This is a genomic window from Goodfellowiella coeruleoviolacea (genome assembly GCF_024171785.1).
Classification (GTDB): Bacteria; Actinomycetota; Actinomycetes; order Mycobacteriales; family Pseudonocardiaceae; genus Goodfellowiella; species Goodfellowiella coeruleoviolacea.
In genome coordinates, this window is the sequence record NZ_JAMTCK010000012.1 from 114,965 (window position 1) to 171,557 (window position 56,593).

The window sequence follows — 56,593 nt, forward strand, 5'->3', positions numbered from 1 at the left end:
GTGGCCACCCTGGTGGTGCAGGGCGAACGCGACCCGTTCGGCCGCCCAGCAGCCGGCCACCACCGGGAAGTGGTGCTGGTGCCGGGTGACCACTCGCTCAAGGCCGACGTGGACGCGGTGTCCCGAGCGGTGGGCGAGTGGCTGGCCAGGGTGCTCCGGCCGCTCGTCGTGTGACACGTCCGACCGCCAGCCGACGGCTGGGGAACGACCCGTCACCGGGATCGCGGGGCGGGGACCGGTCAGCTAGCCCAGTCGACGGCTTGGCGCACACCCAGCCTGCTCGGCCGTCGGATCGGGGAAAACCCCAGCTCAGCCCCCACCCGTCCCAGGGGGGCGAGCCCTGCTCCAGCCTATCCGCGCCCGCTCGCCGGGGACAGGTCGACAGGTCGGGCTGTGGACAGCACGGGCGGCTGTGCACAACCCGTCTCCCGAACGGGTGAAATCCCTGGGGTTGGGCGACGACGGTGGTATAAGCGCGGGATGCCGGTGCCCGGTCAGGCCGTGCTGATCGGGGCGAGCACCGCGCCGGTGAGCCGGACCAGGTCGGTCGGGGCCAGTTCCACCTCCAGGCCGCGCCGGCCGGCGCTGCAGAAGATGGTGTCCCACTGCGCGGCCGAGGCGTCCACGGCCGTGGGCAGGCGCTTCTTCTGCCCCAGCGGGGAGATCCCGCCCGCCACGTAACCGGTTGCCCGCTCGGCGGCGCTGACCTCGGCCATCTTGGCGCGCTTGCCGGACAGCGCGGCGGCGAGCGCCTTGAGGTCCAGTTGGCCGGTGACCGGCACCACGCCCACCGCCAACCGCCCGTCCACCTCGGCGACCAGGGTCTTGAACACCCGCTCCGGCGGCAGCCCGAGCGCCTCGGCCGCCTCCAGGCCGTAGGAGTCCGCCCTGGGGTCGTGCTCGTAGGCGTGCAGCGAGTGCGGCACCTTCTGCTTGACCAACACGGCGGTGGCCGGGGTTCCACGTCCTGCCATGCCGGGCAAGGTACTCGACGCGGGACGCGGCGCGCCGCTGCGTTTCCGGTCACCGGACCGGCCCGCCCAGGGCCGCCCCGCAGGGCCGGCAGCGCACCGGTGTCGGGTCCGCTGCCCAGGGGAACTCCCCAGCTTCCCAGGGAATGCGCGTCGGGGCGATCGCGTTTTCACCGACGTGATGAGCGAGGCGATCGACCAGCTGCGGGCGGGACCGGTCCGGGAAGCGTCCACGCAGGCCAGCCGCGGGATGGCCCGGCCGCCGCGGGGTTCCGCCCAGTGCCGTCCGGGTACCCGCCGCGTATCCTCGGAGGCGAACCATGCGGTCTCGACTATGGGATCGATGGCAGTGGCCGCCGTACCGACCGGACGGCGGGAAAGGAGCGCGGTGCCCGTCACGCGAGGCAAGGCAGATCCACGGCCAGCCGACGAGCGGCAGATCAGAGCGGGGCACGACAACGGCGCGGCAGCCGCCGACCTGGCGACGCGCTTCGAGCACGACGCCATGCCCCTGCTGGACCAGCTCTACTCGGCCGCGCTGCGGATGACCCGCAATCCCGCTGACGCCGAGGACCTGGTCCAGGAGACGTACCTGAAGGCGTACGCCGCGTTCGAGTCGTTCTCCCAGGGCACCAACCTCAAGGCGTGGCTCTACCGCATCCTCACCAACACCTACATCAACGGCTACCGCAAGCGGCAGCGGCAGCCGGTGCAGCAGCCCACCGAGGAGATCACCGACTGGCAGCTGGCTCAGGCGGGCAGCCACACCTCGACCGGGCTGCGCTCGGCCGAGGTCGAGGCGCTCGACCGGCTGCCGGACAGCGACGTCAAGGAGGCGCTGCAACAGCTGCCCGAGGACTTCCGGCTGGCGGTCTACCTCGCCGACGTCGAGGGCTTTGCCTACAAGGAGATCGCCGACATCATGGGGACTCCTATCGGAACGGTGATGTCCCGGCTGCACCGCGGGCGCAGGCAGCTCCGTGAGCAGCTTGCCGGCGTGGCGCGGGACCGGGGTTTCCTGCGTACCGCCGAGCGGGAGGTGGCCGGGTCGTGAGCTGTGGCAAACCACACGAGACGGACTGCTCCGAGGTGCTCGCCGAGGTGTGGCTCTTCCTCGACCAGGAGTGTGACGGCAGCCGCAGGGAGCTGTTGGCCAGGCATCTCGACGAGTGCAGCCCCTGCCTGGAGCGGTACGGCATCGAGGAACACCTCAAGGCGCTGCTCGCCCGCAAGTGCGGTGGGGATCACGCGCCGGACACGTTCAAGCAGCGGCTGCGCGCCCGGATCAGGGAGAGCATGATCGCGCAGGGCGAGGTGACCATCGAGCGCGCGCCGGACGGCAGCAGCACCGTGGAGGTGGCGGGCCGGCGGATCTCGGTGCCACCGGAGGGGTCGTCCTGCCTCGCCCCGGAACTCTCCCGGGAACACCGCTCCAGCTCGGCCGGGTGAGCCGGCGGGCCCCGGACCGGGCCCCCACCTCAACCCTCAACCAGAACAGGGCATGCCAAAGGGCCTCGGCGCCACGTGGTCGCCGAGGCCCTGCGCATGTCCGCGCCGCTCGCCGCTCAGGCGTTCGGGCGGTTGCCGTGGTTGGCGCCGCGCTTCTTGCGGTCACGACGCTTGCGGGCACGCTTGGACATGGTGACTCCTCGTGGCTGGTTGACGTGCTTGACGGCAGCAGGCGGCTCGCGCCCCCGGGCGCGGCCAAGCCATGGCCGGTCAGTGTTCCAGTGTGACATGGCGACACTTGGCGGACCGGCAGCCCCCCGAAACGTGGTTGGATGGGGTGAGTGCCGACCGGCTGGGCCCCCAGCTGGCAACACCGGCCGCACAGGGAGGGCGAGACGATGGCTGAGGAGATCCGAGCCGACATCGTGGCCAGCGTGGGCGAGGTTGTCACCGAGGTGGGCACGTCCGTGGCCACCGGGGACACGCTGGTGATCCTCGAATCGATGAAGATGGAGATCCCGGTCCTCACCGAGACCGAGGGCACGGTGACCAGGCTGGTGGTCAACAAGGGCGACGTGGTGCAGGAAGGCGACCTCATCGCCGTGGTGGAGTGAGCCGACCGGCGCCGCGAACACCACCGACACCACCGATCACCGACCCGACCGCTGACCACGAGATCCACTGACCACGGGATCCGCTGACGAGAACCGCGAGTACCACCTGGTGTCCACCCTCGCTGACCTGCTTGCCGAGCACACGAAGCTGCCCGGGGAGGCCGTTGACCACCTGCAGATGGTGGTGGCCGAGTGGCAGCTGCTGTCCGACCTGTCCTTCGCCGACTTCCTGCTCTGGGTCCCGCTGGAACCGGCCGACACCGGTCAGTCCGGACCGTCCGGGCAGCCTGGCCAGCCCCACCCGGTCGGCCAGACCGGCCCGCAGGGGTTCGTGTGCGTGGCGCAGGCCAGGCCGACGACCGCGCCGACCGCCCATCCCGAGGACGTGGTGGGCAGCGTGGTGACCGCCGATGAGCACCCGCAGCTGCGGCGGGCCGTGGTCGAGTCGCGGATCTGCCGCGAGGAGGACCCGCGCTGGCACCTGGGGGTGCCCGTGCGCCGGGAGACCATCCCGGTCCGGTTGGACGACCAGGTCATCGCGGTGCTCAGCCGGGACACCAACCTGGCCGTGCCCCGGGTGCCCAGCCCGCTGGAGATCTCCTACCTGGGCAGTGCCGCCGACCTGTGCCAGATGATCGCCGACGGCACGTTCCCCACCCGGGAGCCCTCCGCCGACGTGCACACCAGCCCGCGGGTCGGCGACGGCCTGATCCGGCTGGACACGGCCGGCGCCGTGGTGTTCGCCAGCCCCAACGCGCTGTCCGCCTACCACCGGATGGGGCACGCCGCGGACCTGATCGGGGTGCAGCTGGCGTCGCTGACCCGCTCGCTGATCGCCGACCCGTTCGACGCCACCGAGGTGGCCCAGCGGATCAGGACCGCCCTGGCCGGGCAGCCCAGCATGCGCATGGAGGCCGAGTCGCGGCGCGGGGCCAGCGTGCTGTTCCGGGCGCTGCCGCTGCGCCCGCGGGGCACCGCCGCCGGGGCGTTGGTGCTGGTCCGGGACGTGACCGAGGTGAAGCGCCGGGACCGGGCGCTGCTGTCGAAGGACGCCACCATCCGGGAGATCCACCACCGGGTGAAGAACAACCTGCAGACCGTGGCCGCGCTGCTGCGCCTGCAGTCCCGCCGGATGACCAACCCCGAGGCCCGGCAGGCGCTGGCCGAGTCGGTGCGCCGGGTGACCTCCATCGCCCTGGTCCACGAGACCCTGTCGATGTCCGTGGACGAGCGGGTCGACCTGGACGACGTGGTGGACCGGGTCATCCCGATGATGAGCGACGTGGCCACCACCGAGACGCAGGTGGTGGTGCGGCGCGAGGGGCTGTTCGGCGAGGTGTCCGCCGAGCTGGCCACGCCGCTGGTGATGGTGCTCACCGAGCTGGTGCAGAACGCGTTCGAACACGCCTACGCCCCGGGGGAACGGGGTGAGGTGGTGGTGCACGCGGAGCGCTCGGCCAAGTGGCTGGACGTGGTGATCGCCGACGACGGCCGGGGCCTGCCGCCCGGGTTCTCGCTGGAACGCACCGAACGGCTCGGGCTGCAGATCGTGCGCACCCTGGTCGAGTCCGAGCTGCGCGGCTCGCTCAGCCTGCGCCGCCGGTCCCGGGGCACCGAGGCGGTGCTGCGGGTGCCGCTGCGCGTGCGCCGCTGAGCCCACTGGTTTCGCTGAGCCCGTTGGGGCTGCTGGGCCTGCTGGCTGGGTCAGGCGAGGCCCTGGCGCAGGGTGGTCCGGGCGCCGTGCAGCACGACGTGGACGGCCTGCCGCGCCATCGCCTGGATCTGCTCCAGCGAGTCGCCCCGTTCCATGCTGACCAGGGCCGCCGCCTGCATGGCGCCGATCAGCGCGCCCACGACGCTGGCGACGGTCAGGTGGTCCAGGTCCGGATAGGACTTGGACAGGGCGGTGGTCAGCTGCTGCTGCGTGTCGAATATCAGCTGCAGCGCCCGGGCCCGCAGTTCCGGCACACCCAGGGTCAGCTCGACGCGGGCGCGGCCCAGGACCAGGTCGCGGTTGGGGTCGTGCGGGTCAGCGCCGTCGTCGGCCAGCGAGTCGAACAGCTGGCCGGTCGCCCGGATGAGCACCGAGATCACGTCCTCGTCCTGGCCGCGCTCGGCGATCACCCGCAGGGCTTCGTCGATGCGCGGCTGCCGGTAGGCGAAGAGGATGTCCTCCTTCGCGGGGAAGTAGTTGAACAGCGTCTTCGTGGACACGTCCGCGGCCGCCGCGATCTCGGCCACGGTGGTCTGCTCGTACCCCTTCTCCTGGAACAGGCGCACGGCCGCCTCGAACAGCGCACGCCGCGTGCGGTGCTTCTTGCGCTCCCGCAACCCCTGTGTCTCCATGGGCGGTTAGCTTACATCAAAGCTATTTTTACACGCCTTGTAAATTTACTCTCTTGGGTGTTTCATGGCGGATGTCGATCACGCGTTCCCCGCTCGTGATGAGAGGTGACCGAACATGTCTGTCGCGTCCTCACCCGCCCAGCGGTCAGCCGAGGCCGACCGGCTGCCCACCAACCGCCCGGCCGGCTGTCCCTTTGACCCGCCGCCCGAGCTGAGCCGGTTCCGCGCCGAGGAGCCGGTGCGTCGGCTGACCTACCCGGACGGCCACCGGGGTTGGCTGGTCAGCAACCACGAGCTGAGCCGCACCGTCCTGGCCGACACCCGGTTCAGCTCGCGGATGGAGTTGCGCCGCACCGCGGTGCCCCGGCCGGGACTGACGCCGTTGCTGGGCAGGCCGGCGGCACCCGGCATGTTCATCGCCATGGACCCGCCCGAGCACACCCGGTACCGGCGGCTGCTCACCGGCCAGTTCACCGTGCGCCGGATGCGCCTGCTTGAGCCCAGGATCGAGCAGATCGCCGAGCAGCACCTGGACGCGATGGTGCAGGCCGGGCCCCCGGCCGACCTGGTGGCGGCGTACGCACTGCCCATCCCGTCCCTGGTGATCTGCGAACTGCTCGGCGTGCCCTACGCCGACCGGGACGTGTTCCAGCGGGACACCGCGACCCTGCTGCGGTTGGACGCCACCGCCGAACAGGTGCGGGCGGCCAGTGAGTCGGTCGGCGCGTTCATGGCCGATCTCGTCCGGCACAAGCGCGCCGAGCCGGCCGACGACCTGCTCAGCGGGTTGATCGCCACCGGCGAGCTGACCGACGAGGAACTGGCCGGGGTGAGCTTCCTGCTGCTCGTCGCCGGGCACGAGACCACCGCGAACATGCTCGCCCTCGGCGCCTTCGCGCTGATCAACCACCGCGACCAGGGCCACGCCGACCAACTGGCCGCGCTGTGCGGCGATCCGACAGCGGCCGAGCACGCCGTGGAGGAGCTGCTGCGCTACCTCACCATCATCCAGTTCGGCACCACCCGGACCGCGCTGGTGGACATCCACCTGGGCGACCAGCTCATCCGCGCGGGCGAGACGCTCACCCTGGCGCTGCCCTCGGCCAACCGCGACCCGGACAAGTTCGCCGACCCGGACACACTGGACCTGACCCGCTCGGCCCAGGGGCACCTGGCCTTCGGGCACGGCGTGCACCAGTGCCTCGGCCAGCAGCTGGCCCGCATCGAGATGCGGATCGGGTACCGGGCGCTGTTCCGGCGCTTCCCCGAGCTGCGGCTGGCCGTGCCCGCCGAGGAGGTGCCGCTGCGGCACGACATGAACATCTACGGGGTGCACCGACTCCCCGTCACCTGGTGAGGCAGGCTGTGGGTATGGAGATCAAAGCTGATCGCGAGCGCTGTGTTGGCGCTGGCATGTGCGTGCTGACCGCGCCCGAGGTGTTCGACCAGAGCGAGGACGACGGTCGGGTGGTGCTGCTCACCGAGCACCCCGAACCCGACCAGGTCGACACGGTCCAGCAGGCCGTGGAGCTGTGCCCGGCCCAGGCGTTGTTACTCGCCGGCAAGCACCGGGCCGCCGACGGGTGAGACTGGTCCGGACAGGGCGAAGGGGCCGGCACCCGTGGGTGCCGGCCCCTTCGCAACTGTCCATCGGGCAACCGTGCGAGCGGTCATCGGGACTCATCCCCGGGTGACGGGGATGCCGTTCCGGAGCTCGGCTTGTTGTCGTGGTTCTCCCGCGTGACGGTGGAGAACCGACTCAGGCGTTGCTCCGAGACCGGGTGCGGGCATTGCGCCGCTTGAGGGCGCGTCGCTCATCCTCGCTCATTCCGCCCCACACGCCGGCGTCCTGCCCGCTCTCCAGCGCCCAAGCCAGGCAGTCGGAGATCACGGGGCAGCGGCGGCAGACGGCCTTCGCCTCGGCGATCTGCAGGAGCGCAGGACCACTGTTCCCGACGGGGAAGAACAGCTCGGGGTCCTCGTCACGGCAGGTCGCGCGGTGGCGCCAGTCCATTGTTCCTTGCTCCTCGCTAGGCGCGCGTAACACGCGCCGGTTGTCGTCAGCGGTCGTTTGGGGTGCTTGTGAATGCTTTCACGAACAGCCGTGATGTCAAGGGCTTAGCTCCATCCCGGTGAGTGAACTCACCCGAAAGATCGACGCACTTGACCTGCGAAATCGCTGCTAGCGGCACCCGGGCCGGCTCAAATCACCAAAAGGTAACGAACCGATTACGAACAGCCTACACCGCAACACGCAGGGCGTTGGGAACCGCGAGGAACTCGACCTCGCTCCACTGGCCCAGGTGATCGCCGTCAATCTGCAGGTGCACCGGCTGTTCGCAGGAGACCCGTACCCACTCAACGTCATCGCGGCGCACAAGATTCCCGCCGTGCGGCGAAACATCGCGGAAAACCTGACCGAGGTGGCGCAGCACGGTGGGCAGCCCCAGTTGGCGCAGGCCGAACAGGCCGAGGCCGCCGTCGAAGGTGCAGTGCGGGTTGAGCCGGATCGGGCGGGGTCCCAGGTAGGTCCACGGGTCGGTGTTGGACACGAACACCAGCCGCAGCCCGGTGATCGGCTCCTGGCCGGGCAGCTCGACGGTCATCGCCGTCTTCTCCCGCAGCTGGCGGGAGTAGCTGGACAGCGCGGTCCTGGCGTACCCGGTCGGACTGGGCCGCCAGCCCGTTGACCGGCGCCGCTCCACCTCGGCCACCACGTCGGCGTCCCAGCCCAGACCGGCGTTGAAGGTGAACCAGCGGCCGGCGGCCCGGCCGAGCCCCACCTGTCTGCTCCGCCCGGCCTCGATGGCCTTGAGCAGGTGGTGCGTTGCCTCCACCGGGTCCCTGGGCAGGCCGAGAGCACGGGCGAAGACGTTGGCCGACCCACCGGGCACCACGCCCAGCATCGGCACGTGCTCGCCGGCACCGTCCCGCAGCAGGCCGTTGACGACCTCGTTGACCGTGCCGTCGCCCCCGTGGGCCACGACCAGGTCGACCCCGTCGGTCACCGCGTGTCTGGCCGTGTCCGCGGCGTGGCCGCGGTAGTGGGTCTCCACCACCTCAAGCTTGACCGCACTGGCCAAGGCATGAGCGAGCACGTCACGTCCGGCAGGCGTGGTCGATGTCGCCTGCGGGTTGACCACCAATAGTGCGCGCACGACCCTCACAGTAAGACAGCGCGCGACCAAGCGCGGCGGACGCTGCTCCTGTCCAGCGATATTCAGTTGCCCGAAAGTGCGCCCCGCGCCCCTCTCTCCTCGCCCAAACGTCCTTCGCTGCCGTTGCGACGAGTGCACCCCACACGACCGTGGCTCGCCGACGACGGCTTGATCTTCGCCTCTCCGGTGGTGGCCTGGGACCGTCCGACCGGGTGGCTTACGATCGGTAGCAGAGTACGCACCGTCACTGACACAGATTTTCGAGGCATCGCTTCGCCACGTGAGAGGCCACCAGTGCCCAGCAAGAACCCCACCCCCGAACCCCCTGCCGAGGCCGGCTCCGACGCTGGTCAGCGCGGTTCCGGCGGGCCGAGTCAGCTTCGGGTGGCCGGTGCGCTGGTCGGTGTGCAGGGGCTGGCCGGGCTCGGCTTCGCGATCGCGCTCGCGGTCAGCGCGGTCCGCGTCGGCAACCAGCCGGGCCTGAACATCTTCGGGGAACTCGGCTACTTCGCGGTGCTCAGCGCGGGCGTGCTGGCCGCGGCGGTGGGTCTGCTGCTGGGCAGGCGGTGGGCGCGGACCCCGGCGATCGTGGTCCAGTTGCTGCTGCTCGGCGTCGCCTGGTACCTGCGCGAGGCCGACCGACTGGTGATCGCCGTGGGCGTGGGGCTGTTCTGCCTGAGCGTGATCGCCCTGCTGCTGTCCAACCCGGTCCGGGCCTGGGCCGCCCACCGGCTGGACACGGCCGGGCACGACGCGACCTGACCGGCGCTCGGCCGGTCCGCCAGGATGTGTGCCTGGTCGGCCCGCCTGGTCGGCCAGGCAATGGACACGACACGAGTGGAGCAGGCGGCACCGCACGGCGTGCGTCCGCCGCTCCGCCAGCCCCGGCGAGGTGCCACTGTGCAGGACAGTCTCAACTGGGTGCCGAGCAACGTCGATGTTGAGCGGCCGAACGAGGCTCGGCTCTACGACTACTTCCTCGGCGGTGCGCACAACTTCGCGGTCGACCGGCGCGTCGGCGAGTGGATGGCGGGGTTCTTCCCCAGCGCCGAGATCTGCCGGCACACCCGGGCGTTCCTGCGCCGCGCGGTGCGGCTGTGCCTGGCCGCCGGCATCCGCCAGTTCCTGGACCTGGGTTCGGGTCTGCCCACGGCCGGGAACGTGCACCAGGTGGCCAGGGAGGTCGACCAGGCGGCGCGCGTGGTGTACGTGGACCGGGACCCGGTCACCGTGGCGCACGCGCGCGCCATGCTCAAGGCCGACGAGCACACCGCGGTCGTGCGCGCGGACCTCCGCGACCACCGCGGCGTGCTGCACGCGCCCGAGACCCGGCGGCTGCTGGACTTCACCCAGCCGGTGGCGGTGCTGCTGGTCGGGGTGCTGCACTACCTGTCCGACGCCGACGACCCCGACGGGGTGATCGCCGGTTACCGCGCGGTCATGGCGCCGGGCAGCATGCTGGTCCTGGCGCACCTGGACGGTCCGGCCAGCGTGCCCGAGGCGGTCGCGCCCCTGGCCGAACTCGCCAGGCAGAACATCACCACCGCGATCACCCCGCGCTGCCCGATCCAGATCACCAGGCTGATGCGCGGGCTGGAGCTGCTCGAACCCGGGGTGGTGGCCGCGGCCAGGTGGCGGACCGACCAGGACGACTGGCCGGCGGCCGGCGCCGCGCCGTTCGTGTGCCACGTGGCCGTCGGGCGCAAGGGGAGCTGACGGCTGCCCGGTGCTGCCCCGGTTGTGCCCCGGTGCTGCCTGGTTGTGGCCCCGGTGCTGCCCGGGGTGCCCCGGGTGGAGCGTTCGGCCCTCCCCGCCGCGGGTGAGGTGGCCGGCCGGCCCGGCTGATGGTCTTGGAAACGAGGTACGCCAGGCGGGAGAGCAGCCATCCGGGGCGAGGAGCGAGCGAGCATGATCGACAGGAAGCTGGTCCCGCAGATCTTCCACGACCAGGTCTACGACCCGGCCGGCCACCGCCTGGGCCGGATCGAGCAGGTGTACCTGGACGACCGGTCCGGTGAACCGGTGTGGGCGAGCGTGCGGCGCTTCGCGCTGTTCGGCCACGGCGATGCGTTCGTGCCGATCGACCAGGCCGAGGTGCGGGGCAACACCGTGCGCGTGCCGGTGCACCGCAGCCAGGTGCGTTCCGCCCCGCGCGTCCAGGCCGAGGGCGGGCACATGTCCGGCCAGCAGGAGCAGGAGCTGTACGACTACTACGGGGTGGCCTACCCGTCCGTGCCCACCCAGCAGGGCCGGGCACCCGGCCAGCAGGCCCCAGGAGCCCCGCAGGGGCCGCCACCGGCCGGGGGAGGCCCGGAGACAGGGGGACAGGCGGCGACGGGGCGTGCGGCGGACGTGGGGCGGCAAGCGGGCCCCACCCAGCAGCCGGGTCCCGGTCAGCAGCCGGACGCCGGCCAGCAGGGCGGCCGGCACGGCTGGTTCGCCAGGCACGGCCAGCAGGGCAGGCACGAGCGGGGCGTGCCGCAGACCAAGTGGCAGCGCCGGCACCAGGGCTGAACCGCGGCCACCGGCTGACCGGGGTGGGCCAGCCGGCCGGGTGATTCCCGCGGCCGGCCCGCGTGGCCGGCTGGAGGTGGCGGGCGGCGCACCGCACAGTCGACGTGTCCACCCGGGGGCGCGCGCACCGCGCCCCCGGGGCGTCAGCACAGGGAGCGTCGATGCGCACGGTGTTGTCCCGGCCAGGGGGCCCGCGGGCTGGTCGAGCGGTGTCGTTGTCGCGGTGGCGGCGGGGGCTCGCCCTGCTCGGGGCCGCGCTGCTGCTCGCGGGCGGCCACCTGGGCGCGGCGGCGCCGGCCGCCGCCCGACCCTGGGCACCCACCCTGGAGTTCCAGCTGTTCCTGGACCAGGTCACCAAGGTCGGCACGCTGCCCGGCACGTTCCGCCTGGCCGAGGCCACGCTCTACGACGCGGACGGCGCGCCGATCGGTGACGCGCGGGTGCGCTGGGGCAGTGCGGGCACGGCGCTGGGCACCGACACCGCGCACCAGGTGACCCAGGTGGAGACCACGGCACGGCTGGACGACGGGGAGATCAGCTACTTCGGCAGCTACACCGACGTCGACCCGGACGACATGCCCGCGGCCGAGGTCACCGTCACCGGCGGCACCGGGGACTTCGCCGGGGCGACCGGACAGGGCACGGTCACCCGGATGTCCGGCGGACCACCGCTCTACTGGGTGACGCTCACCCTGGCGGAACGGTTCTGAGCCGGGGAGCGGTCGCGCCGAGGCGCTCCGTCAACCGGGCCAGTCCGCCAACCGGGTCGGTCCTCCCACGGCTCAGTCCTCCCACGGCGGCACGTTGAGCCGGCGGATCTGCGGGTCGCCGCGCTCGTGGCCGAGCACGCTGACGCAGGCGGGGTCGACGCCGAAGTGCAGGCCGGCGTTGGCCGGCAGGCCCAGCCAGCGCGCGGTCAGCACCCGGCTGAAGTGGCCGTGCCCGATCAGCACCACGTCACCGCAGGCCAGCGCCACCCGGACGCGGTCGAGCACCCGGTCGGCCCTGGCCGCCACCTGGTCGGCGGTTTCCCCGTTGGGGGTCGGGTGGGTCCACACCGTCCACCCGGGAACGTCCTCGCGGATCTGCGGCGTGGTCCGGCCCTCGTAGTCGCCGTAGTCCCACTCGGCCAGTTCCTCGGTGGTCTCGTCCACGGTGAGCCCGGCCAGCTCGGCGGTGCGCGTGGCGCGCTGGCGGGGACTGGCCAGCACCAGGGTGGGCGCCGTGTCGGTGCCGCGCAGCCTGGCCAGCACCGCACCGCACCGGCGGGCCTGCTGCTCACCGCGCTCGGTCAGCGCGATGTCGGTGCGGCTGGTGTGCTGTCCGGATTCCGACCACTCGGTCTGGCCGTGCCGGATCAGGTAGACGGCTGACGTCGCATTGGCTGACACCGGCTCATGGTAGGTGCCGCCGACCTGATCCGCGCTGGTCGCGACCGCCCCACCGGGGTCGATCAGGTGGGGGCCCGGTCTGGTCGGCGCTGCGGAGAGCGCGGTCAGCCCCGACGATGGACCGGTGAGTTCTTCAGTGACCGAGGACCTGGAGGCGCTGCGGCGGGTGCTCGCGGGGGCGCGGGCGCTGCTGCTCGACTTCGACGGTCCGGTGTGCGACCTGTTCGCCCGGCTGACCGCCAGGGACATCGCCGCGGAGCTGCGTCGGATCATCGCCGCGCACGGGGTCGACCTGCCGGTGGAGGTCGGGGCCGGCCCGCACGAGCTGTTGGGGTACGTGGGTGGCATGTCGGGCCCGCTGCGGGTCCAGGTGGAGACCACGCTGGCCGCGCGGGAGTACGAGGCGGCCGGCACGGCCGTGCCCACCCCGGGCGGCGCCGAGGTGATCCGCGCCTGGCACGACAGCGGCCGGCCGGTCGGCATCGTCAGCAACAACGCGCCCGAGGCGGTGCACCGCTACCTGGAGGAGCACGACCTCGCCGGGTGCGTGGACCGGGTGGAGGGCCGCGACCCGACCCGGCCCGACCTGATGAAGCCCGACCCGCACCTGTTCACCAGGGCGGCCACCGCACTGTCCTGTTCGGACACTGAGTGCGTGTTGGTCGGGGACCAGACCAGCGACGTGCGCACCGCACACAGCGCGGGGGCGCGCGCCATCGGCTACAGCCCGAACCCGAGGCGGGCGGCCGTGCTCGGCGACGCCGGGGCGGACGCGGTGACGACCTCCATGACCGCGCTGGTGACCGCGATGCCGTCCTGACCCGGGGGTTGGCCGGTGAGGAGGAACCATTGGGTGCCGTCGACCACTTCAACGACCCGGACGCGCCCAGGGCCAACAGCCTGCGCCCGGCGGTGAACACCTTCGTGCAGGACGGGGCCGGCCGGGTGCTGCTGGTCCACCGGGCCGAACAGGACCTGCACACGCTGCCCGGCGGTGAGCAGCGGCCGGGGGAGACCCCGCTGGACGCGGTGCTGCGCACCACGTACGCGGAAACCGGTGTCCGCGTGGCGGTGACCGGACTCGTCGGCGTCTACTCGGATCCGGCGCACGTGGTCGCCCACGACGACGGCGAGGTCCGCCAGGAGTTCGTGCTGTGCTTCCGGGCCACCCCGTCCGACGGCGAGCTGGACACCCGGGACCAGACCATGAAGGCCGACTGGGTGAACCCGGCCCGGATGTACGAGTTGGCCATCCACCCGGCCGTGCGACTGCGCATCCAGCACGGCTTCGATGACCGCCGCGAGCCCTACTGGGGCCAGGACTGACCGCCGGGGCGACTGGCCACTGGGGCGACTGGCCACTGGGGCGACTGACCAGGGGTGCTGCCGCCGGGTCGGCTACCGCTGCTTGTCGCGGAACCGCCGGTGCCAGGCCCACCAGAGCCGGAAGCCCCACGACGTCCGGTCGCGCAGGACCGGCCAGAGCGCCGCGGCCCAGGTGGCCGCACCCGCGCCCACCAGGACCCGCAGCACGGGACTGGCCAGCATCACCGGTGTCCTGACGACATCGGCTGGACGGGCTGGACAACAACGACGACGCTGGCCAGTGGAAGGGGTTCCGCTGGCCAGCGTCGTGGAGTCAGGCTGTTGACCTCAGCCCTGCTTGGTCTCCCAGAAGATCTTGTCGATCTCGGCGATGAGGTCGAGCAGCTCCTGGCCCTTGGCCGGGTCCATCGAACCCTTGGCGCCGCTCGCACCAGCGGCCTTGGTCGCCCGGTTGAACAGGTCGTGCAGCTGCGGGTACTTCTCGAAGTGCGGTGCCTTGAAGTAGTCGGTCCACAACACCCACAGGTGGTGCTTGACCAGCTCGGCGCGCTGCTCCTTGATCAGGATCGCCCGGGTGCGGAACTCGGGGTCCTCGTTTGCCTGGTACTTTTCCTGGATCGCCTTGATCGACTCGGCTTCGATCCTGGCCTGCGCCGGGTCGTAGACCCCACAGGGGAGATCGCAGTGAGCGGTTGCCTCCAGGCGCGGACCGAGGACGCGCGACAGCAGTCGCATCTTTCCTCCCTGACAGTGAATGCTCCGACGGGAAGGACCCTACTCCGAGAGTGCGGAGCAGGCAGGCGGGAGGTGATCGTTGGCACGCGTTGACAGGTATCCGGTCCGGCGGGTCAGGGTTCGTGGTCCGTCCATGGCGCCCACCCTGTCCAATGGGGACATCGTGCTGGTCAGCACGCGCGCGCGGGCCAGTGCGGGCGATGTGGTGCTGGTGCGCTGGCCGGCGCGGCCGGCGCAGCTGTCGGTCAAGCGCGCGGTGCGGCCGATGGCCGGCGGGTGGTTCGTGGTGGGCGACAACCGGTTCGCCTCCACCGACTCCCACGATCTGGGCGCCGCCGAGGTGCTGGGCGTGGTGCGCTGGCGGCTGTGGCCGCGGCCGGGCCGGCTGCGCCAGGCCGCGGACCCACCCGGGCCGGCGGACCCACCCGGGCCGGCGGACCCACCTGGGCCGGCTGAGCCGCCCGGCGCGGCCAAACCCGCTGGGCCGTCCGAACCGGACGGGCCGGGCGGGTTTAGCCGACCGTGACGCGCAGTGAGTCGTAGTGGACCAGGCACTCGGCATAGTCGGGCAGCAGCCCGGCCGCCAGTGCCTGCTCCAGCGTGGGGGCCGCGGCGTCCTTTTCGGACAGGATCGGGGTGATGTCGGTGGGCCACGGCAGGCCGAGGGCGGCGTCCAGCGGGTTGACGCCGTGCTCGGCGGTCGGGTTGTAGCTGGTCGAGCAGAGGTAGTGCATGACGGTGTCGTCGGCGAGCGCCATCGCCGCGTGGCCCAGTCCCTCGGACAGGTACACCGCGCGCGGTTCGTCGGCGTCCAGCAGCACCTGGTCCCACTGGCCGAAGGTGGGCGAGCCGACCCGCAGGTCGATGACCACGTCCAGCAGCCGGCCGCGCGGGCAGTGGATGTACTTGGCCTGGCCGGGCGGCACGTCCGCGAAGTGCACGCCGCGGATGGTGCCGCGCCGGGACACGCTGTGGTTGGTCTGGGCGACGTGCAGCGGGTGGCCGACAGCCTCCACAAAGGCCGGTTCCTGGTACGGGGCCACGAACAGGCCCCGCTCGTCGGGGAAGCTCGGTGGGACGAACTCGAAGGCACCGGCGATCCGCAGTTCACGTACGCGCATGGCGGTCAGCCTAAGCATCCGGGCGGGCCAGGCCGATTCGGGATCGATGCCACCTGCGGATAGTGACCGATCAGTTCAAAAAACCGGACGGACGTCTTGCAAAACACCCTCTGACCTGCGGAAAAACTGTGATCCCTGCCGCAGACAGGGATCGTTCCGCCTGGCACACTGAGCCGAACCGCAGGACCCGTCGCGACGCCACCAGACCCGGTTCGCGTGCTCGGCGGACGACCACATCCCAGCCGGTGTCAACCCATCGGAGATCCCGCGCGCCGCCACCCGGGTGGAGGTGGTGGCGCACCACGCGTTGTCCACCCACATCCGCAGCCGCGCGTGACCGCAGGCGTTGCGGTCCGTTTCGAGAGGGACGCCGTGACCACCGTGAATGACAGCCCCACCCAGCTCACCGACGAGGAGATCTTCCAGGCGCACCAGGGCGGCAAGCTCGGCATCGACGTGACCGCCCCGCTGTCCGACCCGCGCGCGCTGGCCATCGCCTACACCCCGGGCGTGGCCCGGGTGAGCCGGGCGATCGCCCAGGACGCCGGCCTGGCCGCCCAGTACACGTGGACACACCGGCTGGTGGCCGTGGTCAGCGACGGCACCGCCGTGCTCGGCCTCGGCGACATCGGCGCCAGCGCCTCGCTGCCGGTGATGGAGGGCAAGGCCGCGCTGTTCAAGACCTTCGGCGGGCTCGACGCCATCCCGCTGGTGCTGAACACCACCGACGTCGACGAGATCGTGCAGACCCTGGTCCGGCTGCGGCCCTCGTTCGGCGCGGTGAACCTGGAGGACATCGCCGCGCCGCGCTGCTTCGAACTGGAGGCCCGGCTGGTCGAGGCGCTGGACTGCCCGGTCATGCACGACGACCAGCACGGCACCGCCATCGTGGTGCTGGCCGCGCTGCGCGGGGCCACGGCCGCGCTCGGCCGCGACATCGCCAGCCTGCGGGTGGTGGTCTCCGGTGCGGGCGCGGCCGGGGTGGCCTGCACGAAGATCCTGCTGGCCGCGGGCGTGGCCGACGTGACCGTGGTGGACTCGCGCGGGGTGGTCCACGCCGGACGGGACGGCCTCAACCCGGTCAAGGCCGAACTGGCCGGGCGGACCAACCCGCGCGGCATCCGCGGCGGTCTGGCCGACGCGTTGCGCGGCGCCGACGTGTTCCTCGGCCTGTCCTCGGCGCGCGTGCCCGAGGAGCTGATCGCCGGCATGGCGCCGGAGGCCATCGTGTTCGCGCTGTCCAACCCGGACCCGGAGATCCACCCCGACATCGCCGCGCGGCACGCGGCCGTGGTGGCCACCGGGCGCAGCGACTTCCCCAACCAGATCAACAACGTGCTGGCCTTCCCCGGCGTGTTCCGAGGCGCGCTGGACGCCGGCGCCCGGCGGATCACCGAGAACATGAAACTGGCCGCGGCCGACGCGATCGCCTCGGTGGCGGCCGAGGACCTCGCGGTCGACCGGATCGTGCCCAGCGCGCTCGACCCGCGGGTTGGCCCGGAAGTGGCGGCCGCGGTTGCCAGGGCGGCGCGCCAGGACGGGGTAGCCTGAGGCGAGGAGTCGCTGGGAGTGTTGCAGCAGTTCGGTGTCCTGCCGGCCAGAGCAATACCGCCAGGGGACTGGGCTGCGGCACGTTGACGCGCTACCGTCCCTGTCCTCGGATGTGCTTTCCGGGGCAGGGCCATGTCCACGGCCCGGGTGCTGGGCACTGCTGAGCAGGCCGCCGGTCTGGCCAGTGCGTGCCACCACCGGCGGTGGACGCGGGCGGAGAGGGTGGAACCGTGACCGAGCGGGTGGGACGCGCTCCGGTTGTGCTTGGACCGACACAACAGGTCGCCGGTCGGACCGCGACCACCCTCGACGGGCCGGTGCTGCCGGATGCTCCCGCGCTGCTGTGCGACGGGCGGGGGCTGGTGGTCGCGGCCAACGCGGGCGCGGCCGAGCTGGCCCGGGTGGAGCGGGCCGAGGACCTGGTCGGCCGCACCCTGGACGACCTGCTGGTCGGTGACGCGGCGTGGCACCGGCTGCGGTGCGGCGACGGCGACGAGTTACCGGTGCGCGTGGTGCGGCTGCCCGCGCCGGACGCGCCGGGGCCGGACATGCAGACCGTGGTGCTGGTGGACGTCTCCGACCTGGTCGACCAGGTCGCCGAGCTGACCGACGAGCGGCGCCGGCTGCGGGAGGTGCAGCAGGTCGCCGGCATCGGCTCGTGGGAGCACGACCCGCGCACCGGGACGACGGTGTGGTCCGAGGCGCACTACACCCTGCTCGGGCTGCGGCCCGGCACGGTGGTCCCCGGCATGCCGGCACTGCTGGACGTGGTCCACCCGCACGACCGCGAGATGGTCGCCAAGTACTGGCAGGACCACCAGGTCTCGGGCACGCCCGTCGACATCGAGTACCGGATCGTGCGGCCGGACGGCGAGCCGCGCCGGATCCGCTCGGGCGGCACGGTGCGGCGCGGCGAGGACGGCCGGGTCGAACGGGTGACCGGCTACATCAGGGACATCACCGAGCAGTGGCGCGCCGACGCCGAGCTGGCGGTGGAGCGCGGCCGGCTGCTGGAGGCGCAGCGGATCGCCAAGGTCGGCAGCTGGACCTACGAGCCGAGGACCGGCGTGGTGCACCGCAGCGCCGTGCTGATGGAGATGTACGCCGAGGCCGGCGTGGTGCCCGGCGACGACCTGCTGGCCGGGGTGCGGGACGAGGACCAGGCCCGGCTGAAGGCCATGCACGAGCAGGTGCTGCGCACCCGCAGCGTCGAGCCGGTGGAGACCGAGGTCAGCAGCTGGGACGGCCGGCGCGTGTACGTGTGCCGGGCCCGCGCGCAGCTGTCCGAGACCGGCCAGGTGGAGTGCCTGCACGGCACCATCCAGGACGTCACCCAGGCCAGGGCGCTGGAGCGGCAGCTGCGCGACGACCGGCGCCGGCTGGCCGACGCGCAGCGCGCCGCCCGGCTGGGCACCTGGGAGTGGGACCCGCAGACCGACCGGCTCGCGTGGTCGGAGATGCTGCTCGGGCTCTACGGCCTGCCGCCGGACGCGCCGCGCACCTACCAGACCTACCTCGGTCTGGTGCACCCCGACGACCGGGCGTGGGTGGACGCGGTGTGGCGGCAGCTGGTGGAGACCGGCGAGCCGGTGGAGTGCGAGCACCGGCTGGTGCGCACCGACGGCAGCGTGCGGGTGTTCCGCTGCCACGGCATGGTGGCCGCCGACCAGGAGGGGCGCTCGCTGGTCGTGGGCACCGCCCAGGACATCACCGAGCAGCGGGCCACCGAGACCCGGATGGAGCGCTCCAGTCAGCGGTTCACCGACCTGGTCGCGGTCACCCCGGTCGGCATCGGCCTGTTCGACGAGGCCGAGCGGCTGATCGACGCCAACGACGCCCTGTGCGACCTGCTGGGGATGGACCTGCACCAGTTGCGCGGCATGACCGCCGAGCAGCTGACCCACCCGGAGGACAACGCCGACCGGCTGCGCTCGGTGGCCCGGATGAACAACGGCACCGACCGGGTCTACAAGGTGCCGCAGCGGCTGCTGGTGCGCTCGGACGGGGAACTGGTCTACTGCGAGCTGCACATCGCCATCTCCGTGCAGGACGACGGCCGGCGCTTCTGGCTGGTGGTGTTCCAGGACGTCACCGAGCGCCGCCGCACCGCCGAGGCCCTGCGCCACCAGGCCACCCACGACGAGCTGACCGGCCTGCCCAACCGGGCGGCGGTCAAGGAGATGCTGGGCGAGCTGCTCAAGGGCGAGGACGCGGCCAAGGTCGCGGTGCTGTTCTGCGACATCGACAACTTCAAGCGGGTCAACGACTCGCTCGGCCACGACGCCGGGGACGAGCTGCTGGTCGCGCTGGCCAGGCGGCTGGAGGGCGGGCTGCCGACCGGCTGCACCGCGGCCCGGCTGTCCGGCGACGAGTACGTGATCATCTGCGCCGACATCGAGGCGGCCGGCGGGGTGGACGCGCTGGCCAACCGGGTGGCCAGCCTGCTGCGCACGGTCGTGCCCGTGCACGGCCAGCTGGTCCGGGTGTCCGCCTCGATCGGTGCCGCCATGCCCAACGGGACCAGGACCACCGGCAACGACCTGCTCCGCTTCGCCGACGCGGCCATGTTCGAGGCCAAGCGCGGCGGCGCCGGCCGGGTGCACCTGGCCAGTGCCGCGCTGATCGCCTCGGCCGACCGGCAGGTGCACCTGGAGGGTCAGCTGCGGGACGCGCTCGCCAAGGACGGCCTGGCCCTGCACTTCCAGCCGGTCGTCGGGGTGGACGGGGCCGTGCTCACCGCCGAGGCGCTGGTGCGCTGGCCGCACCCGGACCGCGGCCTGCTGCCGCCCGACGTGTTCCTGCCCGTGGCCGAGCAGGGCGACCTGCTGCGCGAGCTGGACCGGTGGGTGCTGCGCACCGCGCTGCGCGAGGCCGCCACCTGGACCGTGCCGGACGGCCGGCGGGTCGCGGTCGCGGTGAACCTGTCCGGCCTGGTGCCCGGCGACCCGGACTTCGCCGACGCGGTGGCCAGCGCGGTGGCCGAGGCCGGCATCGAGTGGGACCGGGTGGTGCTGGAGCTGGTCGAGACCGCGCTGGTCGACCTGCCGTCCCGGACCAGGCAGGCCATGGGCGAGCTGGTGGAGCGGGGCGTGCGGTTCGCCGTGGACGACTTCGGCACCGGCTACTCGTCGCTGGCCCGGCTCAAGGACCTGCCCGCGCAGATCATCAAGGTGGACCGGCGGTTCGTGGCCGGTGTCGGCAACAACTCCTCGGACTTCGCGGTGGCCCGCGCCGTGGTGGACATGGCCCGTGCCATGGGGCGCAGCTGCGTGGCCGAGGGCGTGGAGACCGCCACCCAGTTCCACGTGCTGCGCGGCGTGGGCGTGGACGCCTACCAGGGCTGGCTGTTCTCCCGGCCGGTGCCGCCCAAGGAGTTCCGGTCGGTGCTGGCCCTGGGCTCGCTGCACGTGCCGCGCGCCGGCTGAGCCCGCGCTAGCCGGCCGTCGGCCAGGTGAGCCGGCGCGCGTGGTGCGCCCAGGCGATGACCGGGACCAGTGCCGCGGTCGCGCCGGCCAGCACCATGACCGCGGCTGGACAGGAGTGGTCGACGACGAGACCGCCGGCCAGTGCGCCGGTGGCGATGGTGGCCTGGAACGACGCGGTGAACAGCACCGATGCCGCCTCGGGTGCCTGGGGAGCGGCCTTGGCGAACCACGTCTGCGAGCACACCGGGACCGCGCCGTAGGCGACTCCCCAGAGCACCAGCAGGGCGAGCGCCCCCGCGGCCGAGCGGCCCAGCACCGGCAGCAGCGAGGTCACCGCGGCGATCAGTGCCGCCGCTGCCGCGAAGGTGGTGCGCGGCCGGCGCGCCGCGGTGGCACCGGCCACGAAGTTGCCGACGATCCCGGCGGCGCCGTAGCCGAACAGGAACACCGTGACCAGGCTGGGGTCGGCCGCGGTGACCTGCGTCAGGAACGGCGTGACGTAGGTGTAGGCGCCGAAGTGGGCGAGCACGACGAGAACCGTCGCGGCCAGCGCGAAGCGGGTGTTGGTGGTGCGCAGCAGACCGCCGAGCACGGCCAGCCGGGTGACCTGCTCGGGTGGGAGCGGGGGAAGCACCACGGCCAGCGCGGCGAGGACCGCCAGGCTCAGCACCCCCATGACGACGAACGCCACCCGCCAGCCGGCGACGTCCCCGATGAGCGTGCCCAGCGGGACGCCGAGCACGGACCCCAGCGGCACCGCGGCGAAGATCACGGCCCTCGCCCGCCCCACCGACCCGGCCGGCACCAGCCGGCCGGCCAGCCCGGCACCGACCGACCAGAACCCGCCGATGGTGATTCCCACGAGCACCCGGGAGATGACGACCAGCCAGTAGTCGGCCGCTGCCGCGGCGAGGAAGTTGGCCAGTGCCAGCAGCAGGATGAGCGCGCCCAGCACCACTCGTCGGTCGACGCGCGCGGTGGCCGCGGTCACCAGCGGCGCGGCGAGCGCGGCCAGGAACCCCGGCATGGTCATCATCAGCCCGGCCACGCCAGCCGAGACGGTGAAGGTGGCACCGATCGAGGTCAGCAGGCCGATGGGCAGGATCTCGGTGGTGACGATGGCGAAGATGCCGACCATCACGGATGTCACCGCCAGCCAGGACATGATGGCCGGCCGGGGCGCTGGTTCGGTTTTCCGAGCGGCGCTCGCCGCGGGTGCGGGCACGGGTCCACGTCCTTGTCGCACGGTCGATGAGCGGAGTGGGCATCAGCTCATCAAGGGCGCCAGCCAGGTGCTGGCGGGTTCGCGACGTCACGGTGGGTGGCCCGTGGTGCTGGCGTCAGCGGCGGAAGCCACCCTCGGAGTTGAGCACCTGGCCGGTGATCCAGCGCGCCTCGTCCGTGGCCAGCCAGGCGATCAGCCTGGCCGGGTCGTCCGGCTCGCCCCAGCGGCCGGCCGGGAACCGGCGGCGGACCAGTTCGTGCAGGTCCGGGCTTGGCCAGCCGGTGTCGACCGGCCCGGGGTTGACCGCGTTGACGGTGATGCCCCGGTCGGCCAGTTCGTCGGCGAGCGTGGCGGTGATCGCGGCGAGCGCGCCCTTGCTGGCCGCGTAGGCCACCTCGCCGGGCATGGGGCCGAGGTTCTGGCCGGAGGTCAGGAACACGATCCGGCCGCCGTGCTGGGCGTGCTGGTCCTGGTGGGCGGCGAACGCCTGGGCGAGCAGGATCGACGAGCGGGCGTTCACCGCCCAGTGCCCGTCCAGCATGGCCACGTCCACAGTGGACAGCGGGCCGTCGCCGCCGTTGCGCGCGTGGTTGCAGACCAGGATGTCCACCCGGCCCAGGGCGTCTCGCGCGGCGCGCAGCAGTTGGGCCGGGGCCTCGGGATCGGCCAGGTCGGCGCCGGCGTGGTGGACCCTCGCGCCGATGACCAGTGCCTCGGCCACCCCGTCGACCACCCCGGTGATCCCGCCCGGTTCCACGCCCCACGGCTGGTCCGCGTCGTGCGGGAGGTGGTGGTGCAGGAACAGGCTCGCGCCGAGCGCGGCCAGCCGGCGCGCCACGGCGTAGCCGATGCCCGCGCGCCGGCTCACCCCGGTGACCAGCGCGACCCGGCCGGCCAGCGGGAGTGGGTCACGCCGGAGCTGGTCGGGGGTGGGTGCGGGGGGACCGGGGTGCGTCATGCGCGCCAGTCTCGGGCGAGCCGGCCGGTCGACGCGAGCGGTTTTCGGCCGGCGCGGTTTTCAGCCGGCCGGGCCGGCCTCGCGTTGGCCGACCCGGGGCGTTGTCGGCCGGGCCGGTGCCGCGGGCGTTGTCGGCCGGGCCGGCGTCGTGGGTGCTGTCGGCCCGGCCGGTGCTGTCGCCGGCTGGCTCAGGCGCTGTTCGGCTGGCCGGCCGGGCCGGTGCCGCGTTGGCCGACCCGGGTGGTTGTCGGCCGGCTCGCGTGGACGGCTGCGGCCCTCGGCTGGCCGGCGCGGGAGCCGGATTCACCCGAATGGGCCTGCGTGAAAAGTCAACTCGGGGTGTTTGGAAAGTCGACTCGCGGGGTTTGCACGCACGACTCGCGGGGTTTGCACGGTCAACTCGCGGTGGTGGTGATGGTGGCCAGCAGGGGGGCCAGGCGGTGGCGGGGGAGGTCGATCAGGCGGACGTCCAGGTCCACGTCGGCCGGGGCGTGCGCCTCGACCCGCTCCCGGGCCTGCCGCTTGGTCAGCTCGCCGCGGGACGCGGTGACCAGGGCCTCGCGCCACACGTTGCCCAGCTTGCCGTGGGCGCGCAGCAGCACCTCGCGCACGGCCAGCCCGCCGGCGTCCAGCGCGCCGACCGGCACGTGCTCGGCCACCACCACGGCGTGCCTGCTGTCCGGGGTGCTGCGCAGGAAGCGCAGCTGGAACCGGGCGGCCACCAGGTCGGCCAGGTCGCGCTGGGCGCGCTCGGAGCCGATGTCCGGGTGGTTGTTGGGCACCAGGGCCGCCATCCGCCCGGCCGCGCAGGCCAGCAGGGTGCGCAGCAGCCACGGCCCGGGGTCGCCGGTCAGGTCCACGGCCAGGGCGGACGCGCCCTTGCCCACCGGCTCGTCCCAGCCCGGCCCGCGCGGCTTGGGCGCGGGTGAGGAACCGGGTCGGGCGGCCAGTTCGCGCAGCCGCTGCCACACCGACTCGGCCACGTCGGCGGCTGGCTCGCTCGCCTCGATCGACTGGGGGCCGTGCGTGTAGATGCCGGTCCGACCGGTGCCGGTCCGGCCGGCGGCGGATCTGCCGGCTCCAGCGCGGGCGGTGCCGGCCGGGGTCGGGCCGGACAGGGCCAGCTTGGCCGAGCGCGCGGTCGGCCGGCACACGTACAGGTCGCTGGCACTGCCCACGGCCTGCGCGCCCTGGTAGCGGTTGAACCCGGGCAGGACCGCCTCGAACACCACGCCGAGCCGCTGCACCTCCTGCTGCACCTTCAACCCCAGGGCCGGGTTGCGCGCGCTGTAGCCGTAGGCGACCAGCACCCGGCCGTTGGCCACGTCGCGCAGCGCGGACACCCCGCGCCCCACGAACAGCGCCATGCCCTCCGGGGTGTACGGCGGGTCGGTGAACACCAGGTCGGCCCATTCCTGGGCCGAGGGCGGGAAGCCGAAGCGCAGGTCGGCGTGCAGGCAGCGGATGTTCCAGCCGCGCTGGGCCGCCCGGGTCTCGATGAACTCCAGGATGCGCTCGTCCAGGTCGACCACGGTGACCGCGACGTCCGGGTTGACCGCGCACACCGCCAGTGAGGTCAGGTCGTGGTCGCCGAGGCAGAGCAGCCGGCCGCCGGTCAGGTCGTAGTGCTCGGCCAGCCACAGCGCGCGGCGCAGCACGGTCTCGGCGGTGGCCGGCACGTGGTCCATGGCGGGCAGCGGCGGCGGCGCGTCCGCGATGTCCGCCCGGATCGTGGCGAGCAGGTCGGGGTGGGCGGCGGCGAGTTCGGCGAACGGGTCGTCCGGCGGCCGGGTGTCCAGGCCGAACCGGCGCCGGTAGTCGCCGGCCAGTTCGGCGGCCACGCGCAGCCGGGGCACCTCGCCGCGCGGGTCGTGGCGGACGTCCTCGCCCAGCGCCTCCACCAGCTCCTGCACGGTGCGGCGGGGCAGCGCGGTCTGCCGGACCACCTCGTCGAAGGGCTGCCAGCCGGCGCACAGCAGGGCCAGCGCCCGGCGCAGTGGCCGGCCGTGCACGCCGTGCGCGCGCAGCAGCGCGCCCACCCTGGTCGGCCCCCCGGTGCGCGGCCGGTCAGTCCCGTGTTCCGCACCACCCTGCTGGTCGGTGTGGTCAGCGGATTCCTCGGATTGGCTGGTCACAACCTGGTGACCCTACGTGCGCGGCGGCCGGCGCACGCCGTGGGGGCGGGTTGGGACAACCCGTCCGCATGGTGGAATTCGCTGCCTGCGTCAGCCGAACGGACTAAGGTCTTTGTGTTGTTGCGGGCGCTCACCTGACCGAGTCAGGTGATCCGCTGTTACTGGGGCGGCCGGCGAGTGGCCGTCACGACCGGAAGGACCTCGGGTTGATCGAGTTCCGGGCCGTGACCAAGCGCTTTGACGACGGAACGGTGGCCGTCAACCAGCTCGACCTGACCGTGGAGGCCGGCATCATCACGGTGTTCGTCGGCCCGTCGGGCTGTGGCAAGACCACCTCGCTGCGCATGATCAACCGGATGGTCGAGCCCACCTCGGGCACCATCCTGGTGGACGGTCAGGACGTGCGCGCGGCGGATCCGCCGAGGCTGCGCCGGGGCATCGGCTACGTCATCCAGCAGGCCGGGCTGTTCCCGCACCGCACCGTGCTGGACAACGTGGCCACCGTGCCGCTGCTGTCCGGCTGGAGCCGGGGCCGGGCCCGCCACCGCGCCGCCGAGCTGCTGGAACTGGTCGGCCTGCCCGCCGAACTGGGCCGGCGCTACCCGGCCCAGCTGTCCGGCGGCCAGCAGCAGCGCGTGGGCGTGGCCAGGGCGCTGGCCGCGGACCCGCCGGTGCTGCTGATGGACGAGCCGTTCAGCGCGGTGGACCCGGTGGTGCGCGAGGGGCTGCAGGACGAGCTGCTGCGGTTGCAGGACGAGCTGGACAAGACCATCGTGTTCGTCACCCACGACATCGACGAGGCCGTGCGGATCGGCGAGAAGGTCGCGGTGTTCCGGGAGGGCGGGGTGCTCGCGCAGTACGCCGCGCCGGCGGAGCTGCTGGCCCGCCCGGCCGACGACTTCGTGGCCGGCTTCGTCGGTCGCGACCGCGGCTACCGGTCCCTGTCCTTCGTGGACTCCGGCGAGGTCGCACTGGACCAGGTGTCCACAGTGGCCATCGGGCAACCCGCTGGCGCGCCCACCGCCGAGTGGGTGCTGGTCCTGGACGAGCAGCGCCACCCGCGCGGCTGGCTGCCCCCTCGCTCCACTGTGGAGGGTGCGGTGACCGAGGCCGGGCTGACCCCGGGCGGTTCGCTCTACCAGGCGGGCACCCCCCTGCGCGGCGCGCTGGACGCGGCCCTGTCCTCCCCGTCCGGTCTGGGCGTGGTGGTGGACGAGCGGGGCGGCTACGCCGGGGTGGTCACCGCCAGGCAGGTGCTCGACCTGATCGAGCGGGCCCGGCCGACCGCGACGGGAGCGGAGCGCGGCCACTGATGGACTCGATCCTGCGCTACCTGGGCAACGCCGGCACGCAGCGGGAGATCCTCGACCGGCTGGTCGAGCACGTCTACCTGTCGCTGCTGCCGGTGGTGCTCGCCGTGCTGCTCGCCGTGCCGCTGGGCTGGTGCACCCACCGGTTCCGCTGGCTGCGCGCCGGCCTGTTCGGCGTGGCCAACGTGGTCTACACGATCCCGTCGCTGGCCCTGTTCGTGCTGATCCCGGCCGTCATCGGCACCCAGATCCTGTCCCCGGTCAACGTGGTCGCCGCGCTGACCATCTACACCACGGCGCTGCTGGTCCGCCCGGTCGCCGACGCGCTGGACGCGGTGCCCGCGCACGTGGTGGCCGCGGCCACCGCGATGGGGTACCGCCCGCTGCACCGACTGCTCACCGTCGAGCTGCCGCTGGCCGTGCCCGTGCTGGGCGCGGGCGTGCGGGTCGGCTCGGTGAGCAACATCAGCCTGGTCAGCGTGGGCGCGCTGATCGGCACCGGCGGACTGGGCGTGCTGTTCACCGACGGCTTCTCCCGCCGCTACCCCGCGCCGATCCTGGTCGGGGTGGTGCTCACCCTGCTGCTCGCGCTGGTCGTGGACCGGCTGCTGGTCCTGGTGCAACGCCGGCTCACCCGGTGGGCCAGGGCCGGGGAGGTGACCGGCGGATGATCTTCGCGGACATGTTCGCCTGGCTGGCCGACCCCGCCAACTGGACCGGGCCGGCCGGCGTGCCGGCCCGCGTCGGCCAGCACCTGCTGTACTGCCTGATCGCCGTGGCCGCGGCCAGCGCGATCGGCGTGCCGCTGGGCCTGTGGGTCGGGCACACCGGGCGCGGCGGCCTGCTGCTGGTCGGCACCAGCAACTCGATCCGCGCGCTGCCCACGCTGGGCCTGGTCACCCTGCTCTACCTGGTGGCCGGCGGCGGCACCGGTCCGGTGCTGGTCGGCCTGGTGGTGCTGGCCATCCCGCCGATCCTGGCCGGCACCTACGCCGGCGTGCAGGACGTCGACCGGGGTGTGGTGGACGCGGCCAGGGGCATGGGCATGACCGGCTGGCAGCGGCTGTGGCAGGTCGAACTGCCCAATGCCACGCCACTGCTGATGAGCGGCATCCGCAGCGCCATGCTCCAGGTCGTGGCCACCGCCTCGGTGGCCGCCTACGTCGGCCTGGGTGGCCTGGGCCGGCCGCTGCTGGACGGGCTGCGGGTGCTCGACTACGGCCAGTTCGTGGCCGGCGCGGTGCTGATCGCCCTGCTCGCCGTGCTGCTGGACGCGGTGCTGGCGGTGTTCCAGCGCGTGGTGGTGCCGCACGGCCTGCGCGTGGTCGCCAGGGCGGCCAAGCGGCCGGCCAGCGCGAACCGGTCGAGCCAGCCCGAGCGAACAGGGGACGCGGGGGAGTCCGGCGCGTCCGGTGACACCGGGGCGGCCGGCACAACTGGGGAGTCCGCGGCAGAGCTGGCGATCATGGCCAGCCGGCGGGAAACAGGAGGAAGCGAGCGATGAAACGCACACTTGCCGTCGTGGTGGCGGCAGCCGCGCTGCTGCTGTCGGCGTGCGGGTCCAGTGAGACCCTGTCCGGCGCCAACCAGGGCAGTGGTGACCAGGGCGGGCAGGTGGTGGTCGGCTCGGCGGACTTCACCGAGAACAAGGTGCTCGCCGAGATCTACGCGGCGGCGCTGCGCAACGCGGGCGTGAACGTCACGGTCAAGCCGGGCATCGGCGCCAGGGACGTGGTGATCAGGGCGTTGCAGGACAAGTCGTTGACGGTGGTGCCGGAGTACACCGGCAACCTGCTCAACTACTTCGACAAGACCAACACCACGACCACCTCCGACGAGGTGTACGCGGCGCTGAAGAGCAAGGTGCCCAGCGGACTGGCCGTGCTGGACCAGGCCCAGGCCGAGGACAAGGACGTGCTGGTGGTCACCAAGCAGACCGCCGACTCCGGCGTGACGTCCATGACCGAGCTGGGGCCGCGCTGCCAGGAGTTCGTGTTCGGCGGCGCGGGCGAGTGGCCGCAGCGCTGGGCCGACAAGATCAAGGAACTCTACGGCTGCACGTTCAAGGAGATCCGCACCACCGACGCGGGCGGCCCGATCACCGTGGACGCGCTGCGCAACGGCGACGTCCAGGTGGTGAACCTGTTCACCACGTCGTCGGACATCAAGGCCAACAACTTCGTGGAGCTGGCCGACCCGAAGAACATGTACCCGGCCCAGCACATCGTGCCGCTGCTGCGCGCCGACGGCGTGAGCGACGCGGGCAAGGCCGCGCTGAACAAGGTCTCCGCCGCCCTGACCACCGACAAGCTGGCCGAGCTGGTCAGCAAGGTGGACGTGAACAAGGAGACCCCGACCGACGTGGCCGCCGCCTTCGTCAAGGACAACAACATCTGATTCCGATTCCGACCAGGACGGTTGTCGTGTTCGGCCGGGCCCGGGGTCGCCACCGCGCGGCCCCGGGCCCGGCCGTGCCGCCGCGGATCGCGGAGAACGTGAACCGCGCGAACTCGGGTGGGTGAAGCCCGGCGCCTGTGGCAAGCTGTCCCGCCGTGACCGGCGCCGACAGCATCCAGATCAGCACACTCGCCGAGCGCCCGGCCCTGATCGGCCGGATCTACGAGATCGACGAGTCGTGGCCCGTGTTCACCTCGCACGACCTGGTCGCGAGCGCCCTGCTGGACCAGGTGGCCGAGGTGTTCCCGGACTACTGCGTGGTCGCCACGGACGGCGACCGGGTGGTGGCCCGCGGGCTGAGCGTGCCGTTCAACGCCACCCTGGACGGCCGGGAGGAGATGCCGGACCAGGGCTGGGATCGGGTGCTGTCGTGGGCGTTCCGCGACCAGCGCGCCGGGCACCCGCTGACCACGGCCAGCGCGCTGGAGATCACCCTGGACAACGCCTACCTCGGCCGCGGCCTGTCCTACCAGGTGCTGGCCGCCATGCGCCAGGCGGTGGGCCGACAGGGCCACGACACGCTGGTGGCCCCGGTCCGGCCCAACGCCAAGCACCAGCAGCCGCACACGCCCATGGCCGACTACGTCCACCAGCGGCGCGCGGACGGTCTGCCCGCCGACCCGTGGCTGCGGGTGCACGTGAAGGCGGGCGGCACCATCGAGAAGGTCGCCACCACGTCGATGACGGTCAGCGGATCGCTCGCGCAGTGGCGCGCGTGGACCGGGCTGCCGTTCGACCGCGACGGTGCCGTGGTCGTGCCCGGCGCGCTGGTGCCGGTGCACTGCGACACCGCGCACGACCGTGCGGTGTACGTGGAACCCAACGTGTGGGTCCGCCACCGCACGGCCTGAGCCGCGGTGGCTGCGGCTGTCGTGCTGGTCAGGCGGTGAGCAGCGCGTCGATCTGGTGGCCCATGACCCGGCGCATGCCCTCCGCCGTGCCCGTCTCCAGCATCTGCTCGGGTTTGTTCCTAACCGCTGTGGCCGCCGATGCGGCTGGTCAGTTCGTCGGCGGCGTGCCGCACCTCGTCGGCCAGCTCGGGCCACTGCTGGCCGCACTCCTGCTGGCCGTGGTCGTGCTGATCGGGTTCGCACAGGTGGCGGAAGGTCACGCTGATCGCGGCGATCGGCCGGCCCCCGTGGTCGAACACGGGCGCGGCCACCGACGCGAAGCCGAGCGTGACGTACCCGTCCTCCACGGCCCAGCCGCGCCGCCGCTCGGCCAGCAGCAGCCGGCGCAGCGCCGGCAGGTTCGTCGGCCCCCGCCCGGTCCGGTTGACGAAACTGGCCGCTGAGGGCAGCAGCGCCCGCACCTGGGCCGCCGGCAGGTGCGCCAACATCGCCCGGCCCGAGGCCGGCAGGTGGGCGGGCAGCCGCACGCCGACCTCGCTGACCAGCGTCTGCGGCTGTGTCGGCTGCTCGCGCACCAGGTACAGGGTCTCCCGGCCGTGCAGCACCCCCAGGTGGGCGGTGTAGCCGGTGCGGTCGACCAGGCGGCGCAGCAGTGGCCGGGCCAGGCGTTCCAACGGGTCGTGCCGCAGGAACGCCGAGCCCAGTTCGAACGCGGCCAGTCCCAGGCCGTAGCGCCGCTCCTCGGGCAGGTGGGTGGCGAACCCGGCCTCGATCAGCTCGGCCAGCAGGTGGTACGTGGTCGACCGGGGCAACCCCAGCTCCCGCGCGACCGTGGCCGCCGACACCGGCCCGGCCCGACTGGCCAGCAGCCGCAACACGGCCAACCCGCGCCGCAGCGCCGGCACATCACTGCTGGCGCCCATGCCCCGCCCACCCGTCTGGCATGCCAGACAGTGTCACCCCTGCTCGGGGCAGCCGTCGAACCGTCCGGTTCGGACACCCGCGACAAACGAGCGCCAGGACGTGGATTTGACGCGTAAGACATCGGTGCTGGGGTTCTTCGAGTCCCGAACCCCCACCCGCTCACCAGCGACGAACCGGCACTCCACGCACTGGTTCGAACTGTTGTCGCTGTAGCTGCTCTTGAACCATCCCGTGTCACGATTTTGACTGGGCATCTGCGGTTAACCTCTCCAGCTTTCGGGAAATCGACTTCCTCGTGTCTGCGACGGACAGCGAAAGATCATTCAGGCGTTGGAAATTGCGGAGCATCGCGCCCGTGTCGCCGGGATCGTCGTAGTAAGTGGACGGTCCGTAGACGACAGAAGCGAATCCGATGCGGGGCACGGAAGCGCCGAACTCCAGGAGTGTCAGTCCTCCGCCGCGTGCCGGGTTGTCCGGGACCGTTCTCGGCAACAGCCGTACCTCCGCATGGGGTCGGGTGTCGATGATGTCGAGCAGGTGGGCCAGTTGCTCGCGCATGACCTCGACGTTGCCGGTTACATCGTCCAGGGCGGCCTCGCCGATGACGAAATGCAGTTCCTTGCGCTTCCTGGACTGCCAGATGGTTTCCTGTCGGCGAAACCGGAAGCTCGTCCGATTTCGCCTGATCGCCTCTGATGGCTCCGGCAGAACGCTGTCCGCCGCGGCAAACAGGGCGTTCACGTATCCGGGCGACTGCAGCAGGCCGGGTACGACACCCGATTCGTAGTAGTACATCGTGCTTGCTGCCGCTTCCAGATCGGCGAACCGCTGGAACGAGCCGGGCAACAGGTCGGTGTAGGCCCGGCGCGGCTGGCGTCTGCGGGTTTCCAGGCCAAGGGTGACGATGGTTTCCCGATCGCTGCCGCTTGTTCCGTAGAGGTCGAGGAGCTTGTCGAGTTCGTCGGCGCTCAGCGTGGACAGACCGTCCTCGACCTTGCTGATCCGAGGTACGTCCTTCCCGATGTGCCGCGCTGCCTCAAGTTGCGAGCGGCCGGCCTGTTCTCGAAGTCGCTTCAGGGCGAGACCGAGTTGGCGGCGCTCCACGGTGGGGCGCGCGTTGACCATCCCTGGACCTCCTCTGCGTTCGGCGCTCGCAGTGTTCCGCGCGCCTGCTGGCCGAGCCAAGCGCCAACGGCCACCCGATCAGGGCACTGACAGGGGAACAAGTTGTCCCTAAGTTGGCGAACAGCTGTTCCTCAGCTGGTTCTCCCTGGTCAGCAGGGGCCAGCGCCGGGCGGCGGGTCGTAGGCGCGCCAGCCGTCAAGCGGGGGCCACCAGGTTCGAAGTCGAGACGGGAAGTGGGGTCGGATCTTCATGGGTAGGGAAATCCTGCTTGATTCGTGGGTGAAGGTGTCCGGGAGCTGCGAGATCACCTGCGACCTCGTGGGTGACGAGGCGCAGTTCCGCTTCGTGGGCGACGGGTCCTCCGAACTGGAACTGATCATGACGGAGGCCGCCCTGGAGAAGTTCGTGCCGATCTGCGCGGACGCTCTGCGCGGGATGCACGGCGAACAGCAGGCCGAGCAGTCCGGCGAATCGGCCCAGTAGCCGACGAGGACCACGACACAGCCGAGGGGCCAGAGCGGATTGCCACCTCGCCCTGGCCACCCGGCTGTGTTCAACCCAGGGGGGCTTGTCTGGCATGCCAGACACTCTCGGGTGTGCCCGGGGTGTGCGTTGGGGCTGGGCGGGTTGGGATAGGGGTATGGGTGAACCTGTTCCCGTTGGCCTCGAACCGCTGCGCCGCGATCAGGTGGTCGCGGTGGCGCGGCACGACACGCCGGTTGAGCTGACCCAGCGCGCGCTGGCCGCGGTGGCCGCCGCCCGGGACCACGTGGCCGCGCTGGCCAACGCGGTCGAGCCCACCTACGGGGTGTCCACCGGGTTCGGCGCGCTGGCCATCCGGCACATCCCGGTGGACCGGCGGGCCGCGCTGCAGCGGTCGCTGGTGCGCTCGCACGCGGCCGGGGCCGGGCCGGAGGTGGAGCGGGAGGTGGTGCGCGCGCTCATGCTGCTGCGGCTGCGCACCCTGGCCACCGGGCACACCGGGGTGCGCCCGGAAACGGTGTCGGCCATGGCCGGGATGCTCAACGCCGGGATCGTGCCGGTGGTGCACGAGTTCGGGTCGCTGGGCTGCTCGGGTGACCTGGCGCCGCTGTCGGCCGTGGCGCTCGCGCTCACCGGTGAGGGGCAGGTCCGGGACGCGGACGGGCGGCTGCTGCCGGCTGGTGAGGCGCTGGCCAGGGCCGGGCTCACCCCGGTCACCCTGGCCGAGAAGGAGGGGCTGGCGCTGATCAACGGCACCGACGGCATGCTGGGCATGCTGGTGCTGGCCGCCGCCGACCTGCACCGGCTGATCGACATCGCCGACATCACCGCGGCCATGAGCGTGGAGGCGCTGCTCGGCACCGACCGGGCGTTCGCCGCCGAACTCCAGGCGCTGCGCCCGCACCCCGGCCAGGGGCACTCGGCCGCGCGGATGATGGCGCTGCTGGCCGACTCCGAGATCGTGGCCAGCCACCGGGGGCCGGAGTGCCCGCGCGTGCAGGACGCCTACTCGATGCGGTGCGCGCCGCAGGTGCACGGCGCGGCCAGGGACAGCCTGGCGCACGCCGAGACCGTGGCCGACCGGGAACTGGCCTCGGCCGTGGACAACCCGGTGGTGCTCGCCGACGGCCGGGTGCTGTCCAACGGCAACTTCCACGGCGCGCCACTGGCCTACGTGCTGGACTTCCTCGCCATCCCAGTGGCCGACCTGGCCAGCATGGCCGAGCGGCGCACCGACCGGATGCTGGACGTGGCCCGCTCGCACGGGCTGCCGCCGTTCCTGGCCGACGACCCGGGCGTGGACTCCGGGCACATGATCGCCCACTACACCCAGGCCGCGGTGGTCGCCGAACTCAAGCGGCTGGCCGTGCCTGCCTCGGTGGACTCCATCCCCACCAGCGCGATGCAGGAGGACCACGTGTCCATGGGCTGGTCGGCCGCGCGCAAGCTGCGCCAGGCCGTCAACGGCCTGACCACGGTGCTGGCCGTGGAACTGCTCACCGCCGCGCGCGCCCTGGACCTGCGCGCGCCACTGCGGCCGGCGCCGGCCACCGCCGCCGTGGTGGAACTGCTGCGCGAACACGTGGCCGGCCCCGGCCCGGACCGGCACCTGGCGCCGGAGATCGCCGCGACCGAGGAGCTGGTGCGCTCGGGCGCGGTGCTGGACGTGACCGGCCCCTGGCTGAACCCCTTGGACCACACCGAAACCGTTGTCGGGAGGACACCGTGACCGAGGTCGTCCGCGCTGCCAGGGGCAGCACGCTGACCGCGCGCAGCTGGGCCACGGAGGCACCGCTGCGCATGCTGCACAACAACCTCGACCCGGAGGTGGCCGAGCGGCCCGAGGACCTGGTCGTCTACGGCGGCACCGGCAGGGCGGCCAGGGACTGGCCCAGCTTCCACGCGATCAGCCGGGAGCTGACCACGCTCGGCGGCGACGAGACCCTGCTGGTGCAGTCCGGCCGGCCGGTCGGGGTGCTGCGCACCCACGAGTGGGCGCCCCGGGTGCTGATCGCCAACTCCAACCTGGTGCCGGACTGGGCGAACTGGCCGGAGTTCCGCCGGCTGGAAGCGGCCGGGCTGACCATGTACGGGCAGATGACCGCGGGCTCGTGGATCTACATCGGCACCCAGGGCATCCTGCAGGGCACCTACGAGACGTTCGCGGCGGTCGCGGCCAAGCGGTTCGGCGGCAGCCTGGCGGGCACGCTCACGGTCACCGCCGGCCTGGGCGGCATGGGCGGCGCGCAGCCGCTGGCGATCACCATGAACGGCGGGGTGGCGCTGGTCGTGGAGTGCGACCCGTCCCGCGCCCAGCGCCGGCTGGACACCCGCTACCTGGACGAGATCGCCACCGACCTGGACGACGCGGTGCGCCGGGTGGAGGCGGCCAGGCGGGAGCGGCGCGCGCTGTCCGTCGCGGTGCTCGGCAACGCCGCCGACGTGCTGCCCGAGCTGTTGCGCCGGGGTGTGGCCGTGGACGTGGTCACCGACCAGACCTCCGCGCACGACCCGCTCGCCTACCTGCCCAGCGGCGTGGACCTGGCCGACTGGCACGACTACGCGGCCGCCAAGCCGGCCGAGTTCACCGACCGGGCGCGGGAGTCCATGGCCGAGCACGTGCGCGCCATGGTCGGGTTCCTGGACGCCGGCGCCGAGGTGTTCGACTACGGCAACTCGCTGCGCGGCGAGGCCCAGCTCGGCGGCTACGAGCGCGCCTTCGACTTCCCGGGTTTCGTGCCCGCCTACATCCGGCCGCTGTTCTGCCAGGGCAAGGGCCCGTTCCGCTGGGCGGCGCTGTCCGGCGACCCGGCCGACATCGCCGCCACCGACCGGGCCATCCTGGAGCTGTTCCCGGACAACGAGCCGCTGGCCCGGTGGATCAGGCTGGCCGGCGAGCGCGTCGCCTTCCAGGGGCTGCCCGCGCGGATCTGCTGGCTCGGCTACGGCGAGCGCGACCGCGCCGGCCTGCGGTTCAACGAGATGGTGGCCAGCGGTGAGCTGTCCGCGCCGGTCGTCATCGGCCGCGACCACCTGGACTGCGGCTCGGTGGCCTCGCCGTACCGGGAGACCGAGGGCATGGCCGACGGCTCCGACGCGATCGCGGACTGGCCGCTGCTCAACGCCATGGTCAACACCGCCTCCGGCGCCACCTGGGTGTCCATCCACCACGGCGGTGGCGTGGGCATCGGCCGGTCCATCCACGCCGGGCAGGTCACCGTGGCCGACGGCACCGAGCTGGCCGCGCACAAAATCGAGCGGGTGCTCACCAACGACCCGGGCATGGGCGTGCTGCGGCACGTGGACGCCGGCTACCCGGAGGCGGCCGAGGTGGCGGCCGAGCGGGGCGTGCGCATTCCGATGAACCAGCCCGGGGAGGTGGCGCGATGAGCAACCCGACCAGTCAACTGCTGGACAGCATCGCCGACGTCGGCATCGACCACACCAGGGGCGGCTACTCGCGGCACGGGTTCGACCGCACCGAACTGGAGCTGCGCGAGTGGTTCACGGCCGAGGCCGGCGCGCGCGGCCTGGACGTGCGGCCGGACCGCAACGGCAACCTGTGGGCGTGGTGGGGCGCACCGGGGCCGGACGCGGTGGTCACCGGCAGCCACCTGGACTCGGTGCCCGGCGGCGGCGCGTTCGACGGACCGCTGGGCGTGGTGTCCGCGCTGGTCGCGGTGGACCTGCTGCGCGCGAGCGGGTTCACCCCGCGCCGGCCGCTGGCCGTGGTGGTGTTCGCCGAGGAGGAGGGCGGCCGGTTCGGCGTGCCGTGCCTGGGTTCCCGGCTGCTCACCGGGGCGATCACCGCCGATGCCGCGCGGGCGCTGCGCGATGCGGACGGGGTGAGCCTGGCCGAGGCGGTGCGCGCGGCCGGTGTCGACCCGGCCGGGCTGGGCGCGGACCCGGAGGCGATCGGCCGGATCGGCTGCTTTGTCGAACTGCACGTGGAACAGGGCCGCGGCCTGGTGGACCTGGCCGCGCCGGTGGGCCTGGCCACCTCGATCCTGGCGCACGGGCGGTGGCGGTTCCGGTTCACCGGGCAGGGCAACCACGCCGGCACCACGCCGCTGGAGCAGCGCGCCGACCCGATGCTGCCGGCCGCCGAGGTGGTGCGCGCCGCCCGCCGCGCCGCGTCCACAGTGGAGGGATCGCGGGCCACGGTGGGCCGGCTGGTGCCCAGGCCGGGCGGCACCAACGTGATCGCGTCCACAGTGGACCTGTGGTTGGACGCGCGGGCCCCGGACGGTGTGGCGACCAGGGAACTGGTCGAGCGGATCGCCGACGACGCCGAGCAGGCCGCCCGCGACGAGGGCTGCGAGCTGGAGGTCACCCGGGAGTCCTACGGGGACAGCGTGGTCTTCGACGACGGCCTGCGCGACCGGCTGGCCGGCCTGCTCGGCGACGTGCCCGCGCTGCCCACCGGCGCCGGCCACGACGCCGGCATCCTGGCCGCCCACGTGCCCACCGCCATGCTGTTCGTGCGCAACCCCACCGGCATCAGCCACGCCCCGGCCGAACACGCCGAGCCGGACGACTGCGCGCGGGGCAGTGCCGCGCTCGCCGACGTGCTGCGCGGGCTGGCCGGATGAGCGCCGGCAGCGGCCGGTTCTGGTGCGCCCACGCGTGGCTGCCCGGCGGGCTGGCCGCGGGTGTGCTGGTGAGCTGCGCCGACGACGGGACCATCAGCGCGGTGGAGCTGGTCGACCAGCCGCCGCCGGGCGCCGAGGTGCTGGCCGGGGTGGTGCTGCCCGGGTTCGCCAACGCGCACTCGCACGTGTTCCACCGGGCCCTGCGCGGCCGCACGCACGGTGACGGCGGCACGTTCTGGACCTGGCGGGAGGCGATGTACGCGCTGGCCGCCCGGCTGGACCCGGACAGCTACCTGGGCCTGGCCACGGCCGTGTTCGCGGAGATGGCCGTCGCGGGCATCACCTGCGTTGGCGAGTTCCACTACCTGCACCACGACCGGGACGGCCGCCGGTACGCCGACCCCAACGCCATGGCCGAGGCGCTGCGCGAGGCCGCCCGCCGTGCCGGCGTCCGGCTCACCCTGCTGGACACCTGCTACCTGGCCGGCGGCATCGGCCGCGAGTTGGCCGGCACCCAGCGGCGGTTCGGCGACGGCTCGGCCCGGCAGTGGGCCGACCGGCACGCCGGCCTGCGCCCCGACGCGAACACCCGGATCGGCGCGGCCATCCACTCGGTGCGGGCCGTGCCCGCCGACCAGGTGGCCGACGTGCTGGCCGGCGCCGGACCGGACCAGCCACTGCACGTCCACCTGTCCGAGCAGCCGGCCGAGAACGCCGACTGCCTGGCCGCGCACGGGTGCACCCCGACCCGGCTGCTGCACGACGCGGGCGTGCTGGGCCCGCGCACCACGGCCGTGCACGCCACCCACCTGACCGCCGAGGACATCGGCCTGCTCGGCGGCACCGGCACCGCCGTGTGCCTGTGCCCGAGCACCGAAGCCGACCTGGGCGACGGCCTCGGGCCGGCCGGGGACCTGGCCGAGGCCGGCTGCCCGATCAGCCTGGGCACCGACCAGAGCGCGCTGATCGACATGCTCGGCGAGGCCAGGGCACTGGAGTACGGCGAACGGCTGCGCACCGGCCGGCGCGGCCGGTTCACCCCGGCCGAGCTGGTGGGCGCGCTGACCGCGGCCGGCCACACCGCGCTGGGCTGGCCCGGGGCGGGCCGGATCGCGCCCGGCGCCCCGGCCGACCTGGTCATGGTGGACCCGGGCACGGTCCGCACCGCGGGCGCGCTGCCCGAGCAGGTGCCGCTGGTGGCCTCGGCCGCGGACGTGGCCGAGGTGGTCGTGGGTGGTGCGGTGGTGGCCCGCGACGGCGAGCACGCCCGGCTGGGGGATGTGGCAGCGCTACTGCGAGCGGAGGTGACGGCACTGTGGCGGTGAACAACGCGGTCAGCACGGTGTTCGTGGGCATCAGCGAGCTGACCACCAACGACGACGAGCTGGGCCAGCTCAGCGGGGTCGCGCTCGTCACCGAGGGGGAGCGGGTGGTGTGGGTCGGGCCGGCGGCACGGGCGCCCGAGGCCGACCAGCGCGTGGACCTGGGCGGCCGGGCCGTGCTGCCCGGGTGGGTGGACAGCCACACCCACCTGGTGTTCGCCGGCGACCGCACCGAGGAGTTCGCCGCGCGCATGGCCGGCCAGCCCTACCGGGCCGGGGGCATCGCGGTCACGGTCGAGGCGACCCGCGCGGCCGGTGACGCCGAACTGGCCGGGGTGCTGCGCCGGCACGCGGCCGAGGCACTGGCCCAGGGCACCACCTGCCTGGAGACCAAGACCGGCTACGGCCTGACCGTGGCCGACGAGGTGCGCTCCGCCCGGCTGGCCGCGTCCACTGTGGACGAGGTGACGTTCCTGGGCGCGCACCTGGTGCCGCCCGGCTGGGACGCGGACGAGTACGTGGCCCTGGTGTGCGGGGACATGCTCGACGCGGTCGCCCCGCACGTGCGGTGGGCGGACGTGTTCTGCGAGACCGGCGCGTTCGACGAGGACCAGTCCAGGACGGTGCTGCTGGCCGCCGCGGCCAGGGGACTGGGTCTGCGCGTGCACGGCAACCAGCTCGGCCCGGGGCCGGGTGTGCGGCTGGCCGTGGAGATGGGCGCGGCCAGCGTGGACCACTGCACCCACCTCACCCCGTCCGATGTGGACGCGTTGGCCGGCTCGGACACGGTGGCCACCCTGCTGCCCGCCTGCGACCTGTCCACCCGCCAGCCGCTGCCCGACGCCAGGGCCCTGCTGGACGCGGGCGCGACCGTGGCGCTGGCGTCCAACTGCAACCCGGGGTCGTCCTACACCTCGTCCATGGCGTTCTGCGTGGCCACGGCCGTGTTGCAGCTGGGGATGAGCGTGGCCGAGGCGGTGCGCGCGGCCACCTGGGGCGGCGCCAGGGCACTGCGCCGGGAAACCGGTGACGGCGCGGTCGGCGTGCTCCGCCCGGGCAGCCGCGCCGACCTGCACGTGCTCGACGCCCCGTCCGCGACCCACCTGGCCTACCGGCCGGGCGTCCCGCTCACCCACGCGGTGTGGCAGCGGGGCAGGCGGGTGGTACCGGCGGCCAGCTGATCAGGAGACAGGTCGGGTCTCCTAGCTGAAGATCGGTCCAGGCCAGCTCGATCGCCTCGGGCAGGGCGGTGTGGAAGTCCGCGGGTCCGCGATCGGGCGGTCCGCGGATCTTTCCGAGGTGAGGCATGACGCAGCCGACCCGGCCTGCTGGCTGGTGCCGCGCTCGCGGTTCTCACCGGCATCGGGCCGCTGGTGGCCAGTCCAGCAACAACCACCTGGGTTCTGTCCGCTCCCGGGAACCGGCGCGGCGTGCTGCGAAAGTGGTTCTACTGGCTGACGTTGGCCGGGCTGTCAGCCGGGGCAGGGACTGGAGCAGCCCTGGTCGCGTTGTTCCGCCTGCCCCTGACCGCCACGATCGTGACAGGAGCCGCTGTGGGCAGCGGGCTCGTCGCACTGTCGGTCCTGCGACAGATCCACCGGTTCCGCCGGCCCTGGTCGCATCGGGTCCTGATCGGCGCCGGGCTGCTGACCGCCGGACTCGGGCTGCTCACCGCGCGGGGGAGTTGGCCATCGCGGGATCTCCTGTGGACCATCCTGGCTCCGATCGGGTCGCTGCCGGCGTTGGTGGCCGTTGTCTCGGCGGCGGCCACGCTGTCGTGGTGGACTGATCAGCGGTTGGGCCGTCTGGGACGCGCCTCTCTGTCCGAGGGGGCGCACGTCGCGGCGGCGGCGGCCACCGCGGGGAACTTCCTCGACCTGTCGCTGCTGACCGGTGTTCTGGAAGTCCACCGCTGGCGCCGAGTCGGCCGAGTGACAAGCGGCGCCTTCCCCCTCGGCCGGTGGCGCTCACTGGCCCGTGCCGACCTCCGCCGGCTGTTCCGGACACCGGGTGCCCTGCCTTTGTGGTCGGGCCTGGCCCTGGTGCCCTATGCCGCCGCGGGCCTCGCCCCCACCTGGGCGCCACTGGCTCAACTGCTGGCCGCGTGCGCCGCCACGAGCCGGCTCGCCGCGGGACTGCGGACCATCAATCGTTCCCCGGCTCTGCGGCGCGCCCTCGGCGGCAGCGATTCCGGGCTCCGGGCGGTGCACCTCACCGTGCCCTCATCAGGAGCGCTGGTGTGGTGCCTGGGAACGGCGCCCGCGACCTGGCAGAGCGGCCCCTGGCTGTGGTTCGTCGCTGCGGTCGGAGCAGTGGCCGTCACCTACCGACTCGCCACCCGACCCCCACGGACTACCACCTGACTCTCCTCGACATCGGGTTCGGCGTCATGATCCCCTGGGGGCTCGTGCGTCAACTGTGCCGGGGACTCGGTCTCCTGGCGGTGTTCGCACTGCTGATCAATCTCCTCACGGTCACATCGTGAGCACCGCCCAGCGACGGATGCGTGGTGCTGGAGCTGTTCGAACCGAGCGAGCAGCACATCCAGCGTCGCCCGGCCTTCACGACCTACCCCCTCGGCAGTGAAGGGATCGTCATGGAGACAAGCCGAGGCAGCCATCGTGTACCCGGCCACGCTGAATTTCCTGTCCCGCTTCGCCGTTCGTCATCGGTACGCTCGCCAAACTCCAATCCCGACACAGCAGCAGCGCAGGCACGCCACAACCCGCCCAGCAAGCGACTCCCGTCACGTCGTCCGAACGACCGTGACGAGGGCGACGTGGTGGCGTCACCGGCGCAGGTGTAGCCGTTGAAGCGGTCCGAGCGAGCCTGTCACGCGCCGGTCTCGGTCGGTCATTCGAGGTGTGGGTGCGGTTGGACGCGGGCGTGGTCGCGGCGGTGCCGTCCACACCGCCGCGCCACGTCAGTAGGCGAGTTCCCCGATGCCGCCGTCCACGCGCAGCACGGTGCCGACGGTGTAGGCGGACTCGTCCGAGGCGAGGTAGACGGCGGCCTTCGCCATCTCGGTGGCGGTCCCCAGGCGGTGCAGGGGCACGGTCCGCCGGAGTTCCTCGTAGACGGCGGCCTGGCGCTCGGACCCCAGCGCGGCGAGCGCGTTGGTGACGGTCGGCCCCGGGCTCAGGCCGTTGACCCGGACACCCCGGTCCCTCAACTCGTAGCTCAGCCCGCGGGCGTAGGACAGCAGGCCCGCCTTGGCCGCACCGTAGACCGTCGCGTTCTCGTGTCCGACGAACGCGGAGACCGAACCGACCAGGATGATCGACGACTGCCGCGAGAACAGCGGCAACAGGGCTTTGATCAGGAAGAACGGCGCCTTGAGGTTGGTCGCGACGAGCCTGTCGAACGCCTCCTCGGTCCATTCCGCGATCGGCAGGTGGGTGACGTCGGCGGCGTTGCTCACCAGGATGTCGAGCTTGGGCCAGTCCGCCCGCAGCCGCGCGGCCAGCGCCGCCTGACCGGGTACGTCGCCGGCGTCGCTGACGATGGGCAGCAGCCGACCACCCAGTTGCCGGGCGGCCTCATCCAGTCTCTGCCGCGAGCGACCGGTGATCGCGACGGTCGCCCCCTCGGCCAGGAACTCACGGGCCGTCTCCAGGCCGATCCCGCTCGTCCCCCCGGTGATCAGTGCGTGCTTTCCCGCCAGACGGCTCATGCTCTCGTGCTCCTCACGTGGGGCCAGGGCGCGTGGTTGTGCCAGCGCGGTTGTGCCAGCGGAGGCTCAGATCGCGGTTCGGCCGCCGTCGGCGGCCACCACCGTCCCGGTCACGTAACTGGCCCGGTCGCTGGCGAGGAAAGCGATCACGTGCGCCACCTCGGTCGGATCGGAGGTGCGCTTGAGCGCGGTGGTCAGGCCCATGCCACCCATGTCCGGGCCCATCGCCGCGACCACCTTCGCGGTGCGCATCGGGCCCGGAGCGACGGCGTTGACCCGCACGTTCGCCTCGGCGAACTCCGCCGCCCAGGTGCGGGTCAACGATTCGAGCGCCGCCTTGGTGGCCCCGTAGACAGCCATTCCCGGCGTGCCGAGGCTGGCCGCGGTCGAGCTGACGTTGACGATGCTGCCGCCGCCGTTGGCCGCCATCGTCGGCGCGAGCAGCGCGGTGAGCAGGAACGGCGCCCGCACGTTGACCGCGAAGGCGGCGTCATAGCCCGCGAGGTCCTGCTCGGCGGTCGGGCCGAGCGTCACGACGCCGGCGTTGTTGACCAGGACGTCCACGGCTCCGGCGTCCTCGACCAGCCGCCGCACGGCCGCCGGGTCGGCCAGGTCGGCCGCGACGAAGCGCACCGTGCCGGTGGACGGGCCACCGACCGCGCGGAGGTCAGCCACGACCTGGGCCCCGCGCTCCGGGTCGGTGCCGGTGATGATCACATCAGCTCCCGCCGCGGCCAGCACCCTGGCCGTCGCGTGGCCGAGTCCGCCGATCGCGCCGGATCCGGTGATGAGTGCCCTCTTCCCTGCCAACTCCACTGCTTCGTCCTTCGCGTCCAGCACGTGATCGGTCGACTTCCGTGCAAGCGTTCAAAAAGTAACGCGGCCGAAGCTATGACTTCTTGAACGCACTGTCAAGAAGTCGTAGTGTCGGACGGGTGGCACGGACCGGACGCCCCCGAGGGTTCGACAAGGACCAGACCCTGCTGTGCGCACTGGAGCTGTTCTGGTCCCGGGGCTACGGGGCGACCTCGATCCAGGACCTGGTCGACGCGCTGGCCGTCGAACGCGGCAGCCTCTACGGGGCGTTCGGGGACAAGCGCCGCTTCTACCTCGACGCGGTCCGGCTCTACTGGGAGGTGTACGAGCGGCACCTGACCAGCGCACTCGACACCACCCCCGTGCTGCCGGCGCTCCGGGAGATCCTGACCCACCCGGCACGCCTGGACGAGATCAGCACCGAACTGGGCACACCGCAGGGCTGCCTGGTCGGCAACACCACCGCCGAACTCGTCCCGCACGACAGCGAGGCCACCGAAGTCGTCACCCGCTCGTACCGCCGGTTCACCGACATCGTCGCCGCCGCGCTGCGCCGCGCACAGGCCTCCGGAGAGGTCACCGACAGCGCCCGCCCCGAGGACCAGGCCCAGCTGCTGCTCTACGTCGTGCAGGGCCTCTCGCTCGTGTCGCGGGCGGGCCTGGACCGGGCCGCCGCCCTGGCCGCGGTCGACACCGCGATCGACGCGTTGCGGGCGTGACCGACGCCATCGCCGGTGGTGCGCGGATCGACTGCCGGTATACCTGGTGTGGTCGGATGACAGCCCGGGGTGATCAGCGCTGGAGGCGGGATGACTGGTTCGAGCAGGTGGGTGAGCGTGTCCAAGCCCTACGTGGTGCCTCGTCCGCCGGGTGCGGGTGACGCGTGGAGCGAGGAGGCTGCGCGTCGGGGCGGACAGGGCGGCCAGCGCCTGCGCGAGGTCGCCGAACTCGTGCCGCCGCCGAGGGTGGCCCAGGCACTGGGGCTCGCCGACGGCGCCAGCGCCGTGGTGCGGCGCCGGACCATCCTGTTCGACGGCCAGCCCGTGGAACTGGCCGACTCCTACTACCCGGCCGCGCTGGCCAGCGGGACCGGGCTGGCCGAGCCCGCCAGCATTCCCGGGGGCGCGGTCACCCTGCTCGCCGAACTCGGGCACGTCCCCAGCCGCGCCAGCGAGGAGGTGTCCGCCCGACCCGCCAACGGGGTCGAACGACACCTGCTCGACCTGGCCGACGGCGAGTGGGTGCTGGAGCTGTTCCGCCGGTTGACCACGGCGGCGGGCACGCCCGTCGAGGTGAGCGTGCTGACGATGGTCGCGCGGGGCCGGACGCTGGGCTACGAGCTGTCGATCGACTGAGCCGAGGACGCCGCCCTGCGTCCGAAGTCCGTTGCACCATCACGACATCGAACGGATCGCTGGCAGGCCTCGTCCGGTGGCCGCGGTGGTGCCGTCGGCGCGCGAGTCCACAAAGGATGATCCGCGCGGGCACCCGGACGACTGCACGGATCAGGCCGCACAAGCCGGTGACCACCCGTTCCCGGCGTTGATGGGATACAGTGGGTGTGAACAGCACCCCTGCTGCCCGCATCCGGCGGGAGCGCCCCCACCTCATCCGGTCCAGATCGCCGTTCGGACACGGGGGCCAGCAGTACCACGGGTTGTCCACTCGCTTCGCCACCGCCACGGCTCGTGCGCGCCGTCGGTCGCTTCCCGCGACCACCCGGAGCACGTCGGCGGTGAGCACGGCGAATCGATGAACGCGGCTCACCACGTCCCCCTCCGGCTGCCGCGACGACCGACAGGCCGAGCCACGACCGCGACGCGGACGGAGTCCACATGACGCAGATCAGACCACTCGACACCGGCAGCGCGAACGGTGCCGTCCTGGCCAACCGCCGCGGTGCCGAACCGGTGCCGCGCCGGCCGAGAACCCCCGGCGCGAAGCGCTGCTCCCCGGACGAACCGCTGGCCAGCGCCAGCACCCCGCGTCCGCGAACCGCGTCCGCCGGTCCCACCGACGTCGCGGACGCGCTGACCACAGCCCTCGCCCGTTACGTGCGGACGGTCGCCGAGGCGGTCGGAGTGTCCGGTGAGGGCACCACCTACGAGGTCACCGACACGGCCACCGCGTACCTCGCCCTGGACTGCCGCGCCGCGGACCACCCGAACCGCGACGTCATGCTGGTCTGGAGCGCCGCACAGGGATGGGCGGTCTCGATCGAGACCACGCCCACCGAGCCGCCGCTCGTGCTCTCCCGCTCGACCGGCGACCTGGTCCCGGCTCCGGAAGCAGTGGCGCGGTTCGTCACCGAAGCGATCACGCGGCGTGGGGCGGGGCGAACCCCGGCGGTTCCCCTCCCGCGCACGGACTGGTTCCACCTCGCCGAGCGCATGGAACACCACGCCCCGGTGCGGTGACCACCCAACTCATCAACCGAACCACAGGAAATCCGATGACACCGACGAAAACCGAACCGACCACCAACACCCCGAGCACCGTCCATCCCGTGGTGTTCAGCCACCCCGCCGCCGAAATCCCGGCCGTTCCCCCGCAGTTGCGCGGCACTCCGTTCCCGCGCTTCGAGTCACCGTCCACTCCGGACAACTCATGAGGGGTCCGCGGTCGGCGGCTGGCCCTCGTGGCGGTCCGCATGGCCCGACGGCCACACCGCGCTGGGGCGGACACGAGAACGCGTCCGCCCCTCGCGGGTCAGCTGTGCGTCAGAGGAACCGGACCGAGAGGGCCTGCGGCCCCTTGCGGCCTTCACCGATCTCGAACTCCACCGGCTGGTTGTCCGGAATTCCCTGGAAGCCGTAGCCCTGGATCTCGGAGTGGTGCACGAAGAGGTCAGCTCCACCGCCCGAAGGGGTGATGAAACCGAATCCCCTGCTACCACTGAACCACTTGACCGTTCCCTGAGTCATCGACGTGCTCCTTCGGTTGACCGGACGCGCCTGGCGCGTCCCGGTGCGAGTGGTTCGTGTGCTGCTCCCGCCCTGCGCGGACACGCGCGGCGTGTGCTGGAGCGGCGTTTGGTCCTCGGTCGGACAGCCCCAACATGGACAACAGCTCCCGGCAGTCGTCCACGCCCAGCGAGTGGTCCGCCACCGTGCGGGCGGCCTGGAACCGTTGGGCGGCCACCGACCTGTCGGTGGCGGTCCGCGCCTCGGTGAAGTCGGCCATGGCACCGCGTCCGGTTCGGGTCATAACGACCTCCGCTCCGCTGTGGACGAATCCTGCTGCGTGGATCGGTCGGAGGCGTCCGCCGCATCGGCGGGCGAGATCGACTTGAGGTGTGTGGGGGCTCGGGCGATCACGGGCAGTCGTGGTGCGAACTGGTGATCCGGCGGCAAGCCGGTGCTCCCGTCTCCGGCCGGAAAACCACCGGACCGGGCTGGATCGGAGAACCGCGACGGCCGGATGCCGGCAACTGGTACCCCAACCCTGCCGACTGTACCGCAGCGGAGGCGGACACGGGCGGTACGTCGGCAGAATTCGTCCGACCCAGCTCTCGGCCGCACACCGGCCAGCCTGATCAGCCTGACCGGCCTGTCAAGCCTGACCGGGCTGCCCGGCCTCGCCGACCTGGCCGTGGTCCGGTCGGTGCGCCGACAGCTACCTGTCCGCGGACGCGCTCCCGGCCTGCTCGCTGGTCCGGGGCGCCGGCCTGGCGACCCCGGCGTTCCGAGTGGAGGTCGAGCGCCGGCGGCGGCCCGAGGCGACCACCCGCGGCCGGCCGTGCCGACACGTCCACTATGGATGGATGTGGCTGGAGCTGCTCCAGCTCGTCCACTGTGGAATCCCGTGCCGGACCGGGAAAATCGAGGGTGGCCCGGCGGGCGGTGGTGCGGGAGGCTGGACGGCATGGAGTACACCCATCTCGGCCGTTCCGGCCTGTCCGTGTCCCGGTTGTGCCTGGGCACCATGAACTTCGGACCGGAAACCTCCGAAGCGGACAGTCACGCGATCATGGATCGGGCCCTGGACCACGGGATCAACTTCTTCGACACGGCCAACGTCTACGGCGGGCAGCTCGGACCGGGCGCCACCGAGCAGATCATCGGGCGCTGGTTCGCCACCGGCGGCGGCCGCCGGGAGCGGACCGTGCTGGCCACCAAGGTCTACGGCAACATGGGCGACTGGCCCAACGAGCGGTACCTGTCCGCGTTGAGCATCCGGCGGGCCTGTGACGCCTCGCTGAAGCGGCTGGGCACCGACCACATCGACCTCTACCAGATGCACCACGTGGACCGGGCCACACCGTGGGAGGAGATCTGGGAGGCGTTCCACGTCCTGCGCCAGCAGGGCAAGGTGCTCTACTTCGGCTCGTCCAACTTCGCCGGCTGGCACCTGGCGCAGGCGCAGGAGGCCGCGCGCACCCGGCACTTCCTCGGCCTGGTCAGCGAGCAGTCCTTCTACAACCTGCTGAACCGGTGGATCGAACTGGAGGTGCTGCCCGCCGCCCGCCACTACGGCATCGGCGTGATCCCGTGGTCGCCGCTGGACGGCGGCGTGCTCGGCGGGGTGCTGCGCAAGCAGCGCGAGGGCGGCGCGTCCCGGGGCGTTGGTGAGCGCTCGACCCGGACGCTCGCCAAGCACGGGCAGGCGATCGAGAGCTTCGAGAAGCTGAGCGCCGACCTCGGCGAGGACCCGGCCAACGTGGCGCTGGCCTGGCTGCTGCACCAGGAGGGGGTGACCGCGCCGATCATCGGGCCACGCACGGCAGCGCAGCTGGACAACGCGCTGCGGGCCGTTGAGCTGGAACTGGACGCGGCCACCCTGGCCACGCTGGACGAGCTGTTCCCGCCGCCGGCACCCAACGGGGCCAAGCCGGCCCCGGAGGCGTACGCCTGGTGAGGCGGGTGGCCGCCGGCCCGGTCACCGCGGGCTGACCGGCGAACGGGCCTGGGGGCCGCACTGGCGGCCACCCAGGTCAGTCGTCCAGGTCGTCCTCGTCGTCGCGGGCGAGGTAGGTCGCCAGCCGCTCGATGGCGTTCTCGAAGTCGGGGTTGTCGTCGACGAAGTTGCGCATCTTCTCGGCCAGCCACGCGAAGCTGACCTCTTCGTCGCCCCTGCGCTCCTCAAGCTCCTCGATGCCCCGGTCGGTGAAGTACACGCTGTCCTCCTGGCTGTGCCACAGACACGGCAGCCCGTGCCACAAAAGCTACCGAGCCGCCGACCTGGGTCAGGTCGGCGGCTCGGTAAGGGTAAGCCAGGAGGGTCAGCTCATCCGCAGGGTGCTCACTCGAACGCCTTGGTGATCAGCTCGCGCTGCTCCACGTCGTGCACACCCTTGGACCCGGCGGACGGGGCCGCCATGGCCCGCCGGGACACCCGGCGGATACCGGCCAGCCGCTCGGGCAGCAGCTCCGGCAGGGTCAGGCCGAAGTACGGCCAGGCGCCCTGGTTGGCCGGCTCCTCCTGCACCCACCGGATGTCGGTGGCGTTGGGGTAGCGCTCCAACAGGTTGCCCAGCTTGCGCACGGGCACCGGGTACAGCTGCTCGACCCGGGCGATCGCGGTGTCCGCCGCGCCGCGCCGCTCCTTCTCCGCGGCCAGCTCGTAGTACACCTTGCCGCTGCACAGCAGCAGCTTGCGCACCTTGGCCGGGTCCGGCTGGGTCGGGTCGTCCAGCACCGAGGCGAACTTGCTGTCGGTGAACGCCTCGACCGGGCTGGTCGCGGCCTTCATCCGCAGCATCGACTTGGGCGTGAACACCACCAGCGGACGGTTCACCCCGTCCAGGGCGTGCCGGCGCAGCAGGTGGAAGTAGTTGGCCGGGGTCGACGGCATGGCCACCGTCATCGACCCCTCGGCGCACAGCTGCAACCACCGCTCGATCCGGCCGGAGGTGTGGTCCGGGCCCTGGCCCTCGTGGCCGTGCGGCAGCAGCACCACCACGTCCGAGCGCTGGCCCCACTTGGCCTCACCGGAGGAGATGAACTCGTCGATGATCGACTGGGCGCCGTTGACGAAGTCGCCGAACTGCGCCTCCCACAGCACCAGGGCGTCGGGGTTGGCCACCGAGTAGCCGTACTCGAAGCCCAGGGCGGCGTACTCGGACAGCGCCGAGTCGTAGGCCATGAACCGGCCCTGGTCCTCGGACAGGTTCTGCAGCGGGATGTACTCCGCGCCGGTCTTGCGGTCGATCAGGGCGGCGTGGCGCTGGGTGAACGTGCCGCGCCGGGAGTCCTGGCCGGCCAGCCGGACCAGCCGGCCCTCCATGGCCAGCGAGCCGAACGCCAGCAGTTCGGCGAAGGCCCAGTCGATGCCGCCCTCGCGCACCATCTTGGCGCGCCGCTCCAGCACCGGCTTGACCCTCGGGTGCGGGGTGAAGCCCTCGGGCAGGTTGACGTGCGCGTCGCCGATCCGCTCCAGCACCTCGCGGGACACCGCGGTGACCAGCTTCTGCGGCACCTGCTGCTCGGTCTCCACCGAGGGGCTGGCCTTGGCCGGGTGCTTCTCCAGCTCGCGCACCTCGTTGAAGACGTGCTCCAGCTGGCTGGAGAAGTCGCGCAGCGCCTTCTCGGCCTCCTCGACCGAGATGTCGCCCCGGCCGATCAGCGCCTCGGTGTAGGTCTTGCGCACGCTGCGCTTGGCGTCGATCACGTCGTACATGGCCGGCTGGGTCATGGACGGGTCGTCGCCCTCGTTGTGACCGCGCCGCCGGTAGCAGACCATGTCGATGACGACGTCCTTGTTGAACGCCTGCCGGTAGTCCACGGCCAGCTTGGCCACCCAGTAGCAGGCCTCCGGGTCGTCGCCGTTCACGTGGAACACCGGCGCCTGGATCATCTTGGCCACGTCGGTGGAGTACTGGCTGGACCGCGAGTGCTCCGGCGCCGTGGTGAAGCCGACCTGGTTGTTGATGACCACGTGCACGGTGCCGCCGGTGCGGTAGCCGCGCAGCAGCGCCAGGTTCAGCGTCTCGGCCACCACGCCCTGGCCGGCGAACGCGGCGTCGCCGTGCAGCGCCACCGGCAGCACGGTGAAGCCCTCGCCGCCCTTGTCCAGCAGGTCCTGCTTGGCCCGGACGATGCCCTCCAGCACCGGGTCCACGGCCTCCAGGTGGGACGGGTTGGCGGTCAGCGAGACCTTGACCTCGCCGTCGCCGAACATCCGGAAGTACTTGCCCTCCGCGCCCAGGTGGTACTTGACGTCACCGGAGCCGTGCGCCTGGCCCGGGTCGAGGTTGCCCTCGAACTCCCGGAAGATCTGCGAGATCGGCTTGCCCACGATGTTGGCCAGCACGTTGAGCCGGCCGCGGTGCGGCATGCCGATGACGACCTCGTCCAGCTCGTGCTCGGCGGCCTTGTCCAGCACCGCGTCCAGCAGCGCGATGACCGTCTCGCCACCCTCCAGCGAGAACCGCTTCTGGCCGACGTACTTGGTCTGCAGGAAGGTCTCGAACGCCTCGGCCGCGTTGAGCTTGGACAGGATGTACTTCTGCACGGTGGCCGACGGCTTCTCGTGCGGCACCTCCACCCGCTCCTGGATCCAGCGGCGCTCGGCCGGGTCGAGGATGTGGGTGTACTCCACGCCGACCGTGCGGCAGTAGGAGTCGCGCAGCACGCCGAGCACGTCGCGCAGCTTCATGCGCTCCTTGCCGGCGAAGCCGCCCACCGCGAACTCGCGGTCCAGGTCCCACAGGGTCAGGCCGTGCGAGAGCACGTCCAGGTCCTCGTGGCGGCGCTGGCGGTAGTTGAGCGGGTCGGTGTCGGCCATCAGGTGGCCGCGGGTGCGGTAGGCGTCGATCAGCTCGATCACCCGGGCGGTCTTGTCGACCGCGCCCTCGGGGATGTCGCGCACCCAGCGCACCGGCTCGTAGGGCAGCCGCAGCGAGGTGAAGATGTCGTCGTAGAAGCCGTCCTCACCGAGCAGCAGCTGGTGGATGCGGCGCAGGAACTCGCCGGACTCGGCGCCCTGGATGATCCGGTGGTCGTAGGTGGACGTCAGCGTCATGATCTTGCTGACACCCATGTCGATGAGCGCCTTCTCGCTGGTGCCCTGGAACTCGGCCGGGTACTCCATGGCGCCGACACCGATGATGGTGCCCTGGCCGGCGGTCAGCCGGGGCACCGAGTGGTTGGTGCCGATGGTGCCCGGGTTGGTCAGCGAGATCGTGGTGCCGGCGAAGTCCTCGGCGGTCAGCGAGTTGTTGCGGGCCTTGCGGATGATGTCCTCGTAGGCCTGCCAGAACTGCGAGAAGGTCATGTTCTCGCAGCCCTTGATGGAGGCCACCACCAGCGAGCGCTGGCCGTCCTTGCCGGGCAGGTCGATGGCCAGCCCCAGGTTCACGTGCTCGGGGGTGACCACGTTGGGCTTGCCGTCGACCAGGGCGTAGTGCCGGTTCATGTTCGGGTACTGGTGCAGCGCCCGAACGATGGCGTACCCGATCAGGTGGGTGAACGAGATCTTGCCACCCCGGGTGCGCTTGAGGTGGTTGTTGATCACGATCCGGTTGTCGAACAGCAGCTTGGCCGGGACCGCGCGCACGCTGGTGGCGGTCGGCACGGTCAGCGACTGCTCCATGTTCTTGGCGATGGCCGCGGCCGCGCCGCGCAGTGGCTTGCGCTCCGCGCCGCCGGCCGGCCGCACCGGGGCGGCGGTGGCTGCCTGCTGCGGCGCGGGCTTGCCGGTGGACGGCAGGGTCTTGGCCGGCGCGCTCTGTGCCGATGCGCTCTGTGCCGATGCGCTCTGGGCAGGTGCGCTCGGAGCCTTGCCGTTGGTGGCGGGGCTGGGGGCGGTGGTGCCCGGGGAGGCTGGGGCGGCCTTGGCCGGCGCGCTCGCGGCCGGGGTCGCCGACGCGGCCGACGCCGGTGGCGTCGCCAGCTGCGCGGTTCCCGTGGTGGTGCCCCGGGCTGCCGTGGTGGTGTTGGCCTCGGCGGACTTCGCGGCAGCACCCCCGTTGCCGGCCACTCGCTGCGTCGGCTTGTAGTCGGCGAAGAAATCGTGCCACGCCGGGTCTACGGACGACGGGTCTGCGAGGAACTGCTCGTACATTTCCTCGACAAGCCACTCGTTGGGGCCGAACTGTGACGCAGGACTACTGCTGGACACGGCTGCCGCTCGCCTCTATCCATCTCGCTCTTGGTATTGACACACTCGTCTCTCAGGCTAGTCCCCTGAGAGGGGCACTTCACACGCAGTGGAACACCCGCAACGAGGGCTCGATCACAGGATCGATCCGGAAGCGTCCGACCAGCGTGCAAGCCTGGTCACGCGCGGTGAACGCGTGCGTCAGGGCAACTGCTGCTGGTCCGTGGTCGTCCCCAGGAAGTCGCGATCGGGATGCGGTTGTTCGGTGCCCGAGCGCTCGTCCACGAAGGCCGTGGACTCGCTGCTCACCCCTGGATGTTAAGCCGCCACGCTGCCGTCCGGTGACCCGTATCGCCAAAGGGTCGCGTACATGCCGCCAGCGGCCAGCAGCTCGGCGTGAGCACCCTGTTCCACCACGCGGCCACGGTCGAGCACCACGATCCGGTCCGCTTTGGCGGCTGTGGCCAACCGGTGGGCGACAACGAACGTGGTGCGCTGACCGGCGAGCCGATCACTGGCCGCCAGCACCGCGCTCTCCGTGGCCGGGTCCAGCGCGGCTGTGGCCTCGTCCAGCAGCAGCAGGTCGGGGTCGACCAGCTCGGCCCTGGCCAGCGCGACCAGCTGGCGCTGCCCGGCGGACAGGCCCTGCCCGCGCTCGCCCACCTGCTGGCGGAACGCGGCCGGCAGCGCGGCCACCACGGGCAGCGCGCCCACCGCGCGCACGGCCCGCTCCACCTCGGCCGGGCTCGCCTCGGGCCGGCCGTAGCGCACGTTGTCGGCGAGGTCGCCGCCGAACAGGTGGGCCTCCTGCGGCACCACGCCCAGCCGGCGCCGGAACGCGCCCAGGTCGTAGTCGCGCACGTCGACGCCGTCCACCAGCACCTGGCCCTCGGTGGCGTCGTAGAACCGGGCGATCAGCTTGACCAGGGTGGACTTGCCGGCCCCGGTCGGGCCGACCAGCGCGACCGTCTCACCCGGGTTCACCCGCAGCGACACCCCGGACAGCGCCGGCTCGGTGGTGTCGGCGTAGCGGAAGCTGACCTCGCGCAGCTCCACGGCGCCGCGCAGCCGGCCGGGCACCGGCACCGGGTCGGCGGCCGGCGGCACCGAGGTGGGGGTGCGCAGCAGGTCGCCGATGCGGCGCAGGCCCACCCTGGCCTGCTGGTAGCCGTCGAACACCCCGGACAGCTGCTGCACCGGCGCGAAGAACAGGCCGAGGTAGAGCACGAAGGCCAGCAGCACGCCCGGGGTGAGCGTGCCGGCCGCCACCCGGTAGGCGCCCACCGCCAGCACCGCGGCCTGGGCCAGCCCGGACAGCAGCGCCACGAACGGGAAGTAGGTGGCGATGTAGCGCTGCGCGCGCAGCCGGGAGCGCCGGTAGGCGTCGCTGCGCTCGGCGAACGCCCTGGCCGAGTGCTGCTCGCGGGTGTAGGCCTGGGCCACCCGCAGGCCGGAGACGTTCTCCTGCAGGTCGGCGTTGACCGCGCTGACCCGCTCCCTGGCCTCGGCGTAGGCCGCGGACGACAGCCGCTGGAAGATCACCGTGGCCACCGCGACGATCGGCAGCACGGCCAGCGCCACCAGCGCCAGGGTGAGATCGGTCACCAGCAGCGCGGTGGTGATGCCGAGCACGGTCAGCAGGCTGACCACGGCGGTGACCAGGCCGGTCTGCAGGAAGGTGGACAGCGCGTCCACGTCCGTGGTCATCCTGGTCATGATCCGGCCGGCCAGTTCGCGCTCGTAGTAGTCCAGGCCGAGCCGCTGCAGGTGGGCGTAGCTGCGCACGCGCAGCAGGTAGAGCAGGCGCTCGCCGACCCGCGCGGTGAGCACCGACCCGGCGGCCGTGCTCAGCCAGTTCACCACGACCAGCCCCAGCCCGAGACCGGTGAGCAGCCACAGCGTCCCCGGCCGGTGGGCGAGCACGCCCTGGTCCACGCCGTGCCGGAGCAGCGTGGGCAGCCCCATCGAGGCCAGCGCGTCCACCACGACCAGCAGGCCGACCACGAGCATGGCCCAGCGCACCGGCCGCAGCAGCCGGCGCAGCCGGAAACCGGGGTCGGGCGCGGTCGGGTCCTCACCGGGCAGGTCGGGGGTGTCGGTGGCCGGCGCCAGGGCGCGCACCTGGGCCAGCAGCTCCGGTGTGGCGGGCAGGCCACCGATCAGCGCGGCCGACCCGCCACCACCCGACCGGGACCGCGGTCCACCGCCCCCGGCCGGCGCGGCCACCCGGGCCGAACCGGCCGCCTCGTCCCGGTCCTCCTCGGCCGGCTCCGGCCACAGGCTCGGGGTGATCCCGTCCGGGCCGGGCACCAGGTCGGCACGGGCCCGCTGGCCGGTGGCGTCGATGCCCTCACCCGGGCCGGCCAGCAGCTCCCGGTACAGCGCGCAGCGCTCGGTCAGCTCCTCGTGGGTGCCCACGTCCACCAGCCGGCCGGCGTCGAGCACCGCGATCCGGTCGGCCAGGGCCAGGCTGGACCGCCGGTGCGCGATCAACAGGGTGGTGCGCTGCGCGGTCACCGCGCGCAGGGTCTGGTGGATGGCCGACTCGGTGGCCGTGTCCACCGCGGAGGTGGCGTCGTCGAGCACGAGCACGCGCGGGTCGGACAGCAACGCCCTGGCCAGGGCGATGCGCTGGCGCTGGCCGCCGGACAGGGTGAGGCCGCGTTCGCCGACCACCGTGTCGTAGCCGTCGGGCAGCGCCTGGACGAACTCGTGCGCCTCGGCCGCCCTGGCCGCGGCGATGACCTCGGCGTCGGTGGCGTCGGGCCGGCCGTAGGCGATGTTCGCCCGGACCGAGTCGGAGAACAGGAACGCCTCCTCGAACACCACGCCCACCGCCGAGCGCAGCGAGGACAGCCGGAGCTGGCGCACGTCCACGCCCCGGCCGGGCGGCCCGAGCGTGATCGACCCGGTGTGCACGTCGTAGAAGCGGGGCAGCAGCAGCGACACCGTGGACTTGCCCGAGCCGGCCGTGCCGACCAGGGCCAGGGTCTCGCCAGGCGCCACGCGCAGGGACACCTCGCGCAGCACCGGCTCGCTGCGGGTGTAGCCGAAACCGACCCCGGACAGGGTGATCTCGACCGGGCCGGCGGGCAGGTCCACCGCGTCGGGCCGGTCCACCACGTCCGGCTGCGAGTCGATCAGCTCGTGGACCCGTTCCACCCCGGCCCTGGCCAGCTGGGCGTTGACCAGCAGGCCGGCCAGCAGCCGGGCCGGCCCGACCAGGTTGGCCACGTAGCTGACGAACGCCAGGAAGGTGCCCAGGGTGACCTGGCCGTTGAGCGCCAGCCAGCCGCCGAGGGCGAGCACGGCCACCTGGCCGATGGCCGGGGCCGTGGTCAGCGTGGCCGAGGGGGTCGCGGTGAGCCGGGCCGCCCGCATCCGCTCGGCGAACAGCGCCCGCGCCCTGACCTCCAGCCGGCTGACCTCGCGGGCCTCCTGGCCGAAGCCCTTGACCACCCGGACGCCGGTGACCGTCTCCTCGACCTGCTGGGCCACGTCGGCCGCGCGCTGCTGGGCCGACCAGGTGGCCGGGAACAGCAGCCGCCGGCTGCGCACCGCCACCACGGCCACGGCCGGGGCGACCACCAGCGCGACCAGGGTGAGCAGCGGCGACAGCCAGAGCATCGCGCCCAGCGCGGCCAGCGCGAACATCACGTTGCCGGCCGCGTACGGCACCATCGACAGCAGCGACTGGACCAGTTGCAGGTCGGTGATGGAACGGGAGACCACCTGCCCGGTGCGCAGCACGTCCTGCTTGCCGCCGTCCAGCCGCTGCACCGCGCCGAACACGGCCTGCCGCAGGTCGTGCTGGACGTCCAGGGCCAGCCGGCCGCCCAGGTAGCGGCGCAGGAACGCGGAGCCGAAGGTGAGCAGCTCCATGCCGACCAGCGCGGCCACCAGGACCGCCAGCCGGTCGGTGTGGCCGGCCACGGCGTCGTCCACGGCCACCCGCACCAGCAGCGGCCCGGCCGCCTGCAGCCCGACCCCGAACACGGCGGCCACCATGGACAGCAGCACCAGGCGCGGGTGCCGCCAGCACGCCGCGGCCAGCCGGCGGATCCAGCCCCTGGTGGCGCTGGTGCGGGCCGGGTGCGGCGCGGGCGCGGTAGCCGTGGTCAGGTCGGTTTCGGACACGGCACCAAGGTTAGGCTCGGTGCCCGACACAGCCGGGCCGGTGCGCGCGGTGTCCGCTGCCAGCCGAACTACTCCGCGTCACCGCAGTTCCCGTTCCGGTGTCACCCGAACAAGCGGCCGGCCCCCACGGTTGGTGGTGTCACCACCCGTGGGGGCCGGTCAGAGTGCGAAATCAGGCGATTCGGGACTCGATCAGGTGATGTCCTTGCGCTGGATCACGGCCCAGCCGCCGAAGAACGCCAGCAGCGTCCAGCCGAGGAACACCAGGCCGCTGGCCCACCAGTCCAGCGCGCCGGTGCCGGCGCCCGCGATCACCCGGACCGCGTACTCCATCTCGCTGGTCACCGTGCCGGTGGCGTTTTCGAGGAACACGCTCGCCGCGATCGACCCGGTCAGCCCGCTGGCCGAGCCGTTGGGCAGGAAGCCGCCGATGTAGGGCATGTACGTGGACAGCCACAGCACCAGCAGGTTCTCGGCGAGCAGCATGTAGAGCGTCAGCAGCAGGGTGGTGCCGACCGTGCTGCCCAGCAGGGCGCCGACGCCCACACCGAACATGGTGACCAGGATGCTGGCGATCAGGCCGGTCCCGGCGATGCCCAGCCAGCCGCCGGCGTCGGGCAGCCCGGCGGAGTCCGTGGTCAGAGCCACGCCCAGGCTGGACACCGCCACGATGATCAGGCCGTAGATCGCGCCCCACGCCACGTAGACCACCATCTTGGCGGTCAGCGCGGAGACCTTGTTGGGCGCGGTCAGGAAGGTGACGGTGAGCGTGCGCCGGTTGATCTCACCGGCGATGGCCAGGCCACCGAAGATCATCGGGAAGATCGTGCCCACGTTGATCGCCCTGGCGAGGGCGAACGCGGACAGCGTCCAGGAACCCGGGTCGAAGCCGAACAGCTCCGACAGCTCGTCCAGGTCGTCGCTGGAGACGAAGTCCAGGAAGCT

Annotated in this window: 55 protein-coding genes (2 of these 55 cut by a window edge); 33 read left to right on the forward strand and 22 right to left on the reverse strand. The window is 72.5% G+C overall.

The genetic code is table 11. The features are described 5' to 3' along the window. Positions 1-174 carry the end of an alpha/beta hydrolase family protein gene (locus LX83_RS24605; protein WP_253775394.1) on the forward strand. 441 nt of this gene lie to the left of the window's left edge, so the window shows 174 of its 615 coding nt (coding positions 442-615); the start codon falls outside the window, past its left edge; the stop codon is at positions 172-174. 320 nt (positions 175-494) lie between these two features. Here the strand turns inward: LX83_RS24605 and ybaK are convergent, their stop codons facing one another. After that, positions 495-974: a Cys-tRNA(Pro) deacylase gene (gene ybaK, locus LX83_RS24610; protein WP_253775396.1), complete on the reverse strand. Its 480-nt coding sequence runs from the start codon at positions 972-974 to the stop codon at positions 495-497. Positions 975-1,305: 331 nt separating this feature from the next. Here ybaK and LX83_RS24615 point away from each other — a divergent pair, with 331 nt between their 5' ends. Further along, the gene (locus LX83_RS24615; RefSeq protein ID WP_253775398.1) at positions 1,306-2,025 is read left to right on the forward strand and encodes a sigma-70 family RNA polymerase sigma factor; all 720 of its coding nucleotides are present in this window, start codon (positions 1,306-1,308) and stop codon (positions 2,023-2,025) included. Continuing rightward, positions 2,022-2,420: a mycothiol system anti-sigma-R factor gene (gene rsrA / locus LX83_RS24620; protein ID WP_253775400.1), complete on the forward strand. Its 399-nt coding sequence runs from the start codon at positions 2,022-2,024 to the stop codon at positions 2,418-2,420. Before LX83_RS24615 ends, rsrA begins: the two co-directional genes overlap by 4 nt. 116 nt (positions 2,421-2,536) lie before the next feature. Here the strand turns inward: rsrA and LX83_RS38790 are convergent, their stop codons facing one another. Next, positions 2,537-2,611: a 50S ribosomal protein bL37 gene (locus LX83_RS38790; RefSeq protein WP_407649658.1), complete on the reverse strand. Its 75-nt coding sequence runs from the start codon at positions 2,609-2,611 to the stop codon at positions 2,537-2,539. Between the two features lie 207 nt (positions 2,612-2,818). Here LX83_RS38790 and LX83_RS24625 point away from each other — a divergent pair, with 207 nt between their 5' ends. Both LX83_RS24625 and LX83_RS24630 read left to right on the forward strand, forming a co-directional pair. Then, entirely contained in the window at positions 2,819-3,034 is a 216-nt protein-coding gene (locus LX83_RS24625) for a biotin/lipoyl-binding carrier protein (RefSeq protein ID WP_253775402.1), read from the forward strand. A gap of 109 nt (positions 3,035-3,143) precedes the next feature. Further along, positions 3,144-4,688, forward strand: a complete 1,545-nt coding sequence (locus tag LX83_RS24630) for a sensor histidine kinase (RefSeq protein ID WP_253775404.1) — start codon at positions 3,144-3,146, stop codon at positions 4,686-4,688. A 50-nt stretch (positions 4,689-4,738) separates the two neighbouring features. Here LX83_RS24630 and LX83_RS24635 read toward each other — a convergent pair whose 3' ends face one another. Further along, a complete protein-coding gene (locus LX83_RS24635) occupies positions 4,739-5,380 on the reverse strand; it encodes a TetR/AcrR family transcriptional regulator (protein WP_253775406.1) in 642 nt (213 codons plus the stop codon). A 115-nt stretch (positions 5,381-5,495) separates the two neighbouring features. Here LX83_RS24635 and LX83_RS24640 point away from each other — a divergent pair, with 115 nt between their 5' ends. After that, positions 5,496-6,737, forward strand: coding sequence for a cytochrome P450 (locus tag LX83_RS24640; protein ID WP_253775408.1), 1,242 nt, complete (start codon positions 5,496-5,498; stop codon positions 6,735-6,737). Between the two features lie 14 nt (positions 6,738-6,751). Next, positions 6,752-6,967 (forward strand): ferredoxin, encoded by a 216-nt coding sequence (locus LX83_RS24645; protein ID WP_253775410.1) that lies wholly within the window; start codon positions 6,752-6,754, stop codon positions 6,965-6,967. 172 nt (positions 6,968-7,139) lie between these two features. On the opposite strand, the gene LX83_RS24650 is transcribed toward LX83_RS24645, so the two are convergent. Continuing rightward, positions 7,140-7,394: a WhiB family transcriptional regulator gene (locus tag LX83_RS24650; protein WP_253775412.1), complete on the reverse strand. Its 255-nt coding sequence runs from the start codon at positions 7,392-7,394 to the stop codon at positions 7,140-7,142. A 226-nt stretch (positions 7,395-7,620) separates the two neighbouring features. Next, entirely contained in the window at positions 7,621-8,538 is a 918-nt protein-coding gene (locus tag LX83_RS24655; RefSeq protein ID WP_253775414.1) for a diacylglycerol/lipid kinase family protein, read from the reverse strand. A gap of 294 nt (positions 8,539-8,832) precedes the next feature. On the opposite strand from LX83_RS24655, the gene LX83_RS24660 reads away from it, so the two are divergent. The 4 genes from LX83_RS24660 to LX83_RS24675 all read left to right on the forward strand — a co-directional run bounded on the left by LX83_RS24660 (position 8,833) and on the right by LX83_RS24675 (position 11,762). After that, positions 8,833-9,300: a hypothetical protein gene (locus LX83_RS24660; RefSeq protein WP_253775416.1), complete on the forward strand. Its 468-nt coding sequence runs from the start codon at positions 8,833-8,835 to the stop codon at positions 9,298-9,300. Between the two features lie 138 nt (positions 9,301-9,438). After that, on the forward strand, positions 9,439-10,254 hold the full coding sequence (locus tag LX83_RS24665) for an SAM-dependent methyltransferase (protein WP_253775417.1): 816 nt from the start codon (positions 9,439-9,441) through the stop codon (positions 10,252-10,254). A gap of 192 nt (positions 10,255-10,446) precedes the next feature. After that, on the forward strand, positions 10,447-11,052 hold the full coding sequence (locus tag LX83_RS24670) for a PRC-barrel domain-containing protein (protein WP_253775419.1): 606 nt from the start codon (positions 10,447-10,449) through the stop codon (positions 11,050-11,052). Between the two features lie 161 nt (positions 11,053-11,213). Then, a complete protein-coding gene (locus tag LX83_RS24675) occupies positions 11,214-11,762 on the forward strand; it encodes a hypothetical protein (RefSeq protein ID WP_253775421.1) in 549 nt (182 codons plus the stop codon). A 72-nt stretch (positions 11,763-11,834) separates the two neighbouring features. Here LX83_RS24675 and LX83_RS24680 read toward each other — a convergent pair whose 3' ends face one another. Then, a complete protein-coding gene (locus LX83_RS24680) occupies positions 11,835-12,443 on the reverse strand; it encodes an acid phosphatase (protein WP_253775423.1) in 609 nt (202 codons plus the stop codon). Between the two features lie 124 nt (positions 12,444-12,567). On the opposite strand from LX83_RS24680, the gene LX83_RS24685 reads away from it, so the two are divergent. After that, positions 12,568-13,263, forward strand: coding sequence for an HAD family hydrolase (locus LX83_RS24685; protein ID WP_253775425.1), 696 nt, complete (start codon positions 12,568-12,570; stop codon positions 13,261-13,263). Between the two features lie 29 nt (positions 13,264-13,292). Further along, a complete protein-coding gene (locus LX83_RS24690; protein WP_253775427.1) occupies positions 13,293-13,769 on the forward strand; it encodes an NUDIX hydrolase in 477 nt (158 codons plus the stop codon). Positions 13,770-13,841: 72 nt separating this feature from the next. Here the strand turns inward: LX83_RS24690 and LX83_RS24695 are convergent, their stop codons facing one another. Both LX83_RS24695 and sodN read right to left on the reverse strand, forming a co-directional pair. Beyond that, positions 13,842-13,991 (reverse strand): hypothetical protein, encoded by a 150-nt coding sequence (locus LX83_RS24695; RefSeq protein ID WP_253775429.1) that lies wholly within the window; start codon positions 13,989-13,991, stop codon positions 13,842-13,844. 105 nt (positions 13,992-14,096) lie between these two features. Then, positions 14,097-14,504, reverse strand: coding sequence for a superoxide dismutase, Ni (sodN, locus tag LX83_RS24700; protein WP_253775431.1), 408 nt, complete (start codon positions 14,502-14,504; stop codon positions 14,097-14,099). Between the two features lie 79 nt (positions 14,505-14,583). Here sodN and LX83_RS24705 point away from each other — a divergent pair, with 79 nt between their 5' ends. Beyond that, positions 14,584-15,030 (forward strand): S26 family signal peptidase, encoded by a 447-nt coding sequence (locus LX83_RS24705; RefSeq protein WP_301328840.1) that lies wholly within the window; start codon positions 14,584-14,586, stop codon positions 15,028-15,030. Here LX83_RS24705 and LX83_RS24710 read toward each other — a convergent pair. After that, positions 15,017-15,625, reverse strand: coding sequence for a dTDP-4-dehydrorhamnose 3,5-epimerase family protein (locus LX83_RS24710; RefSeq protein ID WP_253775435.1), 609 nt, complete (start codon positions 15,623-15,625; stop codon positions 15,017-15,019). The two genes, LX83_RS24705 and LX83_RS24710, sit on opposite strands and share 14 nt — an antisense overlap. A gap of 372 nt (positions 15,626-15,997) precedes the next feature. On the opposite strand from LX83_RS24710, the gene LX83_RS24715 reads away from it, so the two are divergent. Next, positions 15,998-17,176 carry an NAD(P)-dependent malic enzyme gene (locus LX83_RS24715; RefSeq protein ID WP_253775437.1) on the forward strand — a complete coding sequence of 393 codons (1,179 nt, stop codon included), beginning with the start codon at positions 15,998-16,000 and terminating at the stop codon, positions 17,174-17,176. A gap of 260 nt (positions 17,177-17,436) precedes the next feature. Next, positions 17,437-20,601 (forward strand): sensor domain-containing protein, encoded by a 3,165-nt coding sequence (locus LX83_RS24720; protein ID WP_253775439.1) that lies wholly within the window; start codon positions 17,437-17,439, stop codon positions 20,599-20,601. Positions 20,602-20,608: 7 nt separating this feature from the next. Here the strand turns inward: LX83_RS24720 and LX83_RS24725 are convergent, their stop codons facing one another. The 3 genes from LX83_RS24725 to LX83_RS24735 form a co-directional block, all read right to left on the reverse strand. Next, a complete protein-coding gene (locus tag LX83_RS24725; protein ID WP_407649653.1) occupies positions 20,609-21,826 on the reverse strand; it encodes an MFS transporter in 1,218 nt (405 codons plus the stop codon). A 115-nt stretch (positions 21,827-21,941) separates the two neighbouring features. Then, positions 21,942-22,784: an SDR family oxidoreductase gene (locus LX83_RS24730; protein ID WP_253775441.1), complete on the reverse strand. Its 843-nt coding sequence runs from the start codon at positions 22,782-22,784 to the stop codon at positions 21,942-21,944. Between the two features lie 395 nt (positions 22,785-23,179). Beyond that, the gene (locus LX83_RS24735) at positions 23,180-24,919 is read right to left on the reverse strand and encodes a bis-aminopropyl spermidine synthase family protein (protein WP_308204038.1); all 1,740 of its coding nucleotides are present in this window, start codon (positions 24,917-24,919) and stop codon (positions 23,180-23,182) included. Between the two features lie 206 nt (positions 24,920-25,125). Here LX83_RS24735 and LX83_RS24740 point away from each other — a divergent pair, with 206 nt between their 5' ends. From LX83_RS24740 to LX83_RS24760, 5 genes are all read left to right on the forward strand, one after another. Next, positions 25,126-26,232: an ABC transporter ATP-binding protein gene (locus tag LX83_RS24740; protein ID WP_253775442.1), complete on the forward strand. Its 1,107-nt coding sequence runs from the start codon at positions 25,126-25,128 to the stop codon at positions 26,230-26,232. Further along, the gene (locus LX83_RS24745; protein ID WP_253775445.1) at positions 26,232-26,900 is read left to right on the forward strand and encodes an ABC transporter permease; all 669 of its coding nucleotides are present in this window, start codon (positions 26,232-26,234) and stop codon (positions 26,898-26,900) included. The genes LX83_RS24740 and LX83_RS24745 overlap by 1 nt, the downstream gene beginning before the upstream one ends. Then, complete coding sequence (locus tag LX83_RS24750; RefSeq protein ID WP_253775447.1) at positions 26,897-27,733, forward strand: ABC transporter permease; 837 nt, start codon at positions 26,897-26,899, stop codon at positions 27,731-27,733. Before LX83_RS24745 ends, LX83_RS24750 begins: the two co-directional genes overlap by 4 nt. Next, complete coding sequence (locus tag LX83_RS24755; protein WP_253775449.1) at positions 27,730-28,626, forward strand: ABC transporter substrate-binding protein; 897 nt, start codon at positions 27,730-27,732, stop codon at positions 28,624-28,626. The genes LX83_RS24750 and LX83_RS24755 overlap by 4 nt, the downstream gene beginning before the upstream one ends. Before the next feature lie 155 nt (positions 28,627-28,781). After that, on the forward strand, positions 28,782-29,537 hold the full coding sequence (locus LX83_RS24760) for an N-acetyltransferase (RefSeq protein WP_253775451.1): 756 nt from the start codon (positions 28,782-28,784) through the stop codon (positions 29,535-29,537). Between the two features lie 119 nt (positions 29,538-29,656). Here the strand turns inward: LX83_RS24760 and LX83_RS24765 are convergent, their stop codons facing one another. From LX83_RS24765 to LX83_RS24775, 3 genes are read right to left on the reverse strand one after another with little or no spacing between them, the layout of a single operon-like run. Then, positions 29,657-30,460, reverse strand: coding sequence for an IclR family transcriptional regulator (locus LX83_RS24765; RefSeq protein WP_253775453.1), 804 nt, complete (start codon positions 30,458-30,460; stop codon positions 29,657-29,659). Between the two features lie 33 nt (positions 30,461-30,493). Further along, a complete protein-coding gene (locus LX83_RS24770) occupies positions 30,494-30,715 on the reverse strand; it encodes a DUF397 domain-containing protein (RefSeq protein WP_253775455.1) in 222 nt (73 codons plus the stop codon). Continuing rightward, a complete protein-coding gene (locus tag LX83_RS24775) occupies positions 30,696-31,586 on the reverse strand; it encodes a helix-turn-helix domain-containing protein (protein WP_253775457.1) in 891 nt (296 codons plus the stop codon). The genes LX83_RS24770 and LX83_RS24775 overlap by 20 nt, the downstream gene beginning before the upstream one ends. A 249-nt stretch (positions 31,587-31,835) precedes the next feature. Between LX83_RS24775 and LX83_RS24780 the strand changes: the two genes are divergently transcribed. From LX83_RS24780 to LX83_RS24810, 7 genes are all read left to right on the forward strand, one after another. Continuing rightward, positions 31,836-32,069, forward strand: a complete 234-nt coding sequence (locus LX83_RS24780; RefSeq protein ID WP_253775461.1) for a hypothetical protein — start codon at positions 31,836-31,838, stop codon at positions 32,067-32,069. 157 nt (positions 32,070-32,226) lie between these two features. Beyond that, entirely contained in the window at positions 32,227-33,798 is a 1,572-nt protein-coding gene (hutH, locus tag LX83_RS24785) for a histidine ammonia-lyase (protein ID WP_253775463.1), read from the forward strand. Then, positions 33,795-35,459, forward strand: a complete 1,665-nt coding sequence (gene hutU / locus LX83_RS24790) for a urocanate hydratase (protein WP_253775465.1) — start codon at positions 33,795-33,797, stop codon at positions 35,457-35,459. The genes hutH and hutU overlap by 4 nt, the downstream gene beginning before the upstream one ends. After that, positions 35,456-36,661, forward strand: coding sequence for an allantoate amidohydrolase (locus LX83_RS24795; protein ID WP_253775467.1), 1,206 nt, complete (start codon positions 35,456-35,458; stop codon positions 36,659-36,661). The genes hutU and LX83_RS24795 overlap by 4 nt, the downstream gene beginning before the upstream one ends. Next, a complete protein-coding gene (locus tag LX83_RS24800) occupies positions 36,658-37,986 on the forward strand; it encodes a formimidoylglutamate deiminase (protein WP_253775468.1) in 1,329 nt (442 codons plus the stop codon). The genes LX83_RS24795 and LX83_RS24800 overlap by 4 nt, the downstream gene beginning before the upstream one ends. Continuing rightward, a complete protein-coding gene (gene hutI, locus LX83_RS24805; protein ID WP_253775771.1) occupies positions 37,983-39,164 on the forward strand; it encodes an imidazolonepropionase in 1,182 nt (393 codons plus the stop codon). The genes LX83_RS24800 and hutI overlap by 4 nt, the downstream gene beginning before the upstream one ends. A 147-nt stretch (positions 39,165-39,311) precedes the next feature. Continuing rightward, entirely contained in the window at positions 39,312-40,346 is a 1,035-nt protein-coding gene (locus tag LX83_RS24810; RefSeq protein ID WP_301328885.1) for a DUF6297 family protein, read from the forward strand. Between the two features lie 560 nt (positions 40,347-40,906). On the opposite strand, the gene LX83_RS24815 is transcribed toward LX83_RS24810, so the two are convergent. Both LX83_RS24815 and LX83_RS24820 read right to left on the reverse strand, forming a co-directional pair. Beyond that, complete coding sequence (locus tag LX83_RS24815) at positions 40,907-41,656, reverse strand: SDR family oxidoreductase (RefSeq protein ID WP_253775472.1); 750 nt, start codon at positions 41,654-41,656, stop codon at positions 40,907-40,909. A 66-nt stretch (positions 41,657-41,722) separates the two neighbouring features. Beyond that, positions 41,723-42,472: an SDR family NAD(P)-dependent oxidoreductase gene (locus LX83_RS24820; protein ID WP_253775474.1), complete on the reverse strand. Its 750-nt coding sequence runs from the start codon at positions 42,470-42,472 to the stop codon at positions 41,723-41,725. A 119-nt stretch (positions 42,473-42,591) separates the two neighbouring features. Between LX83_RS24820 and LX83_RS24825 the strand changes: the two genes are divergently transcribed. The 4 genes from LX83_RS24825 to LX83_RS24840 all read left to right on the forward strand — a co-directional run bounded on the left by LX83_RS24825 (position 42,592) and on the right by LX83_RS24840 (position 45,083). Continuing rightward, positions 42,592-43,191 carry a TetR/AcrR family transcriptional regulator gene (locus LX83_RS24825; RefSeq protein WP_253775476.1) on the forward strand — a complete coding sequence of 200 codons (600 nt, stop codon included), beginning with the start codon at positions 42,592-42,594 and terminating at the stop codon, positions 43,189-43,191. A gap of 90 nt (positions 43,192-43,281) precedes the next feature. Further along, positions 43,282-43,827 (forward strand): GntR family transcriptional regulator, encoded by a 546-nt coding sequence (locus LX83_RS24830; protein WP_253775478.1) that lies wholly within the window; start codon positions 43,282-43,284, stop codon positions 43,825-43,827. Between the two features lie 480 nt (positions 43,828-44,307). Continuing rightward, positions 44,308-44,889 (forward strand): DUF6292 family protein, encoded by a 582-nt coding sequence (locus LX83_RS24835; RefSeq protein ID WP_253775480.1) that lies wholly within the window; start codon positions 44,308-44,310, stop codon positions 44,887-44,889. Positions 44,890-44,924: 35 nt separating this feature from the next. Further along, a complete protein-coding gene (locus LX83_RS24840; protein ID WP_253775482.1) occupies positions 44,925-45,083 on the forward strand; it encodes a hypothetical protein in 159 nt (52 codons plus the stop codon). Positions 45,084-45,192: 109 nt separating this feature from the next. Here the strand turns inward: LX83_RS24840 and LX83_RS24845 are convergent, their stop codons facing one another. Continuing rightward, positions 45,193-45,396, reverse strand: a complete 204-nt coding sequence (locus LX83_RS24845) for a cold-shock protein (protein WP_253775484.1) — start codon at positions 45,394-45,396, stop codon at positions 45,193-45,195. 940 nt (positions 45,397-46,336) lie between these two features. On the opposite strand from LX83_RS24845, the gene LX83_RS24850 reads away from it, so the two are divergent. Continuing rightward, positions 46,337-47,329, forward strand: a complete 993-nt coding sequence (locus LX83_RS24850) for an aldo/keto reductase (protein WP_253775486.1) — start codon at positions 46,337-46,339, stop codon at positions 47,327-47,329. Between the two features lie 76 nt (positions 47,330-47,405). Here the strand turns inward: LX83_RS24850 and LX83_RS24855 are convergent, their stop codons facing one another. The 4 genes from LX83_RS24855 to LX83_RS24870 all read right to left on the reverse strand — a co-directional run. Beyond that, positions 47,406-47,588, reverse strand: a complete 183-nt coding sequence (locus tag LX83_RS24855; protein WP_253775487.1) for a DUF6104 family protein — start codon at positions 47,586-47,588, stop codon at positions 47,406-47,408. 125 nt (positions 47,589-47,713) lie between these two features. Next, positions 47,714-51,532 carry a multifunctional oxoglutarate decarboxylase/oxoglutarate dehydrogenase thiamine pyrophosphate-binding subunit/dihydrolipoyllysine-residue succinyltransferase subunit gene (locus LX83_RS24860; protein WP_253775489.1) on the reverse strand — a complete coding sequence of 1,273 codons (3,819 nt, stop codon included), beginning with the start codon at positions 51,530-51,532 and terminating at the stop codon, positions 47,714-47,716. Between the two features lie 297 nt (positions 51,533-51,829). Further along, positions 51,830-55,648 (reverse strand): ABC transporter ATP-binding protein, encoded by a 3,819-nt coding sequence (locus LX83_RS24865; protein ID WP_407649654.1) that lies wholly within the window; start codon positions 55,646-55,648, stop codon positions 51,830-51,832. 192 nt (positions 55,649-55,840) lie between these two features. Further along, a protein-coding gene (locus tag LX83_RS24870; protein WP_253775491.1) for an ABC transporter permease crosses the window boundary here: on the reverse strand, positions 55,841-56,593 show its 3' portion. The gene runs 123 nt beyond the window's last position; 753 of the gene's 876 nt are visible here — the last part of the coding sequence; the start codon falls outside the window, past its right edge; its stop codon occupies positions 55,841-55,843.

Bases quoted from the DNA above. Each gene is read 5' to 3' on its own strand.
- ybaK (WP_253775396.1), bottom strand. From the start codon at position 974: ATGGCAGGACGTGGAACCCCGGCCACCGCCGTGTTGGTCAAGCAGAAG.
- LX83_RS24615 (WP_253775398.1), top strand. From the start codon at position 1,306: ATGGGATCGATGGCAGTGGCCGCCGTACCGACCGGACGGCGGGAAAGG.
- LX83_RS24625 (WP_253775402.1), top strand. From the start codon at position 2,819: ATGGCTGAGGAGATCCGAGCCGACATCGTGGCCAGCGTGGGCGAGGTT.
- LX83_RS24635 (WP_253775406.1), bottom strand. From the start codon at position 5,380: ATGGAGACACAGGGGTTGCGGGAGCGCAAGAAGCACCGCACGCGGCGT.
- LX83_RS24640 (WP_253775408.1), top strand. From the start codon at position 5,496: ATGTCTGTCGCGTCCTCACCCGCCCAGCGGTCAGCCGAGGCCGACCGG.
- LX83_RS24645 (WP_253775410.1), top strand. From the start codon at position 6,752: ATGGAGATCAAAGCTGATCGCGAGCGCTGTGTTGGCGCTGGCATGTGC.
- LX83_RS24650 (WP_253775412.1), bottom strand. From the start codon at position 7,394: ATGGACTGGCGCCACCGCGCGACCTGCCGTGACGAGGACCCCGAGCTG.
- LX83_RS24670 (WP_253775419.1), top strand. From the start codon at position 10,447: ATGATCGACAGGAAGCTGGTCCCGCAGATCTTCCACGACCAGGTCTAC.
- LX83_RS24675 (WP_253775421.1), top strand. From the start codon at position 11,214: ATGCGCACGGTGTTGTCCCGGCCAGGGGGCCCGCGGGCTGGTCGAGCG.
- LX83_RS24695 (WP_253775429.1), bottom strand. From the start codon at position 13,991: ATGCTGGCCAGTCCCGTGCTGCGGGTCCTGGTGGGCGCGGGTGCGGCC.
- sodN (WP_253775431.1), bottom strand. From the start codon at position 14,504: ATGCGACTGCTGTCGCGCGTCCTCGGTCCGCGCCTGGAGGCAACCGCT.
- LX83_RS24710 (WP_253775435.1), bottom strand. From the start codon at position 15,625: ATGCGCGTACGTGAACTGCGGATCGCCGGTGCCTTCGAGTTCGTCCCA.
- LX83_RS24730 (WP_253775441.1), bottom strand. From the start codon at position 22,784: ATGACGCACCCCGGTCCCCCCGCACCCACCCCCGACCAGCTCCGGCGT.
- LX83_RS24745 (WP_253775445.1), top strand. From the start codon at position 26,232: ATGGACTCGATCCTGCGCTACCTGGGCAACGCCGGCACGCAGCGGGAG.
- LX83_RS24750 (WP_253775447.1), top strand. From the start codon at position 26,897: ATGATCTTCGCGGACATGTTCGCCTGGCTGGCCGACCCCGCCAACTGG.
- LX83_RS24755 (WP_253775449.1), top strand. From the start codon at position 27,730: ATGAAACGCACACTTGCCGTCGTGGTGGCGGCAGCCGCGCTGCTGCTG.
- LX83_RS24765 (WP_253775453.1), bottom strand. From the start codon at position 30,460: ATGGGCGCCAGCAGTGATGTGCCGGCGCTGCGGCGCGGGTTGGCCGTG.
- LX83_RS24770 (WP_253775455.1), bottom strand. From the start codon at position 30,715: ATGCCCAGTCAAAATCGTGACACGGGATGGTTCAAGAGCAGCTACAGC.
- LX83_RS24775 (WP_253775457.1), bottom strand. From the start codon at position 31,586: ATGGTCAACGCGCGCCCCACCGTGGAGCGCCGCCAACTCGGTCTCGCC.
- LX83_RS24780 (WP_253775461.1), top strand. From the start codon at position 31,836: ATGGGTAGGGAAATCCTGCTTGATTCGTGGGTGAAGGTGTCCGGGAGC.
- hutH (WP_253775463.1), top strand. From the start codon at position 32,227: ATGGGTGAACCTGTTCCCGTTGGCCTCGAACCGCTGCGCCGCGATCAG.
- LX83_RS24795 (WP_253775467.1), top strand. From the start codon at position 35,456: ATGAGCAACCCGACCAGTCAACTGCTGGACAGCATCGCCGACGTCGGC.
- LX83_RS24800 (WP_253775468.1), top strand. From the start codon at position 36,658: ATGAGCGCCGGCAGCGGCCGGTTCTGGTGCGCCCACGCGTGGCTGCCC.
- LX83_RS24815 (WP_253775472.1), bottom strand. From the start codon at position 41,656: ATGAGCCGTCTGGCGGGAAAGCACGCACTGATCACCGGGGGGACGAGC.
- LX83_RS24830 (WP_253775478.1), top strand. From the start codon at position 43,282: ATGACTGGTTCGAGCAGGTGGGTGAGCGTGTCCAAGCCCTACGTGGTG.
- LX83_RS24835 (WP_253775480.1), top strand. From the start codon at position 44,308: ATGACGCAGATCAGACCACTCGACACCGGCAGCGCGAACGGTGCCGTC.
- LX83_RS24840 (WP_253775482.1), top strand. From the start codon at position 44,925: ATGACACCGACGAAAACCGAACCGACCACCAACACCCCGAGCACCGTC.
- LX83_RS24845 (WP_253775484.1), bottom strand. From the start codon at position 45,396: ATGACTCAGGGAACGGTCAAGTGGTTCAGTGGTAGCAGGGGATTCGGT.
- LX83_RS24850 (WP_253775486.1), top strand. From the start codon at position 46,337: ATGGAGTACACCCATCTCGGCCGTTCCGGCCTGTCCGTGTCCCGGTTG.